The organism is Humiphilus diazotrophicus (genome assembly GCF_059726315.1).
The window spans coordinates 4,422,501-4,480,171 of record NZ_AP040870.1; the positions used below are offsets into that span (position 1 = coordinate 4,422,501).

At 52.9% G+C, this 57,671-nt stretch carries 46 protein-coding genes and 2 rRNA genes (2 of these 48 cut by a window edge); 24 read left to right on the top strand and 24 right to left on the bottom strand.

Annotated elements, in window-relative coordinates:
- From AC6I7T_RS18770 to AC6I7T_RS18780, 3 genes are all read left to right on the top strand, one after another.
- Positions 1-1,644: ribosomal RNA gene (locus AC6I7T_RS18770) — 23S ribosomal RNA — on the top strand (it extends 1,278 nt beyond the left edge of the window).
- Positions 1,645-1,827: 183 nt separating this feature from the next.
- Positions 1,828-1,944 (top strand): 5S ribosomal RNA (gene rrf / locus AC6I7T_RS18775).
- 251 nt (positions 1,945-2,195) lie between these two features.
- Positions 2,196-2,825 (top strand): hypothetical protein, encoded by a 630-nt coding sequence (locus AC6I7T_RS18780; protein ID WP_497788997.1) that lies wholly within the window; start codon positions 2,196-2,198, stop codon positions 2,823-2,825.
- A 48-nt stretch (positions 2,826-2,873) separates the two neighbouring features.
- Here the strand turns inward: AC6I7T_RS18780 and AC6I7T_RS18785 are convergent, their stop codons facing one another.
- Positions 2,874-3,356, bottom strand: coding sequence for a hypothetical protein (locus tag AC6I7T_RS18785; RefSeq protein ID WP_497788999.1), 483 nt, complete (start codon positions 3,354-3,356; stop codon positions 2,874-2,876).
- Between the two features lie 172 nt (positions 3,357-3,528).
- Between AC6I7T_RS18785 and murJ the strand changes: the two genes are divergently transcribed.
- Complete coding sequence (murJ, locus tag AC6I7T_RS18790) at positions 3,529-5,127, top strand: murein biosynthesis integral membrane protein MurJ (protein WP_497789001.1); 1,599 nt, start codon at positions 3,529-3,531, stop codon at positions 5,125-5,127.
- 14 nt (positions 5,128-5,141) lie between these two features.
- Here murJ and AC6I7T_RS18795 read toward each other — a convergent pair whose 3' ends face one another.
- The 4 genes from AC6I7T_RS18795 to AC6I7T_RS18810 all read right to left on the bottom strand — a co-directional run bounded on the left by AC6I7T_RS18795 (position 5,142) and on the right by AC6I7T_RS18810 (position 8,804).
- Positions 5,142-6,332, bottom strand: coding sequence for a glycosyltransferase (locus AC6I7T_RS18795; RefSeq protein WP_497789002.1), 1,191 nt, complete (start codon positions 6,330-6,332; stop codon positions 5,142-5,144).
- Positions 6,333-6,471: 139 nt separating this feature from the next.
- A complete protein-coding gene (locus AC6I7T_RS18800) occupies positions 6,472-7,119 on the bottom strand; it encodes a D-glycero-alpha-D-manno-heptose-1,7-bisphosphate 7-phosphatase (RefSeq protein ID WP_497789004.1) in 648 nt (215 codons plus the stop codon).
- Positions 7,101-7,727, bottom strand: a complete 627-nt coding sequence (locus tag AC6I7T_RS18805; RefSeq protein WP_497789005.1) for an SIS domain-containing protein — start codon at positions 7,725-7,727, stop codon at positions 7,101-7,103. The genes AC6I7T_RS18800 and AC6I7T_RS18805 overlap by 19 nt, the downstream gene beginning before the upstream one ends.
- 93 nt (positions 7,728-7,820) lie before the next feature.
- The gene (locus AC6I7T_RS18810; protein ID WP_497789007.1) at positions 7,821-8,804 is read right to left on the bottom strand and encodes a glycosyltransferase family 2 protein; all 984 of its coding nucleotides are present in this window, start codon (positions 8,802-8,804) and stop codon (positions 7,821-7,823) included.
- A gap of 511 nt (positions 8,805-9,315) precedes the next feature.
- Here AC6I7T_RS18810 and AC6I7T_RS18815 point away from each other — a divergent pair.
- On the top strand, positions 9,316-10,095 hold the full coding sequence (locus AC6I7T_RS18815) for a dolichyl-phosphate beta-glucosyltransferase (RefSeq protein WP_497789008.1): 780 nt from the start codon (positions 9,316-9,318) through the stop codon (positions 10,093-10,095).
- An 88-nt stretch (positions 10,096-10,183) separates the two neighbouring features.
- Here the strand turns inward: AC6I7T_RS18815 and AC6I7T_RS18820 are convergent, their stop codons facing one another.
- Together AC6I7T_RS18820 and AC6I7T_RS18825 are read right to left on the bottom strand one after the other, a co-directional pair.
- Positions 10,184-11,239, bottom strand: a complete 1,056-nt coding sequence (locus AC6I7T_RS18820; RefSeq protein ID WP_497789010.1) for a glycosyl hydrolase family 18 protein — start codon at positions 11,237-11,239, stop codon at positions 10,184-10,186.
- A gap of 56 nt (positions 11,240-11,295) precedes the next feature.
- Positions 11,296-12,939 (bottom strand): alpha-L-fucosidase, encoded by a 1,644-nt coding sequence (locus AC6I7T_RS18825; RefSeq protein WP_497789011.1) that lies wholly within the window; start codon positions 12,937-12,939, stop codon positions 11,296-11,298.
- A 469-nt stretch (positions 12,940-13,408) separates the two neighbouring features.
- On the opposite strand from AC6I7T_RS18825, the gene AC6I7T_RS18830 reads away from it, so the two are divergent.
- Positions 13,409-14,044 carry an outer membrane protein gene (locus tag AC6I7T_RS18830; RefSeq protein ID WP_497789012.1) on the top strand — a complete coding sequence of 212 codons (636 nt, stop codon included), beginning with the start codon at positions 13,409-13,411 and terminating at the stop codon, positions 14,042-14,044.
- Positions 14,045-14,148: 104 nt separating this feature from the next.
- On the opposite strand, the gene AC6I7T_RS18835 is transcribed toward AC6I7T_RS18830, so the two are convergent.
- A complete protein-coding gene (locus tag AC6I7T_RS18835) occupies positions 14,149-15,579 on the bottom strand; it encodes a glutamine synthetase family protein (RefSeq protein ID WP_497789014.1) in 1,431 nt (476 codons plus the stop codon).
- Positions 15,580-15,836: 257 nt separating this feature from the next.
- Between AC6I7T_RS18835 and AC6I7T_RS18840 the strand changes: the two genes are divergently transcribed.
- Entirely contained in the window at positions 15,837-16,997 is a 1,161-nt protein-coding gene (locus tag AC6I7T_RS18840; protein ID WP_497789015.1) for an MFS transporter, read from the top strand.
- 10 nt (positions 16,998-17,007) lie between these two features.
- Here AC6I7T_RS18840 and AC6I7T_RS18845 read toward each other — a convergent pair whose 3' ends face one another.
- From AC6I7T_RS18845 to AC6I7T_RS18870, 6 genes are all read right to left on the bottom strand, one after another.
- Positions 17,008-17,538 (bottom strand): alpha/beta hydrolase family protein, encoded by a 531-nt coding sequence (locus AC6I7T_RS18845; RefSeq protein ID WP_497789017.1) that lies wholly within the window; start codon positions 17,536-17,538, stop codon positions 17,008-17,010.
- Entirely contained in the window at positions 17,535-18,179 is a 645-nt protein-coding gene (locus AC6I7T_RS18850; protein ID WP_497789018.1) for a YkgJ family cysteine cluster protein, read from the bottom strand. The genes AC6I7T_RS18845 and AC6I7T_RS18850 overlap by 4 nt, the downstream gene beginning before the upstream one ends.
- Before the next feature lie 302 nt (positions 18,180-18,481).
- Positions 18,482-19,621: a S46 family peptidase gene (locus AC6I7T_RS18855; protein WP_497789019.1), complete on the bottom strand. Its 1,140-nt coding sequence runs from the start codon at positions 19,619-19,621 to the stop codon at positions 18,482-18,484.
- Positions 19,506-20,555, bottom strand: a complete 1,050-nt coding sequence (locus tag AC6I7T_RS18860) for a S46 family peptidase (protein WP_497789020.1) — start codon at positions 20,553-20,555, stop codon at positions 19,506-19,508. Before AC6I7T_RS18860 ends, AC6I7T_RS18855 begins: the two co-directional genes overlap by 116 nt.
- 42 nt (positions 20,556-20,597) lie before the next feature.
- On the bottom strand, positions 20,598-22,514 hold the full coding sequence (locus AC6I7T_RS18865) for a CocE/NonD family hydrolase (protein WP_497789022.1): 1,917 nt from the start codon (positions 22,512-22,514) through the stop codon (positions 20,598-20,600).
- A 234-nt stretch (positions 22,515-22,748) separates the two neighbouring features.
- Positions 22,749-23,303 carry a class I SAM-dependent methyltransferase gene (locus AC6I7T_RS18870; protein ID WP_497789023.1) on the bottom strand — a complete coding sequence of 185 codons (555 nt, stop codon included), beginning with the start codon at positions 23,301-23,303 and terminating at the stop codon, positions 22,749-22,751.
- A gap of 212 nt (positions 23,304-23,515) precedes the next feature.
- On the opposite strand from AC6I7T_RS18870, the gene AC6I7T_RS18875 reads away from it, so the two are divergent.
- Entirely contained in the window at positions 23,516-25,450 is a 1,935-nt protein-coding gene (locus AC6I7T_RS18875; RefSeq protein WP_497789024.1) for a glycoside hydrolase family 88 protein, read from the top strand.
- A gap of 162 nt (positions 25,451-25,612) precedes the next feature.
- Positions 25,613-26,083, top strand: coding sequence for a cupin domain-containing protein (locus AC6I7T_RS18880; RefSeq protein ID WP_497789026.1), 471 nt, complete (start codon positions 25,613-25,615; stop codon positions 26,081-26,083).
- Positions 26,084-26,490: 407 nt separating this feature from the next.
- Here AC6I7T_RS18880 and AC6I7T_RS18885 read toward each other — a convergent pair whose 3' ends face one another.
- Together AC6I7T_RS18885 and AC6I7T_RS18890 are read right to left on the bottom strand one after the other, a co-directional pair.
- Positions 26,491-27,822: an amidohydrolase family protein gene (locus AC6I7T_RS18885; RefSeq protein ID WP_497789028.1), complete on the bottom strand. Its 1,332-nt coding sequence runs from the start codon at positions 27,820-27,822 to the stop codon at positions 26,491-26,493.
- Positions 27,823-27,913: 91 nt separating this feature from the next.
- The gene (locus AC6I7T_RS18890) at positions 27,914-28,456 is read right to left on the bottom strand and encodes a YfiT family bacillithiol transferase (RefSeq protein ID WP_497789030.1); all 543 of its coding nucleotides are present in this window, start codon (positions 28,454-28,456) and stop codon (positions 27,914-27,916) included.
- Positions 28,457-28,853: 397 nt separating this feature from the next.
- Here AC6I7T_RS18890 and tldD point away from each other — a divergent pair, with 397 nt between their 5' ends.
- The 11 genes from tldD (at position 28,854) to rlmD (ending at position 42,796) form a co-directional block, all read left to right on the top strand.
- Positions 28,854-30,308, top strand: a complete 1,455-nt coding sequence (tldD, locus tag AC6I7T_RS18895) for a metalloprotease TldD (protein ID WP_497789032.1) — start codon at positions 28,854-28,856, stop codon at positions 30,306-30,308.
- A 36-nt stretch (positions 30,309-30,344) separates the two neighbouring features.
- The gene (locus AC6I7T_RS18900; protein ID WP_497789033.1) at positions 30,345-31,712 is read left to right on the top strand and encodes a TldD/PmbA family protein; all 1,368 of its coding nucleotides are present in this window, start codon (positions 30,345-30,347) and stop codon (positions 31,710-31,712) included.
- 10 nt (positions 31,713-31,722) lie between these two features.
- Positions 31,723-33,012: an excinuclease ABC subunit C gene (locus AC6I7T_RS18905; protein ID WP_497789035.1), complete on the top strand. Its 1,290-nt coding sequence runs from the start codon at positions 31,723-31,725 to the stop codon at positions 33,010-33,012.
- Positions 33,009-33,701 carry a ribulose-phosphate 3-epimerase gene (gene rpe, locus AC6I7T_RS18910; protein WP_497789036.1) on the top strand — a complete coding sequence of 231 codons (693 nt, stop codon included), beginning with the start codon at positions 33,009-33,011 and terminating at the stop codon, positions 33,699-33,701. Before AC6I7T_RS18905 ends, rpe begins: the two co-directional genes overlap by 4 nt.
- 84 nt (positions 33,702-33,785) lie before the next feature.
- Positions 33,786-35,336 (top strand): outer membrane protein assembly factor BamD, encoded by a 1,551-nt coding sequence (locus AC6I7T_RS18915; protein ID WP_497789037.1) that lies wholly within the window; start codon positions 33,786-33,788, stop codon positions 35,334-35,336.
- A 185-nt stretch (positions 35,337-35,521) separates the two neighbouring features.
- Positions 35,522-38,260 (top strand): valine--tRNA ligase, encoded by a 2,739-nt coding sequence (locus AC6I7T_RS18920; protein ID WP_497789038.1) that lies wholly within the window; start codon positions 35,522-35,524, stop codon positions 38,258-38,260.
- Positions 38,261-38,277: 17 nt separating this feature from the next.
- Positions 38,278-39,165, top strand: coding sequence for a carboxylating nicotinate-nucleotide diphosphorylase (gene nadC / locus AC6I7T_RS18925; RefSeq protein WP_497789039.1), 888 nt, complete (start codon positions 38,278-38,280; stop codon positions 39,163-39,165).
- 4 nt (positions 39,166-39,169) lie between these two features.
- Positions 39,170-39,973: a biotin--[acetyl-CoA-carboxylase] ligase gene (locus AC6I7T_RS18930; RefSeq protein WP_497789041.1), complete on the top strand. Its 804-nt coding sequence runs from the start codon at positions 39,170-39,172 to the stop codon at positions 39,971-39,973.
- A gap of 13 nt (positions 39,974-39,986) precedes the next feature.
- A complete protein-coding gene (locus AC6I7T_RS18935; RefSeq protein ID WP_497789042.1) occupies positions 39,987-40,802 on the top strand; it encodes a type III pantothenate kinase in 816 nt (271 codons plus the stop codon).
- A gap of 18 nt (positions 40,803-40,820) precedes the next feature.
- The gene (locus AC6I7T_RS18940) at positions 40,821-41,513 is read left to right on the top strand and encodes a hypothetical protein (protein WP_497789043.1); all 693 of its coding nucleotides are present in this window, start codon (positions 40,821-40,823) and stop codon (positions 41,511-41,513) included.
- Positions 41,510-42,796 (top strand): 23S rRNA (uracil(1939)-C(5))-methyltransferase RlmD, encoded by a 1,287-nt coding sequence (rlmD, locus tag AC6I7T_RS18945; RefSeq protein WP_497789044.1) that lies wholly within the window; start codon positions 41,510-41,512, stop codon positions 42,794-42,796. The genes AC6I7T_RS18940 and rlmD overlap by 4 nt, the downstream gene beginning before the upstream one ends.
- A 175-nt stretch (positions 42,797-42,971) precedes the next feature.
- Here the strand turns inward: rlmD and AC6I7T_RS18950 are convergent, their stop codons facing one another.
- A complete protein-coding gene (locus tag AC6I7T_RS18950) occupies positions 42,972-45,686 on the bottom strand; it encodes a polysaccharide deacetylase family protein (protein ID WP_497789046.1) in 2,715 nt (904 codons plus the stop codon).
- Positions 45,687-45,954: 268 nt separating this feature from the next.
- Here AC6I7T_RS18950 and AC6I7T_RS18955 point away from each other — a divergent pair, with 268 nt between their 5' ends.
- Positions 45,955-47,253, top strand: coding sequence for a calcium:cation antiporter family protein (locus tag AC6I7T_RS18955; RefSeq protein ID WP_497789047.1), 1,299 nt, complete (start codon positions 45,955-45,957; stop codon positions 47,251-47,253).
- Between the two features lie 53 nt (positions 47,254-47,306).
- On the opposite strand, the gene AC6I7T_RS18960 is transcribed toward AC6I7T_RS18955, so the two are convergent.
- A complete protein-coding gene (locus AC6I7T_RS18960; RefSeq protein ID WP_497789048.1) occupies positions 47,307-47,648 on the bottom strand; it encodes a hypothetical protein in 342 nt (113 codons plus the stop codon).
- A gap of 797 nt (positions 47,649-48,445) precedes the next feature.
- Between AC6I7T_RS18960 and AC6I7T_RS18965 the strand changes: the two genes are divergently transcribed.
- Together AC6I7T_RS18965 and AC6I7T_RS18970 are read left to right on the top strand one after the other, a co-directional pair.
- On the top strand, positions 48,446-51,142 hold the full coding sequence (locus AC6I7T_RS18965; RefSeq protein WP_497789049.1) for a ComEC/Rec2 family competence protein: 2,697 nt from the start codon (positions 48,446-48,448) through the stop codon (positions 51,140-51,142).
- A 331-nt stretch (positions 51,143-51,473) separates the two neighbouring features.
- On the top strand, positions 51,474-51,785 hold the full coding sequence (locus tag AC6I7T_RS18970; RefSeq protein WP_497789051.1) for a hypothetical protein: 312 nt from the start codon (positions 51,474-51,476) through the stop codon (positions 51,783-51,785).
- Positions 51,786-51,794: 9 nt separating this feature from the next.
- Here AC6I7T_RS18970 and AC6I7T_RS18975 read toward each other — a convergent pair whose 3' ends face one another.
- The 5 genes from AC6I7T_RS18975 to AC6I7T_RS18995 are packed head-to-tail and all read right to left on the bottom strand — an operon-like array spanning position 51,795 to position 56,539.
- Positions 51,795-52,562 (bottom strand): DUF3108 domain-containing protein, encoded by a 768-nt coding sequence (locus AC6I7T_RS18975; RefSeq protein WP_497789052.1) that lies wholly within the window; start codon positions 52,560-52,562, stop codon positions 51,795-51,797.
- Between the two features lie 36 nt (positions 52,563-52,598).
- The gene (locus AC6I7T_RS18980) at positions 52,599-53,174 is read right to left on the bottom strand and encodes a methyltransferase family protein (RefSeq protein WP_497789054.1); all 576 of its coding nucleotides are present in this window, start codon (positions 53,172-53,174) and stop codon (positions 52,599-52,601) included.
- Positions 53,171-54,238: a glycosyltransferase family 9 protein gene (locus AC6I7T_RS18985; RefSeq protein ID WP_497789056.1), complete on the bottom strand. Its 1,068-nt coding sequence runs from the start codon at positions 54,236-54,238 to the stop codon at positions 53,171-53,173. The genes AC6I7T_RS18980 and AC6I7T_RS18985 overlap by 4 nt, the downstream gene beginning before the upstream one ends.
- Before the next feature lie 28 nt (positions 54,239-54,266).
- Complete coding sequence (gene lpxK, locus AC6I7T_RS18990; RefSeq protein ID WP_497789057.1) at positions 54,267-55,247, bottom strand: tetraacyldisaccharide 4'-kinase; 981 nt, start codon at positions 55,245-55,247, stop codon at positions 54,267-54,269.
- On the bottom strand, positions 55,244-56,539 hold the full coding sequence (locus AC6I7T_RS18995; protein WP_497794621.1) for a 3-deoxy-D-manno-octulosonic acid transferase: 1,296 nt from the start codon (positions 56,537-56,539) through the stop codon (positions 55,244-55,246). The genes lpxK and AC6I7T_RS18995 overlap by 4 nt, the downstream gene beginning before the upstream one ends.
- A gap of 46 nt (positions 56,540-56,585) precedes the next feature.
- Here AC6I7T_RS18995 and AC6I7T_RS19000 point away from each other — a divergent pair, with 46 nt between their 5' ends.
- Positions 56,586-57,239: a hypothetical protein gene (locus AC6I7T_RS19000; RefSeq protein ID WP_497789058.1), complete on the top strand. Its 654-nt coding sequence runs from the start codon at positions 56,586-56,588 to the stop codon at positions 57,237-57,239.
- A 26-nt stretch (positions 57,240-57,265) separates the two neighbouring features.
- Here AC6I7T_RS19000 and AC6I7T_RS19005 read toward each other — a convergent pair whose 3' ends face one another.
- Positions 57,266-57,671 carry the 3' portion of a radical SAM protein gene (locus AC6I7T_RS19005; protein WP_497789060.1) on the bottom strand. It continues 275 nt past the right edge of the window, so only the last 406 of its 681 coding nucleotides appear in the window; its start codon lies beyond the right edge, outside the window; the stop codon is at positions 57,266-57,268.

Below are 57,671 nucleotides of genomic sequence, written 5' to 3' on the forward strand. Positions count from 1 at the left end.
ATCGAGAGGACTGATGGAGCGTTGCGAAGAGACCCTGCCGGCATAAGTAGCGATAACGGAGGTGAGAACCCTCCGCGCCGAAAGTCTAAGGTTTCCTGAGGAAGGTTAATCCGCTCAGGGTTAGGCGGTCCCTAAGGCGAGGCCGAAAGGCGTAGCTGATGGACATCCGGTTAATATTCCGGAGCTCCCAACTCTCGTTTGACGATGGGGAGACGCAGAAGGATAAGCATGCCGTCCTATGGCTATGGCGGTCGATGCGCGTAAGCTGGTCTATCTAGGCAAATCCGGATAGGCAACAGTGAGGCGCAAAGTAAGCCCGTATGGGTGTAAGATGCTGATTCCACGCTGCCGAGAAAATCCTCTAAGGAGAGTAGTTGGGAACCGTACCCCAAACCGACACAGGTAGACGAGGAGAATATCCAAAGGCGCTCGAGTGAAAGCTTGTTAAGGAACTCGGCAAATTGGCTCCGTAACTTCGGGAGAAGGAGCGCCCATCGCAAGGTGGGCCGCAGTGAAGCGCGTACGGCGACTGTTTAACAAAAACACAGGTCTCTGCTAAGTCGAAAACGACGTATAGGGGCTGACGCCTGCCCGGTGCCGGAAGGTTAAAAGGAGAGGTTAGCCGCAAGGCGAAGCTTTGAATTGAAGCCCCGGTGAACGGCGGCCGTAACTATAACGGTCCTAAGGTAGCGAAATTCCTTGTCGGGTAAGTTCCGACCTGCACGAATGGCGTAACGATCGTACGACTGTCTTAACGAGTTGCTCGGCGAACTTGTAGTACCGGTGAAGATGCCGGTTACCCGCAGCTAGACGGAAAGACCCCGTGCACCTTTACTACACTTTAACTATGATTTATGGCTCTTGCTGCGCAGGATAGGTGGGAGGCTTTGATTCCAGGTTCTCGGACTTGGAGGAGCCAATGGTGAGATACCACCCTGCGAGTGCTGTGACTCTAACCTACTTCCATGATCTGGAAGAGGGACATAGTTAGACGGGTAGTTTGACTGGGGCGGTCGCCTCCCAAAATGTAACGGAGGCGCGCGAAGCTACACTCAGGCTGTTTGGAAATCAGCCGTCGAGTGCAAAGGCATAAGTGTGGTTAACTGCAAGACCAACAAGTCGAGCAGATGCGAAAGCAGGCCTTAGTGATCCGGTGGTTCTGTATGGAAGGGCCATCGCTCAACGGATAAAAGGTACGCCGGGGATAACAGGCTGATCATTGCCAAGAGTTCATATCGACGCAATGGTTTGGCACCTCGATGTCGGCTCATCGCATCCTGGAGCTGTAGAAGGTTCCAAGGGTTAGGCTGTTCGCCTATTAAAGCGGTACGTGAGCTGGGTTCAGAACGTCGCGAGACAGTTCGGTCCCTATCTGCTGTGGGCGTAGGAGATTTGAGGGGGGCTGTCCTTAGTACGAGAGGACCGGGATGGACGAACCTCTTGTGTTCCAGTTGTCTTGCCAAAGGCACGGCTGGGTAGCGAAGTTCGGTTGTGATAACCGCTGAATGCATATAAGCGGGAAGCACGCCCCAAGATGAGATCTCCCTGAAGGGCCCAGAAAGACCATCTGGTTGATAGGCTGGAGGTGGAAGCGCAGTAATGCGTGTAGCTTACCAGTACTAATCGCCCGTTCGGCTTGTCCATAGAATTAACTCTCCGCAGTGCGGCAGAGCTTGATTCTCTAGAGACTTCAAGCCTCGTAGTTACAATCTATTTCGTTTCGAATAAGTTTGTTTGACGCTAGATTTGCAGCTTCTACTAGGAAAAACTACCTAGAACAGGAAGCCGGCTGCAGGAAAAACATCCTGCCAGGCGTCGACCAAGTTTGCCGGTGACCATACCGTGAGGGTCACACCCGTTCCCATCCCGAACACGGAAGTTAAGCCTCACTGGGCCGATGGTACTGCACGAGAAATTGTGTGGGAGATTAGGCAATCGCCGGCATTAATCTTAAGCAAAAGGCCAGCTCCTTTACGAGCTGGCCTTTTGCTTTGCTCCTAAACCGGTCGGCTTAGAACCGGACAGCTAAAATCCGGCCAGCTGATAAATCGGCCAACCGGTTACCGGGCTCGGTGCTCACCCTTCCTTCCTGTATAAATCTGTATTCCGTCCCACCTCAAAAACCGCAGAGTTCTTAATCTCCGAATACAGTCAGCTTACGGAACATTCCTTCCGCTGACGGCGTAAAGAGGATTATGAAAACTCTCTGCGCCGCCGCAGGTACAGTTTTACTTGTCTGCAGTCTGACCGGTTTCGCCCAGACCTCGATTGTATGCGGGCAGACTCTTGATACGCCTCTGCACTCCAGAGCTGCTTTAATAATCGATTCACGGCCAGCAGGTCTTGAGATCGTTGGCACGGACCAGGAGAAGATTCATCTCTCCTGCACTGCCGATGATTCGGTTGTAAAACAAAAGATCCACATTCAATTCGCCGGAGATGCGCATGCAGGCAAGCTAGCAATCAAGGGAGGCTCTACCAAGAATGGCAATGTTCAAGTTCGTATTGAAGTGCCAAGAAAGACGAACTTGAAGGTACAAATGTCTGCAGGCCAGGTGAAGGTAGAGGAGGTTGTGGGGGATAAAGATATCGGCCTCTACGCCGGACAAATCACGATCGACTCCACGCAAAATTGGAATTATCGAATTATCGACACTTTTGTCGATATTGGAGAGGTCAACGCTCCAGTCTACGGCGTGAGCAAGGGGGGATTCTTTCGCGGTTTTACCAAGAAAGTGAAGGATGGCGAGTATCGGCTTCGCGCACGTGTAATGACAGGTCAGATTGAACTGCTTGGTAGCAATACGCGTGCCGATGCGAAATAACAGGAACTCGGGATTCTGCAGGAGATCGGAGGTCCTAAGATCTGTTTTTTACAGCTTGTGCGGGCAATTCGGCCCAACTACAATCAGTTCCTTCTTCTGTTCCAAATCATCAAAGATTTGCCATACCACCTTGTCTCTCTCAATCGAAAGGCGTGTTTGCTTTTGAGAGAGCTCCCGTGCAAGATTCAGATCTGAACCGCCCACCTTCTCCTCTTCAGTACCTAAAGCCTCTTGCACTTTTTGCATTCTTTGCAATTGCTCCATTGCCTTCCCATCCATAGTTACAAAACAACTATTCCCCGAAGAAAAGAAGACCAGATCTTGTAAATGGTTTTTCTTACGATAGGAGAGCGCGAGTGCACGTATGGAAAAATCCCACCCACGCATAATCGCTTGTTTGTGGATGATCAAAACGTAAGAATCTTTCTCGTGTCCTATCGTCTGCTTCGCGTCTTCAGGATGGTCAACACTCTGGCCCTCAAGAGCAATGAAAGAACATAGCAGAAAGACAAAAGCTTTCAAGACAGACATTTATTCCTCTCCAAAAACATGGTTCTATCTTTCCGATACCACCGCACTTTGCATCATTACCTCGATTGGGTGAAACTAACGAAGGCAGGTCTGCCACCAAGGGTAAAACATACGCGCTGAAGAGGTAGGGAAAGCTGACAAATCACAGACTGAGGACCCGTTATAATTTTCTTTGCGCTCACGATCTTCACGCTTTAGTTCTAGTGCCTCTGCCGTTGCCGTTGCGGCAGGTATCTTGCTTAGTCGCATTGTCGGCTTGGTGCGGGAGCGGGTTTTTGCTCACTATTTCGGTAACTCCGATGCCGCCGATGCATTCAGGGCGGCAATCCGCATCCCGAATTTCCTGCAGAACCTCTTCGGTGAAGGTGTCCTCTCCGCTTCGTTCATTCCGGTCTATGCCCGGCTCAATGCCGAGGGACGGAAAGAGGAGGCCTCTGAGGTTGCCGAGGCAATCTTTGCTCTTCTCTTTCTGATCACGTCGGTATTGACCACGATTGGCATCCTTGTCACTCCGTGGCTTATCGATGCGATCGCGCCCGGCTTTCATGGCGAGAAGAGGCTTCTGACCATTCATCTTGTCCAGATCGTCTTTCCCGGAGCAGGCATACTCGTCCTTTCCGCCTGGTGCCTGGGAATCCTAAATAGTCACCGAAAATTCTTTCTGTCCTATTCGGCATCGGCACTCTGGAATCTGGCGATCATCGCTGGACTACTTTGGAAAGGAGGAATGGCTACCGAGAACCATCTCGCCGTTGTTATTTCTTTCTGTTCTGTGCTCGGAAGCGGACTAGTCTTTTTGATCCAACTGCCGACTGTTCTGCGCTATCTATGGCCACTGCGTCTTCGCCTGCCCAGCGCGGGGAACCACGTCTCCATTATTAGCAGGAATGCACTCCCGATCTTCCTTAGCCGGGGAGTCGTGCAAATCAGCGCCTACATCGATTCCTGGTTGGCGAGCTTTCTCGGCACCGGGGCTGTTTCTGCTTTAGGGTATGCGCAGACAATTTATACGCTGCCTGTCAGCCTCTTTGGCATGGCCATTTCGGCAGCAGAGCTTCCTGCGATGTCGAGCGAGCTTGGGACTGACTCCGAGATAGCGGCGGCATTGCGTCAGCGTCTGGAACGAGGACTACAGCATATTGCCTTCTTCGTAATTCCATCCGCGATGGCGTTTATTCTCTTAGGCGACGTCGTTGTATCGACAATCTACCGGACTGGGCATTTCCGTACCTCCGATGCCACTTTTGTTTGGGCTGTGCTGGCAGGGTCTGCTGTAGGATTGCTTGCTTCAACCTCCGGACGACTCTATTCCTCTGCTTTCTATGCCTTACGCAATACCCGCACGCCGCTGAAATTTGCAACACTCCGTGTGACACTTACCTTGTGCATGGGATATTTCTGCGCGCTTCCTCTGCCACGGATGCTTCATCTCGATCCCCATTGGGGCACTTCAGGTTTGACGCTTTCAGCTGGCATTGCCGGTTGGGTTGAGTTCGTCATGCTCCGCAATTCTCTGCAGAAGCGCATTGGCGCCATCCCTGGTTTCGTACAGCGGAACCTGAAGCTCTGGTTGGTAGCCGTAGTTGCAGCCTTGGCTGGATTTACGTTGAAGCGCGTATTGCCATTTCAAGCGCATCCATTCTTCACGGGAGGCTGTATTCTCGCTGTATATGGAACCATCTATCTTCTCGTGACTCAGTGGATGGGACTTGCTCCTGCAAATGTGCTGGCGCGCATTCTTCGTAGACGCGGAGAAGCAAAAGGCAAATAGCTTTTGAGGCAGTCTCAAACCCGATCAGTATCTGCGGCGATTACTTCTCTATAGATGCTTTCCAGCTTTCGGGTTTGTTGCTTCAGATCGAACTGCCTGGCGATCCAACGCTTGCCTTCTTCACTGTTGTCTTTCCATAAAAGCTCGTCCGTGAGATAGCGAAGTAAATAGTCTGCCAGGGTAGACTCATCCTTTTCCGGAGCGAGAAGACCTGTCTTCTGATGGAGTACGACCTCGGGAATACCTCCGCTGGCGAAACTCACCACCGGAGTTCCCATCGCCTGCGCTTCGCAAAAGACGATGCCGAGCCCCTCCGCATCACCATTGTCGGCTACGATACTCGGCGCACAAAATACCTCGGCGCGGGCTAATTTGCTACGAATGATGTCACTTGGTTGAGGACCAAGGAAGGTACAGGGAACATTAAAGTCCCGAGCCAGCGCCTCCAGATTCTTCTTCTCCGGTCCATCCCCAATAATGGCCAATTCCGCAGTCGGACACTTCTCTATAACTCTCCGCATTGCACGTATCAAGTACGCACAGCCCTTCTTTTCGACAAGCCGTCCGACGAACAGAATCAGACCGTTTTGGCGAACCTCCGTAGAGGGGGCGAACCCATCGAGATCGATTCCGATGTAATGAACACGCAGCTTCTCAGGAGGGAATCCTATTTCGATGGCCTTACGGCGGATGAACTCAGAAATGCAGATGAAGAGAGAGGCTCGGTCCCAAAGCTCTTTTCTACGTTGTAGAAAAATCGCTCCATCTTTCGATCTCTTATGGAACTCATCCCGCAAGGTCACGTCGTAACCATGCAAGGTGACAATCAGAGGTACGCCGAGCTTCTTGACGAGCGGCAAGGCCATTGCTCCATCCGGTGCAAAGTGTGCGTGAACGAGACTGGGATGAAGTTCCTGTGCCTTACGGGCAAATCCGGCAGCGAATCCCGTTTGCTTGTACATACCACGCTTAACTCTGGCCAGGAGCGACTGATCGTGAGTAAGTAGAAGTGGTTCTGAAGCCAATTTCAGGCTCCGAACTGTAGGTCTCAGGCCGATCAGAACAGGATGGAAATCGTGAAGGGCCTCCGTTTGAGCTTTGATGAATGTCTCGCTGAAAGACAAGATCTCGTTCCGGTAGACAAGCACCGTTCTCTTCACCAGATTCATCGCTGCTGTCACGGGCAATGGTTCCGCCGTTGTCATTCTTTTCTTTCCCTTCAATTCCGGCGGCGGAAGCATTTTAGGATTCGGTATAGACCAGGAGTCGATGCGCGCATGGCCATTCCGCAAGAAAGCAGTACCTCATTACCGTCGGCAGGTGTATGCCTATGCGAAAAATGCTCTAAACCGCGAATCCGGTTTCTTTCTCAAAAGCTTTGGAACTCAGCTCTCCGCTATTCTCCAGAATCAGGCGTACAGCATCGGGAAGATCCTTTGCTTCGAAATCTGCTTGCACCTCTTCTTCGGAGCGGGTTGCGGGATGATCTTCCTCTACTCTGATCGTTCGCACTCCTGCCGACAAGCCGCATTCAATATCGGTTTCCCGGTCTCCTACCATCCAGGAGTGTGCCAGAGAAATTCCGAACTCATCTCGGGCTTTCAATAGGAAGTACGGTGAAGGCTTTCTACAATCACAGGGGCCAGAGTATTCAGGAACAATTCCCTTGGGGTGATGAAAGCAGTAGTAGAAAGCAGAGAATTGTATCTGTGACTTTTGCAGTTCCGTGAGTAGCTTTTGATGTACTGCTTCGAGCTCGTCCAGAGAACTCTTTCCCTTTGCATAATTCGGTTGGTTAGAGATCAGAAAGAGACGAAAGCCCGCGTCCTGCAGCGATTCGAGCGCAGGTAATACGTTCGGTGCCAACTGAAAATCCTCCGGCCGCCCGGGAGACTCATACTCGCCGGTGGCCGGATTGAGGACATTTCGATTTAGGACGCCATCTCTGTCCAGGAAGACGGCGGCAGCGGAGACTACTTGGTCGATTCCCATTTCATTTCGTTCTTTTTGAGCTTGGGGTGAGAGACGACTGCATGCCAGACAACAGCCTGGAATGCTTCTGCGTGTGCGGTTACCGTGTCAGAAGCGACTGTCGGAATAATCACTACTACATCGCCAACCTGGGCGGTGTAACCGCCGTCGCGACCTACCACTCCGATAACTTTGGCCCCAACCTCTTTTGCCAGTTTTAAGCTCTGTACGATGTTTGCACTAATATTCTTCTCCAGGTTTCCACCACCGACAGAGAAGATGAAGAGCGTGTCGTCCGCGCGAAGCCGGCTACCACGCAGCCAATTTGCAAAGGAGGTATCCCAACCATCGTCGTTAACACGTGCCGTCAATTCCGAGACGTTGTCTGTCGGTGCATAGGATTCAATACCGGCAATCTTGCGGAAGTCATTAACGGCATGACCCGCATTTCCCGCGCTGCCTCCAACACCGATAACGAAGAGCCTTCCGCCCTTCTCGCGAGTTTCGATCAACAAATCGACCATCTGGTCGACCTTATGAGGATCGATTCCGGCCGCGATCTTCTGGACTTCCGAAAAATATCTCAGAGTGTATTCTGTTGCGCTCAGGGTAAATTCAACTGCGCTCAAGCTGACCTCCTGTTTGCCTTTGTGCTAAGTATTAGTTTCGATGCGGAGGATAAGACTTCAATACCTACCTAACTTATCGATCCACAGTATGAATTAAGGGTTTGCGAATTCTGTCTGGTTTCTCCCTGTGCGGGAGAACTTATGTGCCCACTTATGAAGAAAACCTGAGATTCTCTTGCGTTTCTCCTGGGGAATCAGCCAATACATAAAGAAAAGCAGGGATGAATAAAATGATGGACGCCCATGAAAGCAGTGCTCGCGAAAGAGGCGGAAATATGTGTGAAGATCTGCCTTACTTCTGGACGCTTGCGAAACGCATTCAATGGCGATGAAAAAAGAGAAGGCCTTGCCAGTCATGAGCGCGCGATTTGCCGTAGCCCATTCCAGGGAGTGTTGCCAATCTGCTGCGCGGCCAACACTTTTCCTCTGACCTCCAATTCGAAAGATAGCCAGCGGTTCGCGAATCACAACCAATCCTATGCCGGGCTGCTGTCCTGCTCGCAATAACCAATCCCAGTCCTGGTGCTTCTTGAGACCCTTGAGAAAGGGGACATCCAGGAAAAACTGGCGGGATGCAAAGAATGTAGAGGTCTGTAGAGCCGTATCGCCGAATGCTGGATTCTTTCTGCAGAAGAGGTACTCGCTTACATTTCCGTCAGGGTCGGGAAAGCGCCTCGGCCAGACGAAGTCCTCTGTAGGAGTGCGGCCAATGATGCTACTAAAAACAAGAGGATGCTGGTAAGACGAGGTTTCCCACGCCTTTTTCTGCTTCTCAATCTTGGTCGGCAACCACTCATCATCATCATCGAGGAAAGCCACCCACCGACCGCGACCTTCGCGAACTCCTGTGTTCCTGGCCTCTGAGCCTCCGACGTTCTCTTGAAGAGCAATTACTCGTAATCTTGGATCTTGTATGGAAGATAGAACAGCTTCGGTTTCCGAATCGGGTCCGTCGATGACTACCAGGACTTCGAGATTCTTATACGTCTGGGCTAGAGCACTTGCGACAGCCTTCGATACAAAGTCTGGTCGAAATCGTGTAGGGATAACTACGCTAACCAAAGAATTCGTGTCCAAAGTTGCCCCATTCGCCATAAAGGTTAAGATGCTGTTTGTGTGTTTACTATTTACTTAATACCATATATCAAAACTATCAGGGCATCGGTAAACTTTTGATGACAAATCGTTTGCTTCAAATTTTTGATGGATATTACTCCTGCGCGAAGTAATTTGAATTTACTTATTATTCAATAAAACTTCATTCGCAGTGTGTGGTTTCCCTTAAACAGGGTCAGCAAATTTCTCCGAGTCCTGCGGCACAGAGGTGGGTATTTCTATAGATGCGTGTTCTGCAAGGATTGGTGGCTCCATATACCTCAAAATTTTGAGCCATAATTCGCCGACCCTATAATGATTTGTAGACACCAAAATAGCGTTCATCTCCCCAGGGATGCAAAAGCAGACAACCCGGAAGTGCCTGGAAAGGCTATACTTGCCTTTTGCCAATGTGTGCCGTGCCAAAGCGAGGGTATCCTTATTTGGTACACGGCCTCTGGAATCAGCCCCCTAGAGGGAGATGGATGATGCCATGAGTTTGCATCCTAAATACAGCATTATTATCCCTGCCTATAACGAGTCTGCGCGGATTGGGCGGGCATTAGTGTCCGTGACTGAGTGCATTCGGAAGAAAAATTGGAATGCGGAATTGATCGTCGTGAATGACGGTTCGCGTGACGATACGGCGGAAATCATCCGAGCGTTTTCCGAAAAGGATCCACTTGTTCATCTCCTGGAGAATCCCGGCAACCGTGGCAAGGGCTTTAGCGTGAAGAACGGTATCCTCCATGCAAAAGGCGATGTCGTTATGTTTACGGATGCGGATCTTTCCTCTCCGATGGAAGAAGCGGAGCGTCTCTTTGCTGCAATTGAGGGTGGCGAAGATATTGCTATCGGATCCCGCTGGCTTGATCGTAGCCGTCAGACGATTCAGCAGCCGCTATATCGTCGCTTTTTCGGACGTTGCTTCAATGCGGTTACCCGGTTCATTGTGGGGCTTCCGTTTGCCGATACCCAGTGCGGATTCAAAGCGTTCCGCCGCTCTGCAGCACAGACAGTTTTTCAGCTGCAACGCATCGAACGTTGGGGCTTTGATCCGGAAATCCTATTTATTGCCCTAAAACGCGGTTACAAGATCAAAGAAGTTGCCGTTAGCTGGGGGCATGATGAGCGAAGCCGGATCAGTTATCTGAAGGACGGTATGCGGATGCTGGAAGATATCGTCTACATTCGCTGGAATCAGATCACGGGAGTCTATGGCAAGGATGTTGCCGAGATGCCCCGGGACGCTGTCCACAACATCTCGAAGTGAAAATTATTCGATAAGGATGATAGAGGAGGCCGTGCGAAACGGCCTCCTCTATGAGTTCTGACCGGAATCGATTCCTAAAAAGTTTTGCCTAACGATGAGAAGGCAGAACGCTCCAGATTCCCGGATCCTCGGCACCTAATACCCAAGAACAGAAGCCTTGAAGGCCGTAGTCCTGCAGGAGCTTGTAGCGATCGCCGAACGTGTGTGTATCGGTGTAGAAGATCCATTCGCGCATTTGATCCCGATAGAAATAAAACCAGGCACTGTGATCGGCTGGATCCCACTCGATCTTGCGCTGATATGTGTCGGCAAGCTGGATGGCATCTGCTCCGTCAATGTAATTGGCCGAGGGATTTTGCTTTTCAGTGCCATCTTTCTCCTTGATCGGGGCTCCCGTATACCAGTGATATCCGTAGAGAGCGATGCCCAGTGACAGCTTCTCCTTCGGTACAAAGCGGAGAGCATACTTGATGTTTTCAACCGTCCAATCCCAGCCGCCCACAGGTCCAGGAGTCGTCCAGCGAGTGTGCTGGTCATACGTCATCAGGCAAACCAGATCGACGGCTTTGCCGATGGCCTCCAAATCGTAGACGCCTCTCCAATCCTGCCATATCCATCTTGCGAAGCCTCCGGCTCCGGGATATCCGGGAGCATTTGGCACTGTGGCGATGGAAAGCTTAAGTCCTTCTTTGTGCAATGCGTCAGCCGTTTCCTTGACCAGAAATGAGAAGGCGTCGCGGTCGGTCCATGAGATGTCTTCAAAGTCGAACTGGAAGCCGGTATAGCCATTCATCTTGGCTTGTTGGATCAAAGCCTCGATCATGAAGCGATGCCGCTCCGGATGTGTGACAAAGGTGTGGAACGGTGCTTTGCCTGGAGCCGAGATGATCGGCATGATCGGTACGTGGTGTTCCTTTGCAATCTTGGTGACGAGAGGCTCCGGTGCGCCCGACACTAATCCATCTTCATCCACGCTGTACCAGCCGGGGACGAGCAGATCGATCTTGTCGGCATGAGCTTCGAAGGAGCGAATCGAACTGGGTGTGTTAATCAGGTAGAAAAGAGCTACTGGAGCGGCCTGCAATTGTGCGCTCGTGCAGAAGGCCAGTATTCCCAAGGTCATCAAACAAACAAGGCGTTTCATTGCTTTCCCTTCTGTGGTGGTGAACAGATGCTGGTGAAACCTATCTTCTGGTTGCGTTATTGAAGCTCTATCTTCCAGGCATAGGCGTATTCTTCGTTGTGAGTCGAAGGAAGCTGTAAATGTAACCCGTCCTGTTCCTGAGTCCAGTGAATGGCTTCTGTCGATCCCAGGAGTGTGATTGTCTTGATCGCAATTCCATTTGCTAGGGAGTGAATAACGACTTCCTTTGTCGAAGGCCAGTCGAACTCAATGGCGTATAACGTCCGACCTTTTGTCGTAAAGCGGAAATCTTCAGCGGTAAAAGGCTTCAGATCCGAATCGTGGAAAGCGCCTTCGACAACTTTTGTCGGACCTTCTCCAAAGCTCTTCCATGGACGTGTCCCATAGATTGCTTCGCCATTGACCTTGAGCCAGACACCCATACCCAGAAGAGTATTTTGCGCTTCTTGTGGGATTGTGCCGTCGGCACGCGGACCTATATTCAGAAGCATGTTTCCGTTTTTGCTTACGATGTCGATCAGCTGATGAATCAGAAACTTGGGTGTCTTGTAGGTGTCGTGTTCGATGTAGCCCCAGGAAGCGTTACTGATAGAGGTACATGTTTGCCAATGCTGCGGAAGGATACTCGACATCTGGCCGCGTTCGATATCGAGCGTGCCTGAATGCTCTTCGAAATCAGAGTACTTGTAATTGATAGCAGCTCCCGTACCTTTTGCAGCGCCGTAGTTGTAGTAAAAGGCTGCAAGGCGGCTGAGATGATTTCGCCATGAAGGCTGCCCAATCCACCAATCGAAATAAATCAATTCCGGTTGATAGTTTTCGACCAGTTCCGCCGTTCTGGCAAGCCAGTCATCCATGTAGGGGGTGGAGACATAGGTCCAATCTTCCAGAAGGTTCGCATCGTCTTTGGTGAGATGGGGATGACCCGGGCCATAGAAAGAAGCCAATTTCGGATCATTGACGTCGGATGGAAATTTCCTACCCTCTCCCATGAACCAGTCGTGCTCGGCGCGATGAGACGAGAGCCCAAAGTGTAGCCCTTCGGTGCGTACAGCTTTTGCCAGATCTCCGATCAGATCGCGTTTGGGGCCCATCTTTACCGCGCTCCAATCCGTCAGATTGGATTTGTACATGGTGAACCCATCGTGATGCTCTGCTACGGGAACAACGTATTTTGCTCCAGATTCCCGGAAGAGCGTTGCCCAGGCCTTCGGGTCATAGTGCTCGGCTTTGAAGAGTGGGATGAAGTCCTTGTATCCAAACTTATCGTGCGGACCGTAGGTCGCAATGTGGTGTTGATACTCCTTCGAGTCTTTCACGTACATATTCCGCGAGTACCACTCACTGCCAAAGGCCGGAACAGAGTAGAGACCCCAATGAATGAAAATGCCAAATTTTGCGTCGGTGTACCACAGCGGCTCCTGATAGTTCTTCAGTGAGCCCCAGTCCGGGCGGAATGGTCCATCGTGCGCCTGCCGGTCTACTTCGCGAAGAATCTCTTTACGCGGACCATCGTACTTCTGATTGGCCGTTATCCACAGATCGTCCATCGACTCCGCCGAGAGTGTGTCGGTAGGTGCCGTAGGAGAGGTGTTTGCGGGAGTTTGTGCCAAAGCACAGATGGGATTCATGGCAGAGAGAATTCCGGCCAGAAGGGCCGTTTGCAGGAAGGGGCACGCACTGGACTTCTTTGACTTCATTTCAATCTCCGGAGAGAAGCATCTGAAACGATCTGCTCATTTGAGTAGAGTTAAACATCGTTTTTGATCTTATAGCACTAAAATGATCAAACTGGGCGATTTTATTACGCCTATTTCGATCAGAATTGGCGCCCGGAGATCCTGGACGAAAGATTCTTCACGGATCTCCGCAACTTTAAAACAGCAGGTGAGGTTCATTCCTTGCAGGAAGTAAGAAATGGATCGTGAAAGCTAAACTGGCAATTGGGACTTTGATCCTTAAGGAGATGGCATTTCAGCGGGCAACGGGAACGTAAGCGCGCCGTTATGCGTATTGAGCTTATAGCGGGAAGTTATTTGTAACTTTAATTCATGGATATATTTTCGAAGTGAAATCATAAATTCTTGATTTCTCAACTGAGTTTATTTCCTAACCAAAACGAAAGTAGAAGTAGTATCGCTTCCGCTTATGAAGAAGGGAGATTCGGTTTTGAGGCTTAGTTTTTCTGTTCGTAATTCTTATTACCTGCTTACTCTATTGCTGCTTGCAGGAGTGGCCTGGACCAGGGCAGAAGCGCAAATGGACGTGGCTGCGAGTGTATACGGGGCATTGAATCAGAGCACAAACGGAAATACTACGAAGCAGAATCCATCGGATCAAGCTGGTGTTTTGCTGGAGATGAGATATATTTCGAACCCTCTACTGGGCTATGAACTGACATATGCCTACAACCGGGCGAACCAAACCTATCGGACTGCAAACATTTCTACTCCGGGTGGAGTAAATGCTAACAACCTCGTCCAATCTGTAAAAGCAAATGCACATCAAGTAACTGCGGACTGGGTAGTTTCGCTCAAGATGGCGAACCTTCGTCCTTTCGCCTTGGCCGGAGCCGGCTTGATGTTCTTTCATCCGGATAGCGGACAGACCGGGACTAGCGGAAATACGAAGGGCGTGCTGGTCTATGGTGCCGGGGTAGACTGGACCGTGTTGCCTCATATGGGAGCCAGATTTCAATACCGTGGAAATGTGTATAAGGCCCCTGATTTAGCAAAGGCTTTTAGCTCTACGGATCGCTTCACTCATTCTGCCGAGCCAATGATCGGAGTATTTCTTCGCTTCTAGAAACATCTAGCCTGATTCAAGCCAGAGATGTTTTAGAACCCATCTGGTTGTAAAGAAAAGCCCTGGCCTAGGCCAGGGCTTTCTCATATCCATTGGACTGAGGTTTAGAACTCGTTCCACAGGAACTGGTTGTAGACCTCGTGATGGAACTGAACTTCGGCGGCCTTCACAAAGGTGCCGAGCATGCGCGGGCAGCGATCTGCTGAGGCCTGCTTCAGTTCAGCAAAACGTTCTGCAACATCTTCGCCCAACAGCTTCTTGGTCCAAGCGGCGTTGCGGAAGTTCTCCATTGCCGTATAGATGTTGTCTGGCAGATAGCGCTCTGCTTGACGCAGGTTGCTAATCTTGGCGATTTCGCCTTCCAGACCGGTCTTGAAGACCGAGTAGAGCACCATGTACGGGTTGGCGTCAGGGCCTACCGAACGGACTTCGACGCGGGCGCTCTTCTCGTTTCCGAGAGGGATGCGAACCATGGAACCACGATCGGTGGCCGATGCCTTGATCTGGTTCGGAGCTTCGAAGTGAGGATCCAAACGGCGATAGGCATTGACGCTGGCATTCAGCATCAGGCAGATGTCGTTGCCGTGCGTGAGGATGCGATCGATAAAGCTCCAGCCGAAGCTGCTGAGCTTTTCTTCGCCCTGAGCATCCCAGAAGATGTTCTTTCCGCCCTTGCTGATGGAGACGTTGGTGTGCATGCCGCTTCCGTTGACGCCAACAACAGGCTTGGGCAGGAAGGATGCTGTCATTCCCATGCGGGTGGCGACCTGACGACAGATCAGCTTGTAGATCTGGATCTGATCAGCGGCAGCTACAGCTTCTGCATAGCTGTAATTGATCTCGAACTGAGAAGGGGCAACTTCCGGATGGTCCTTCTCGTTCTGGAAGCCCATTGCGCGCTGGATTTCGGCTGTGGTGTCGATGAAAGAGCGCAGTGCGTCTCCAGGCAGGGAGTGATAGTATCCGCCAGTATTGACGTATTCGAAACGATGGGTCTTGTAGAAGTGCTGTTCCGCATCTACGTTTGCAAAGAGGAAACCCTCGATTTCATTGGCGGCATTCAGGGTGTAGCCCTCTTTTTCAAAGAGCTGTTTCGCGTAGGTCTTCAGCAAACCGCGCAGATCGGCGGAGTAGGGTTCGCCGCCCTTGTCGATGACTTCGCCAAAAACTAAAACCTTGCCGGAACCAAACACATCGGCCGGAGCCCAGTAAAATGCGCTCCAATCGATTTTGAGACGAAGATCGCTCTCACGCTGGGCTGTAAAGCCACGAATCGAAGAGCCGTCGAAAGTAAGGTTGTCGTAGCTTTTTACGAGGAACTTTTTGTCATAGTCGAGCATGTGCAGGCGGCCTTCAAGGTCGCTGAACAAGACGGTCACGGCTTTAATCCGTTTTTCGTCGGCAAGATACTTCAATCGTGCTTCCTGAATCTTGTGGCTATCGACACGGTTGAGTCGATCAGCTTTGGCTTGAAGATTCAGTTCCTCCAACTCTTCATATGAGAGTGCAAGAAAGTTGCGAAACTCGTTCGACATGGATCTCCTTCTTCACGGTAGCGACACAGCCTACGTGGGTATCTGCCAGGCTGGCGTGCTTTCCCATCAGAGTATCGCGATAGGGCTTATAAACCTACGGAAATCTTAATGCAAATTTTGTATCTCAGGCCCCTGCACCCCAGATTGTGCAAGATTATGCAACGCTGTACCACAATGTAGACCTCGTACATTGTTCCTGTGATCCAACCAATCGGAACTGTTGTCGAAGTGTTTCTTTTCAGAGGAAAATGATGCCAATGCTCCTCGAAAGAAAAACGAATATCGTTCCTATTCTTGTGCTGTTATTTGGATTCGCGATCACGGGGATCGGCGATACGGTATTAGGTCCGCTGCTGCCTTCGCTAGCTCCGGCACTACATCTGTCGGACAACATGTCCGGCTTGCTGTTACTGGCGCTTTTCTCCAGCTCCTCCTGTGGTGCATTGCTGGCACGAGGTAGTATGAGCCGCTCTCTGGCTGCGGGATTTGCTCTCATGGCTTTGGGCGCGTGCACCCTGAGCTTTTCGGGGGCGAAGAGCATCGTCGCGTTTTGCCTGATCTACGGTCTCGGATTAGGTCTGGCAATGACGGCTACCAGTCTTTTTGTTGGTCGCAACTATGCAGAGCGCCGAGGCTTCATCCTCTCGTTGATCAACTTTCTTTGGAGCCTGGGAGCTGCGTTATCTCCGCTTCTAGTTGCTCGCCTGGTTTCCCATTACTCCTTCCGCTCCGTTTTTGGAGTAATCGCCCTTGCCTCTCTGGCCGCATGGATATTGGTGGCTGGCGCGCTTCGCGACCATGGATCCGATCCGAAGTATGTAGAGAATCCCGATGGGGGGCAGGCCAACAACAATCGTGTATGGTTCACAATCGTTTTTGCACTCATGCTTTTTCTGGAGACAGGTGTAGAGGCTACGCTCGGGGGATGGCTTTCGACCTTTGCGCGTCGTACGGTAGCTCCGGATCCGGTTCGTGCGGCGGCAGCTTCTTCCTTCTTCTGGACAGCCTTTCTTGTTGGCCGGGCCTTGAGCTCGATCATTTTGCTCCGTCTGAAAGAAGAGCGGCTGTTATGGGGTGCGGTGTTATTGAGCTTTGTGGGAGCAACCTCCCTGCTCTTCACCTACAGCATTGGTACGTTAGCAGTAACCGCTATTTTGGCGGGTCTTGGAGCTGCACCTATCTTCCCCTTGAGCATTTCTTTACTGATGGCCAATAACTTACGCTCCACCTATGTGGGCATCTCTCTCGCCATCTGTGGAACGGCAGGAGCAATCTTCCCCTGGATAACGGGTGCTGTTTCCTCGCATACCGGTTCTTTGCGTATTGCAATGGTCGTTCCGGTCCTGCTGCAGGTGGCGATGATAGCCATCCTATCGGTCACGGCATTGCGTACCCGCCGCGTTCCGGCGGGTGTATGAAACGCGGATATCAGGACTGAAGCGTCCTTAGCAGGGACTCCAGGTCTTCTCCCCTTAGAGAAGCGGCAACTAGTGTTGCTAGCCGTTGTTTATGTCGATCTGTGTCATGACTGAGCCACCTAATGTTCCAGGCTTCGGCAAACTGCGGCCATTCTGCCACCCGGCCGGCGATCACCTCATCCAGTGAGGAATAAAAGGCAATCCGATTCTCTGGCTTGCTTTGCAGTCGCACACCTTCCGCCCAGAGCGGAGAGCTGATGCAGAAGACGCGTAAATCCGGCCGGGATGTTTCTTGTAGCCGTGCGGCGATGAGACCTCCAAGGCTAACTCCGATGAGAATCGAGTTGTCCGGAATGCTCAGCTTGGCGAGTTCGTTCAGAGATTCTTCTGCGGGAACCGCCGGGTCTCCATGCGGCAGTCCTGGCCTCTCGTAGGAGGCAGACGGAAAGTGTTGACGCAGGCATTCTTCAAGTTGCAGGACACTTCCGGTTGGTCGTCCTCCACGTCCGTGAAGAAGAATGAAGTTCGGATCCGTTGTCATGAGTGGGTTTCTCCGGCTGCGGAAAGGGAAGGGAAGCAATAAGGGATGATTGTTGAACCTGACTTGCCGGTCAGTTGTTCAGCTTCAGCGATCAGAGGGTTTTCCAGTCCTTCCGGATCTACTTGCATTTCGCAGGCGGTAACTTCTTCGCTGCTTGCGCCATCGAAGCAGAGTTCGCAGATGCCCAAACCATTGTCCTGCTCGGAACGGACGGGTGGGCCAAAGATGCGGCAGGTCATGGGGCGAAACTGGTACAAATCGCAAAGACCGGTTTGCGGATCGAGTACCGGGCAGGCCGCTTCATTGGCATAGTCCTCAAAGCATTCCTGTTCCTCTTCGCTGGTTCCAAGGATGCCGGTCTCACGATCTCCAGGAAATTCACTTCCGTATTGAGACAGGAATTCAGCCGCACGTTGTTGAATCCTGGCGGCTCGTTCGGGATCTTGTTTGGACAGCTCAATCCAGCCCGTCTGGAGACGTAGAGCGTCAAGCTGATGGATGGCAAAAACGCCATGACAGCATTGTGTGCAACCGGGTTTGCACACCAGCCATGAACCGCCGCGCCTGGCCGCATCGGCCAGTGCTGCATCTTGGATCTGTACCAGGCGCTGATCGCCGGAGGGTAACTTGGGAATATGCATCTCTATCGCAGAGGATAACGCATCTGCATAGATTTATAGGATAGGACTTATCTTTTCGACCCTTGAATGCAAGGGAGAGCGGGGAAAGCCTTTATAAACTGCAGTTGGCAAAAGTGAGACGGGATCGGGAGTTCGGTGCCGGGGCTTTTCTTTTGTTTGGGGTTTCCGGGCTACTCCGGTGAAATTCTAAGGAAGGGGATAGCCACAACTTCTGACTATCCCTTTCCTCCTCAATTTCCGCATAGGTATAAACATGCCCTGCGGAAGGCTGTTACGGCATTTGCAACAGCGCTTGTAGCTCGTTATTTCCCCTGAAGCTCATCGGCAAGCTTATCTGCGCCATAGAGCTTCCGAAGCGCTTCGATCATGGCAGAGCTATGGACAGCGACGGCACGGTTCTTTTCACCTTCGTAGACAAAATCTCCTGCCAGCGATTCGATATTTCCGTCGAAGATCAAGCCTACTAACTCAGCGTTTTTGTTGATAACAGGAGATCCGGAGTTTCCTCCGATAATGTCTCCTGTGCTCACAAAGTCGTAAGAAGTAGAAAGATCGAGCTTATCCTTTCCTTCTACATAGCGCTTAGGAAGAACGAAGGGCGTTTTGTTATCGAAGCTGGCTGCTCGATCATAGAGTCCGTAGAAGGTTGTCTTGGATGGAGCAACTGTACCATTCATCGGATATCCCTTCACGCTCCCGTAAGAGAGCCGTAGAGTGAAGGTAGCGTCGGGATAGGTTGATTTCCCATAGACTAGGAATCTAGCCCGGCCCAGCTTTTCTCCTGCAGCAACTTCCACACTATTGATTTGTTCGTCGAATTCTTTGGTTAGTGAACGGACAAGCGGATCAAGCTTACGGGCCAATACCACCATTGGATCTGTCGAAGCTGCAATAGCCGCCTCTCCCCCATCGAGCAGAGTCTGACGCACCTTAGGATCGGCAAGCTTGCTGCCGTCGACTAATTGATTGGCAACAGTTTCCGGTATTGCATTTCCCAGGACAATCTTGATGAATTCGTCATTGGGACCTAACTGCTTCAGAGCTTGGGTGAGTGAGGCTGTAATCCGTGCTTTTTCGACTTCGGGGTAAATGGGAGCAGGAGAAAGAAGTCGATAACGCAAGGATTCCAATCCGGCTTGGTGGAACTGAGGCAGGCGCTCTCCATCCGGTTTTTTGATTTCCGCTGTGTACTGCACAAGTTGAAGTGCCAAGGTAGCAAGTTGCGAATCGAGACGGCGGAAGAGTTGCAGCTTGACCATCGGTCGTGCTTTCTGTTCTGCGCTGGCAATGGTATTCCATGCAGAACCGAACTCAGCCTGCCGTCGACTAATTGATTGGCAACAGTTTCCGGAAATCGTCCTCTTCGGATTGTTTCTTAGCGATGATCTGTTTATCTTGGAGGGCTTCGTAGCGCCCGCGATAGGCCTTTTGGCCGTTTTCAAGACTGAAGATCATCGACGCAACTTGCCGTGCCTGCTCCGGGCCTTTGGCGGCATACTGCTTCAGCGCAGCAATCCTGCTCTGATACAAGTTTAGGATCAGTGGTTCACTAACATCTCTCTCTGTAGTTAATTGCGCCATCGTGTCTTGGCGTGAAGTTGCACCCGGATGTCCGGAGATGAAGATCAGTTCGCCATCGGCTGCGCCGTTTGTGCTCCACTTGAGATAGTTGCTGGTATTTAGAGGCTTTCCATTTTCGTATACCCGGAAGATGGCCATATCCAGGTCATACCGCGGAAAGGTGAAGTTATCAGGATCACCGCCAAAGAAGGCGATCTGTTGCTCGGGTGCGAAGACAATACGCACGTCCGTGTACTTCTTATAACGATATAGCCAATATTCGCCACCTTGATAGAGAGAGACGACATCGGAGCGAAGCTTGGTCTTCTCAGTACTTTCTTTCTCTAGTGCTGCAATAGCAGCTTGCCGAGCCTGTAAAGCTTTTCCCTGATCCTTAATATCTTTGACTGCTGCTTGGATCTTGTCTGTGACGTTCTCCATCGAGACCAGGATGTTTACTTCCAGATCGGGTGTCTTAATCTCCTGTTCCGGAGTCGCAGCGTAAAAGCCATCGTGAATATAGTCATGTTCCGGAGTGGAGTTCTTTTGCAGTTGTCCACGAGCCACATGGTGATTGGTGAGCAGGAGTCCATTCGGGCTCACAAACGATCCTGAGCCGCCATCATTTAGGCGAACACTGGAGAGACGGACATGATCCAGCCACTCCTGTGTGGGCTGAAATCCATAATGACCTTGTAACTGCTTGATGGGAGGATTATCGAAGGTCCACATCCCTTCTTCGGCAGATAAAGACAAGGCAGCGATAGAAAAGATCGCTGCCGGAAAAAGAGTGCATATAAGTTGTTTACGAAACACAGGAATTCCTTCTTCGTTTCCACCGCACTTTGGTCAGTGGGTTTATTGCTGCGGTAATACCAGGACTTCTATACCTGAAGCTGCATTGCGATTACGAAAGACCTGTTCGGTGGCCTTCTTGAAGTCCTCCGGACGGGCATGGGGAATATCGATAAAAGTTTGCGGGTTTCTATCTGTTAGAGGAAACCAGGAACTTTGGATTTGAACCATGATGCGATGTCCACGGCGGAAGGTATGAAAGAGATCGGGCATGGTGAAGTCGATCTCTGTCATTTTTCCTGAGACCAGAGGCTCCGGCTTTTCCCAACTATTGCGGAATTTTGCACGCATGGGTTCTCCGCGCAAAAGCTGTTGATATCCACCCATGTGGAGGGGTGGCGCATCGACTACCCGCTTCCCCGCATGTTCCTCTTCAGGATCGGGATAGTTCTCCGGGTAAACGTCAATGAGTTTCACAACAAAGTCGGAATCTGTACCCGAAGAAGATACCTTTAGCCTTGGCGAAATAGGGCCGGCAATCGTGACGTCTTCCTGTAGTGGATCGGTCTGGTAAACCAGAACATCGGGTCGCCGGGAGGCGAAGCGCTGGTCATCGACCATGTAACGTTGTGGAACTGTATCGGTTGTGTAGTCGACAAAGGGGACGGGATGTGCCGGATCGCTTACGTATTCATCCATGCCTTCGGCTTCTGCCGGTTTTTCGAAGGAGAGCTTTCCTCCCTGTTGCAAGTAGAGCGTTTTTGCCTGTACTTGCTTTGGCGGCCAAGCGCTAAATGTCCGCCAGACATTTGTGCCTGTTTCGAAGACATATGCTTCCGGTAGCTCGGAACCTTTCCCTCTCAGGTAGTACTCGAAGAAGGGAAATTGGATCTTGGTCCGGAAAAACTCACCTGTCTTGCTGTCGAAGGTGACATCTCCCAGATGACTTCCTTCGCCCCGGGCCCAGCCTCCATGCACCCAGGGGCCAAGAACGATGGCATTAGGTGTCCCAGGATTTGCCTTTTCGATGGCGTTATAGGTACGGACCGGGCCGGAGAGATCCTCCGCGTCAAACCATCCGCCTACCGTCATGACCGCGCACTTAATGTTCTTCATGTGACGAGATAGATCTCTCGACTGCCAGTACGAGTCATAGGTGGTGTGGCCTAGTTGGTCATCCCACAACCAATGTGGTCCTTTTATGTACTTAGTCAGATTTCCAGTAGGACCAGCCTGGAGGAAGAACTTGTATCCGTCCGGTGTGCCCATATCGAAGGGAAGGGAATGCTTCGGTTCGGAAGGTTCGATAAAGGGTTTGAACTCAGTATAGAAATCGAAATTCGCCGCCAGCATGAAGGCTCCGCCATGATAGCTGTCATCTCCCAGAAAGAGGTCTGTCATGGGAGCTTGTGGCGAAGCGGCCTTGATGGCCGGGTGCGAGTCGATGATGCTGGCCGAAGTATAGAAGCCAGGATAGGAGATTCCCCAGATTCCAACCTTGCCGTTGTTATTGGAAACGTGCTTCAGAAGAAACTCAATCGTGTCGTAGGTATCGGAGCTGTCGTCCACATCCTTGGGGCTCTTTTTCTCATCGATATGGGGACGCATTTCAACAAACTGACCCTCTGACATGTAGCGCCCGCGCACATCCTGATAGACGAAGATATAGCCGGCTTTCTCGAATTCCTCGGAGGGACCGAGGTGTTTCTTGTACTGATCTTCCCCATACGGTGACACGCTGTAGGGGGTGCGATCCATCATGATAGGCCAAGCCTGCGACGAGTCCTTCGGTACATATACGGAGGTGAACAGCTTGGCGCCATCCCGCATAGGAATGCGGTACTCGTATTTCGTGTAATGAGAGCGGACATAGTCTTCACTGGGCTGAGCCTTCTCTTGCGCGCAGGAAGGAGGTGCGGTCTGGCTCAAGCCCAGCAATACGAGGGAGCAAAGGGAATAGAGGAAACCTCTAGATTTCATGCTTCTCCTTAAATGGGTATTCCCCGGCTGTCCCTGCGAGGAACTGCATACGTGCCCTTCTCTCGCGATTACAGTGGGAAGGTTGTGTACGAGTACAGCCGTGGCATGCCCTCTATGCTACGGCTGTACTCTGTTGCCGTGAAATGTGGCCCTTCTTTGAAGGGATGGCCACACCATACCGGTTCTTGGTCTACATCGAAACCTGAAATACTCGGGCTGCGGGAGACATTGCCTTCATCTTTTCAAGCGTGCTGCATGACTCTTTCGGATAACGGGAATGCCTTCGACTGTGAGTCCGGCGGATTTTGCGGCAGCCAGCTCTTCTGCAAATTTCTCGTCCTTGACGTGTCCTGCCGGTTCGACCAGTAGTAGTTGTCCTCCAGGCTTGAGCACCGCGGCCACTTCACGAAAGAACGTTTCAGCCGATGGCATCTCATGGACCATTGCAAATGCCAGGACAAAGTCGACAGCATTTGTGAGGTCGTTCAACATCATCGAATTCTCTTGCGCAAGCCGTATATCGAGACGTTCCAGCAATCCGGCTTTAGCTGCACGCCGTTTGAGTGCAGTCAGCATCTTCGGCTGGATATCGACGGCGACGACCCGTCCGGTCTGTCCCGCCATCCGAGCCAGCGCGAGCGTAAAGAAACCCATTCCGGGGCCGGGTTCGAGAACAGTCATGCCTTCCCTTAGATAGGGTTTCAATAGTTCTTCAGGGTCCAGTTCCCAACGTCGCAATGGACTGAGCAGGAAATAACCGAGCCACCAGGGGCAAACACGACAAGACATCCAGCCGTTCTCCTTCGCTATCTCTCCGCCAGAGTCCCGGGACGTAAAACCAGACAGCTCATGAAAGTAGCGGAGGAAGTGTTGTTTCATACTACGCCACGCACCATAATGCGGTGCAGATTTTCCCTTTGTGGAGTTGAACGTGTAGCATGACGCATCGTCGCGTTTTTGGGCCGCTTTATTTCTCATACAATACGCGTGGAGTCTGCAGAATGAGACGTTGGCATATTCTTTTTTTGATTGCTTTGGCTGTATCCGGTTCGCTTTCCCTTTTAGCGCAAACCCCTCCTTATACGCAGAAAATGGCTGACAGTGTCCTGCGTCGTTGGTCCGATGGCCAGTGGGTTGAGCCAGGACAGACACAGAAATGGAACTATGAAGAGGGTGTGCTCCTACAGGGAATTACGGATATCTGGTATTCGACGGCCGATGGTAAGTACTTCAGCTATATCCAGCGGTCGCTTGATAAGTATGTTCAGCCGGACGGCTCTATCTCGACCTATTCGGAACCAGACTATAGCTTGGATCTCATTCCGATGGGGCGCCAGCTTCTCTTGCTGAATGGTGTAACCGGGAATGCGAAGTACTATAAGGCTGCAACCCTCCTCTGGCAGCAGCTGCACAGTCAGCCCCGGACTCCTTCCGGCGGATTTTGGCACAAGAAACGGTATCCGCAACAGATGTGGCTGGATGGTCTATACATGGCAGAGCCCTTCTACGCGGAATATGCCCTTACCTTCCATCATCCTGAGGCCTTCGACGATATTGTTCATCAGTTCACGTTGATCGAGGAGCATACGCGTGACCCCAAGACCGGTTTGCTGTATCACGCTTGGGACGAAGCGAAGGCTCAGCAGTGGATCGATCCACAGACTGGCCACTCCAAGCATTTTTGGGCGCGGGCAGATGGCTGGTATGCCATGGCCATTGTCGACACTCTGGACTATTTACCGGAGGATCATCCGGGACGGGCAAAGATGATTGCCATTCTGAACCGTCTGGCAACGGCTCTTGTTCAGGTGCAAGATCCGAAAACCGGCTTGTGGTATCAGGTAATGGATAAGCCTCAAGAGAAGGGGAATTACCTGGAGTCTTCGGCTTCCTGCATGTTTGTCTATGCTCTGCAGAAAGGTGTCCGTAAAGGATATCTGCCTGCCACCTTTAGCGATGCGGCCAGGAAGGGATACAACGGAATTCTGCAGCGCTTTATCCAGACCGATGCAGACGGACGGTTGACTTTGACGGGAACGGTACGCTCTGCAGGACTGGGCGGCACTCCATACCGTGATGGCAGCTATCAGTACTACATCTCCGAGCCGATTGTATCCAATGATCCCAAGGGGATTGGACCATTCCTGATGGCTGCCGACGAGATGGAGAAGGCTCCGACAGCTGCTCTCGGCAAGGGAACTACTGTCCTGCTCGATGCCTGGTTCAACAGCCAAAAGCATCCCGATCCTACAGGGCAGGATGTGTTGTTTCACTATAAGTGGACGGATTTGGCAAATAGCGGTTTCTCCTTCTGGGGAAAGACCTTTGAAAGCTATGGTGCCAAGATAGCCACGCTGGCTGAGGCTCCTCGGCTAAGTAATTTGAAACAGGCTCAGGTCTATATCATCGTTTCCCCGGATATCCCGGTGAAGAATCCTCATCCGAACTACATGGCGACTGAGGATGTGAAGGCGGTTGCGGAGTGGGTCCGTAATGGTGGCGTCTTGGTGATGATGGAGAACGATGTAACGAACTCAGAGTTTGAGCATTTCAATAAACTCTCGGAAACCTTCGGTATCCATTTCAACCCTGTGCTGCGAAATCAGGTAGAAGGACATAAGTACGAGATGGGGCGTGTACCCGTCGCTCCGGGAAATCCCATTTTCCCGGGACAGCATAACTTCTACATGAAGGAGATCAGCACTATTACTCCTTCTGGTTCCGCAAAGCCGGTCATTGCAGATAAAGATGTGCTGGTAGCTGTTGCGAAATATGGCAAGGGAACTGTCTTCGCAGTTGTCGATCCCTGGATATACAACGAATATGTCGATGGCCGTAAGTTGCCGATGGAGTACGACAACTATGCGGGCGCAAAAGAATTAGCAGAATGGCTGCTGAAACAGGTTCCTGCCGGCAGCACTTCTGGAAAGAGATAGGCGCTTCAGTCTTGAGGGAATATGGTGCGATATTTCTGCCCTTTGCGAAAAGACACCATCCCTCAAAGACTAAAGCTGCAAGGTTTCTGTTTGGGGTGTCACGGCTAACGCCGTGCTCTTCCCTAGGTTTTCACTAATCGTGATTTTCTAAAGGAGAACTTAATGAAGTCAGTTCTAGTTCTTGCCTTCTCGCTTGTATCCTGCGGGTTCGTTGTGGCCCAAACCTCGACATCTGCGGATGTAGTGCCGGGAGAAGAGGTCTCCAAGCAGCTTTCCGCAGCCTCGGAAAAAGCTGCAAAGACCGGTAGCGGTGGTGGCACACTGGGTAGCTATGGTAGCCATAACATCCAGCTTTCCGTTCGTACTAAAAGTGGCGGTGCTGAAATTCATAAGCACTACACCGACATCTTTCATGTCGTTTCCGGTACGGCAACGCTGATTACTGGCGGCGACGTCGTTAATTCGAAGGAAACTTCCGAAGGCGAAATCAAGGGAACAGAGATCAAGAACGGCAAGAGTCAGACGTTGACTCCGGGAACCGTTGTGAATATTCCTGCGGGGACTCCGCATCAGCTGATCATTCCCGAAGGCACGACTTATCAGTGTCTGGTGGTAAAGGTTAAGGAATCGTAGTAACTGTCCGTATCAGTAAACAGAAGAAGGAATAGGCCCAAAGGGCCGGTACTAAATGTCAGCCCAGTCCGGTAGGACTGGGGCGGCAGACGACAACATATCCGAGCGCCAGCGGCGCGATACCTGATCTCGAATTTGTCGAGATCAATTGCAGACTGTAGGTTCCACCTGATTTGTGAGTGTCGCGCTTCCAGCGCTCGGGAATCGTTTCGTATCTCCTCCCCAGTCCTGACAGACTGGGCTAATGTTTAGCCATCGGCCCTCCAGGCCGACTAAACTACTTTGCTCTGCTACAGGTTTGTCCCAGTTACATCACAGAATCGCGAATATTCAAGCTTCCCTCGAGCCTGTGCTTATTTCCCCTTCTTGATCCTTTTCACAAACTCACAGTTGAAGCTTAATGTTCCTCAAGCCTGAACGGGTTGAATCTTCTCCCCGTGGTGATATACAGCAGCAAGTCTCCGGGTATTGCGGATGTCATCTACCGGACTTGCATCCAGCACAAGGAAATCCGCTAGCTTCCCCGGAGCGATCACTCCATCGTCTTTGGAGATACCTAACAATTCCGCATTCACTTCTGTAGCGCTGTGGATCGCCTCCAAAGGTGTGAGCCCTGCTGCAACCATCAACTCCAGTTCACGGTGTTCCGCATATCCGGGAATACGAGTAGGCATGGCGCCGGAGTCTGTGCCGAAGCCGATTTTGACTCCTCCTTTGGCAAGTAAGCGAAGGTTTTGTTGAGCAGTGGCAAAGTCCCGCCGGTGTTGGACCGTAAGCGGATCTGCAGCTACTTTCTTCTGATAGGCATCGCTTGAAAGCATATCGATGACGCTGGAAGAAGTGGCCTGCTGCAAAAAGCGGTCGTGCAAGTACTCCGGATGATCGGCAAAGACAAAAAACGATTCGTCTACCGTGAAGGTGGGCAGGTAATAGACACCTTTTCTCTTCATCTCCTGGATCAACTCAGGATCAACCGTCGTATCTCGAATGCTGTGAGCAAGAACATCGACCCCAGCCTGAACTAGAAACTTAGCGTCCGCAAGGGCATAGACATGTGCTGCTACGGGAATATGGTGCAGATGCGCCTCATCGATGATTGCGCGGATTACCTCAGGCTTCATCTTGGGATGGGTTCCGTAGAGGCTATCTACCCAGATCTTCAGGAAGTCGGGATGACGGCCTGCTGCTTCGCGCACATCGGCGCGGGCTTCTTCCTGAGTAGCTGGCTGATAGAGCTGATCCGACTCGTGCGGAAGAGGCGGTGCTCCATCGGGAACGCCAATTCCCCGGTCTGCTGTAAAGACCGAAGCCCCCTCAATCTTTCCGGCGCGCTGCTCTGTGCGAAGGGGGTAGAGCAGGTCGCGATTGAGGCCCAGCGAAAGCATCGTCGTAACCCCATAGCGCTCATATTGGCGCAGCTCGGTCAGAACATTTTCCCTGGTATAGGTATCCGCCGAATTCTTTGTTCCAGCAACCAGAGCTAAATGGCCGTGAGCATTGATCAGTCCGGGGATCACAGTTTTCCCTGTCATATCGACGATGTGAGCATTCTGGGCTACATGTGTCGGGCTTCCGGTTTGGATGGCCGTGACGCGGTCGCCCTGTAGAACGAGAGCGATGTCCTTACGTACCGGCGCACCGGTGCCGTCGATAAGCGAAAGATGCGTTAGAACAGTGGTCTGCGCACCGGAGGCGACGGCGGCGAGTAGGAACGAAAGAAGCGCAAGTATGCGAAGCATAGGGGGCGGAGGCAGTCCTCCCCCTCTTGGATGTTCTTTGTTCTCTTCGAGCTTCAGGCGGCTTTTGCCGTCCGGTTGGCAGGTATGTTGCTTACCAGCCCATGCGCTCGCGAAGGCAAGTAATATGGGCGGTGTGATGGCGGGAATGCCACGCGTAAAGAGATACAACCTGCTCAAGAGTTTGGCGGCCCAGGGCCGGGTGATTGTAGCCTCTTTCCCACTCGGCATCGGTAAGAGACTCGAGCAAGGTCACCCAGCGGGTATGTAATGCATCGAGCAGACCCAGTGAGACATCTACGGGAAGAGTGTGGGCATCGGGAAGCTTTGCCCAGAGATCTTCGGCATAGGGCTTAATGGTGGGCCAGTCTTCCGTTAGTGCCAGACGAACGCGGACATAGGCATTCATATGGCTATCGGCCACGTGATGCACCACTTGGCGCAGCGTCCATCCTCCATCCCGATAAGGCATTTCAAGCTGTTTTTGGGAGAGGCCGGAGGTGGCTTCCATCAAGGCAGAGGGCAATTGACGAATTACTTCGATTGCAGCGCGGCGGGTCTCGGGCGAGAAGCTAGCGGGCGGTTGGAATTCACCCACCGGGTAGCGCAAGGAATCGGCTAGGTTGGCGGTCGTCATGCTGCAACGGTAGCATGACGGTCTAGATATTGAGGAGTGGTTCTTCCCTGAAGCTTGTAAGGACGCAGTGAGGGGGCGGCCCCGCAAGGCAATAGCGATGCCGCCGCCTGGAAACTACCGGGAACTACTGAGTCGGACCTTGTGCTGCAACAGGATGAGCATGGCGGTGATGATGGTGACGATGGTGATGCTTGGCCGCAAAGGCTGAGCTAGCACACATCAAGATAACGGCAAGCGCGATGTACTTCTTCATGACTCGGATAGTAGCGTGGAAATCACCACTACCGTCCTGTGGATTTTCCCCGCTCAGGTAAGACCGTATCCGAACTGCAAATAGGGCAGTGAGTGGATACCGGCAGACACCAAAATCAGGAAACACCGTAGTATGGAGGTAGCGATGAGCAACCAAGAGACAAACCAGACAATCAGCCACAAGCGGTTCTTCTTTGAGAAGTTTGGGATTACTGAAAGGCTTCTGGAACGCTGCCTCGGTGAGGCGCTTTCTGCCGGTGGCGACTATGCCGATCTGTATTTTGAATCAGTTGCAGCTACGTCGATTGGCCTCGACGAGCAATTGGTCAAATCTGCAAGCCAGGGGATCAGCTCCGGTTGCGGTATTCGCGTGGTCAGTGGGGAACGTACCGGGTATGCCTACACCGACAACTTGGCGGCTGAGCGGCTGCTCCATGCAGCTCGGACTGCGGCCCTGATTGCCAGCGGCCCTGCCAAGCAGCCGATTGCTGGATTCACAGAAACCAAAACCGCCGATCTCTACCCCATTCCTGCCGCTGAAATGGATCTGGATCTTGCCAAGCGTCTGGAACTGGTGCAGAGGGCAGACCGTGCGGCCCGCTCCTTCGATAATCGGATTGTTCAGGTCCGAGCCGGAATTAGCGAGGAACTGAAGCGGATTCTGGTCGTTGCCAGCGACGGCAGTATTGCAAGCGACACACAGCCGCTTTCTCGCCTGAATGTCTTTGTCATTGCAAAAGACGAAGATAAGAGCTCTCGCGGTTCTTCTGGAGGCGGTGGACGCTTCGGTATCGAGATGTTCGACGGTGAGAAGAGCCCGGAACGTTTTGCCACCGAAGCAGCACGGCAGGCCATCTTGCAGTTGAGCGCAATTGCGGCCCCAGCAGGAGAGATGCAGGTTGTTCTCGGGCCAGGCTGGCCAGGAGTTCTGCTGCATGAAGCCGTCGGTCATGGGCTGGAAGCGGATTTTAACCGCAAGAAGACCTCGGCCTTTGCCGGTCTGATCGGTCAGCAGGTTGCGAGCAGCAAAGTAACGGTCGTGGACAATGGGACTCTTCGCCAACGCCGTGGCTCTTTGAATGTCGATGACGAAGGTTCTGCTACCCAGGAAACCGTGCTAATCGAGAACGGCATCCTGAAAGGCTATTTGACGGACAAGTTAAGCGCCCGCTTGATGGGGACGGCCAGCACCGGCAGCGGTCGCCGCGAAAGTTATCAGCATATTCCCATGCCGCGTATGACGAATACCTACATGCTTTCGGGCGAAGATGCTCCTGAGGACATTATTCGTAGCGTAAAGCGTGGTCTCTACGCGGTGAACTTTGGCGGTGGGCAGGTGGATATCACCAATGGCAAGTTCGTGTTTTCCGCGTCGGAGGCTTATCTGATCGAGGATGGAAAAGTAACGGCTCCGGTGCGTGATGCCACTCTGATCGGCAGTGGTCCTGAAGCTTTGAAGTATGTCTCGATGGTTGGAAACGATCTGGCCCTCGACGAAGGGATCGGGACCTGCGGCAAAGATGGACAGAGTGTTCCTGTCGGCGTTGGGATGCCAACCATCAAGCTTGATCGGATGACAGTCGGCGGTACCGGAAATTAGCTGTCTTTGGACTGAAAGAGAGTGAGGAGTTCGGAAATGCAAGCGACAGAGACAGCAACGGATCTGAAACAATTAGCGGCCGACGTTGTAGCTCGGGCTATGCGTGCCGGAGCAACGGATGCCGAGGTTGTGATCCGTGAGGGAGACGAATTCTCAACACAGGTTCGCCTGGGCGAGGTTGAGACCTTAAAGGAATCCGGTTCAAGGGGGATTGGGCTTCGCGTTTTTGCCGGACAGCGGGCTGCTTCGACTAGCTCCAGCGACTTAACTCCGGAAGCGATTGACCGCCTGGTTAACGGCGCCCTTGCTCTGGCACGGGTGACTTCGGAAGATCCTTTTGCAGGACTGCCGGAGAACTCGGCCTTCGGTTCTCTGGATGGCGATCTCAAGCTCTACCACGAAGATGTCTATTCCCTTCCAACGGAAGAGCGTATCGATTATGCGCGGCGCTGTGAAAAGGCCGCCATGGATGTCGATAGCCGAATCCGTAACAGTGATGGAGGCAGCTTCGATGCTGCTACCGGATACAAGGTTCTGGCTAACTCTCGTGGTTTTGTTGGGGAGTACCGTACTTCCTACTGTGGGATCTCGGCTGCGCCCATTGCGGAATCCGAGAATGGCGAGATGCAGCGCGATTATTGGTATTCCAGCGCTCGTACCATGAGCAAGCTGGAATCGCCCGAGGATATTGGCAGGGAAGCAGCCCGCCGGACTCTGCGGCGTCTGAATGCGCGCCGGGTTTCAACGCAGAAGGTTCCCGTGGTCTTTTCTCCTGAGATGGCCAGAGGCCTGATTGGCAATATCTTCGAAGCCGCTAACGGAGATGCCATCTATCGAGGGGCTTCGTTCTTCGCCGGATTGTTGGGTGAAGACGTGGCAAACTCTGCCGTTACTGTTGTCGATGACAGCACGATAGTAGGTGGATTTGGGACATCTCCCTTCGATGGCGAGGGCTTGTCTTCTCGCAGAACCGTGGTCTTGGAAAAAGGAGTATTGCGCAATTATCTGCTCAATACCTATACCGCCCGTAAGCTGGGGATGCAGTCGACAGGGAATGCTTCCCGTGGTTTGGCAGGAAATCCCGGTATTGGAGCGGGAAACCTGTATCTCGAACCCGGAACTTTGACTCCTGAAGCGATTCTGAAAGATATCAAGAGCGGCCTCTATGTCACGGAATTGATGGGCTTCGGCGTCAATATGGTGACCGGTGACTATTCGCGTGGAGCCTCCGGACTCTGGATCGAAAATGGCGAATTAGCCTATCCGGTTCAGGAGATTACGATTGCCGGGAATTTGAAGGAGATGTTCCGGAATATTTCTGCAATTGGAAATGATCTGGTATTTCGGAGTTCCATTGCTTCTCCGACCTTGCGCATTGACGGAATGACGATAGCAGGCGAGTAAACCGTACAGCATGCTTCTGGCAGAGTCGATTCCATTCTCTATTGAAGAGCGGCTGGCAGCCCTGGCTGCTCTTCCGGAAAAGGCAGCTGTATTTGCCCTCTTTGGCTCCGATCCAAAGGCTCAGCCGTATCTGGGAAAAACTCCCAACCTGAGGAGAAGGCTTGCACGCTTTCTTTCGGTCAAGCCCGGGCATTCGCGCCGGTTGGAGCTTGCTTCCCGAATTGCACGTATCGAATGGTCGGTGACCGGTTCGGAGTTCGAATCGCAGCTGAAGCTGTACCAGGTGGAGCGGAGCGTTTTCGGCGAGCTGGCAAACGAGCGAATGCATCTCCGTGCACCGGCCTTTCTGCGATTCACTGCGAAAAATCCCTTTCCCCGCATCGCAATTACGACCAATATCACCAAAGGTGCATCGGCCTGGTTATATGGTCCATTTCCGTCGCGTGCGGCGGCTGAGCGGTACTCCGAGGAGATGTTGAATCTCTTCTTGCTGCGGCGTTGCGTTGAGGATCTGGAGCCTAGTCCGAGCCATCCCGGATGCCCCTATGGTGAGATGAAGCGCTGTCTGGAACCCTGCAAAATGAGCTGCAGCAATGAGCGTTATGCAGAGGAAGCGATAGCCGTTCGAGACTTCCTTGCCAGCCGAGGGGAAAGTCTGACAGCAAAACTTTCAGCTGAAAGAGATGCCGCTTCAGCGGCACTGGAGTTTGAAGAAGCTGCAGCCATCCATTCCCGAATCAAAAAAGTGGAGGCAGTTCGAGGGCAGGCGAGCGAGATCGTGCGGGCTCTGAACCAACTGAAAGTTTTGATTCTTCAACCTGCTGCGGAGGCAGATTCCGTTGCCCTGTTCCTGGTGGATCAAGGGCTCCTGTATGGGCCGGTTTTGTTCCCGACCCAGGGAATGAGACATGCCAATGAATTATCTGGTTCTTCATCGCTCTTTGCGCAACCTGTTTCCCTAGAACCGATTCCATTGATTGAGGAATCAGAAAAGGGAACAAAGCCTGTGCTGGTTTCCAAAGATGCCTTGAACGAGAGGCTATCGGAGGCTTTACAGGCCCTGGAAGCTCAGCGTCGGCAGCGGGCTGGGGCTGAGGAATTGGCTGCGGAGCTATGTTTGCTCTCAAGGTGGTACTACCGTCCTGAGAAGAAGCGGGTCGGGGAGCTGTTTTTTTACGATCAGGAGTCCGGATGGCCTCGAAAGGCGATTCTGCGGGGAGTCTCACGAGTATTCCTGGCAGGAGCTAAGGGGCTGAGTCTACAAACTGTTACACTGAACCCTCAAGGGGACGCTCAATGATTGAGTTGGCGCCGTCCATTCTGTCGGCTGATTTTGCTCATTTGGCAGAGGAAGTTGCCGCTGCGGAACGCGGCGGTGGAACTGTAATCCATGTAGACGTGATGGATGGGCATTTCGTGCCCAATATTACGTTGGGGCCACCGGTAGTGAAGTCGCTACGGAAGGTCACCCGTTTACCGCTGGATTGTCACCTGATGATTGAAAATCCGGACGAATACATCCCATCTTTTGCGGATGCCGGGGCAAATTGGGTTAGCGTTCACTACGAAGCTTGCCGTCACTTGCATCGGACTCTGGATTTAATCGCAGAGCACGGAATGCGCCCGGCGGTGGTCTTGAACCCCGCTACCCGGGTTGATCTCCTCCTAGATATACTTCCGATGGTGCACCATGTCCTGATCATGAGTGTGAATCCGGGCTTCGGTGGGCAAAAATTCATACCTTTTTCTCTGGATAAGATTCGCCGTTTAAAGCAACTTCGCCAGGAAATGGGATTGGGATTTAGGATTGAAGTTGACGGCGGGGTGGCTCACGATACCGTGGCTCAGGTCGTCGAAGCAGGTGCGGACCTTTTAGTTGCCGGAAATGCTGTATTCGGAAACGGCAAGGCAGAGGAGAACGCACGGATTTTGCTGAATTTGGCCCGGTCGGCTGCGGCGGAAGATCTTCGTCCAGCGAAGGTGTCCTGACAACAGGTTTTGAAGGAAAATATGGAGTTGTGGCAGACAGCTCTGTATTTTTGCTGTACGGTCTGTCCACGAGTTGAGGTGTAAATGAATCGCTTCCTGAACCAACTGCTGGTAGCCGGAATGGTGGTGGCAATGCTCACCCCGTCGGCGGTCGCGAAGGAAAAACATAAGAAGAACCGGGATCTGAGCTCAAATCCTCTGGCCGATGTCGCTTCCAAGCAGCCGGATAAGGATCTATACGACAAGGCCATGAAGGCCTTGAAGAAGGGCAAGTTCGATGTGGCTCGTCTTGAGCTGCAGACGTTGCTAAACACCTATCCGGATTCCGAATACCAGATGCGTGCCAAGCTTTCAATGGGCGACACCTGGTTCAAAGAAGGTGGAACAGCGGCCTTGACTCAGGCGGAAGCCGAGTACAAGGACTTCATTACCTTCTTCCCGACGGCTCCCGAGGCCGCCGAGGCGAAGATGAAGGTGGCTGACATCTACTACATGCAGATGGAAAAGCCCGACCGCGACTACACCAATGCCGTCCATGCCGAGCAGGAATACCGGGAAATGGTTCAGATGTTTCCTGAATCGACCTTGGTTCCAAGGGCGAAGCAAAAACTTCGCGAAGTGCAGGAAGTCATGGCCGAGCGGGAATTCCAGATCGGCGCTTTCTACGCGACCCATGAAAACTGGGACGCCAGTATTGCCCGCCTCCAGACCGTGGAGGACAGCTACCCTCTTTTCAGCCACAGCGATCAAGTTCTGTTGACCTTAGGCGATGCGTACGAAGCAACTGCCCGCCAGATGCAGGCATTGAATATCTCTCCTGCGGCAAAAAAGGAGCTGATTTCCACCTATACCGATCGTGCTGCAGCTGCTTATACCAAGGTGATCACCCGCTATCCGATGGCTCCACATGTGGAAGAAGCGAGAGATCGTCTGGTAGCTCTCAATCGGCCGATTCCCGAGCCCTCTCAAGAGGCGGTTGCTGCGAACGATGCCGAAGAACGTAGCCGTGTCGGTGTCCGTCTGACGGATCGTGTTTTGGGATTAGTCAAGCATGGTCCTTCGACTATCGAAGCCGCGCGTGTGGGCGATCCCTCGTTGAGCAATGCAAAGCGGACGCTGGCTCCTCAGATTACGCAGGAGAAGATTTCTCTCTTCACGCAGGCTGTTTCAGGCAAGCCTCTAACCGGGAAACCGGACGAGGCCACTGCAGCGAACAGCAACGGAAGCGTTCCTCCTCGTACCGAGAGTCCGGCAACGCCTAATTCCATGGCTCCCGGCGAGAGCGGCATTACAGCCACCATCATCAAGGCTCCCACTTCTGCGGAAGAGGGCAACGCCGGTGAAGCCCCGGCTGCAGGTACGGAAGGTGCTCCCAGCAATGCTGCACCGGCCAAGGCGGACGATTTCGGTCTCAAGCCTGCTGCTCCGGCTAACGCGGCTCTGCCGCCGGTCGAAAAGCCTGCTGAAGCTCCTGCTCAGGTCAATGACATCAAGAATCCACCGCCTCCGGCCCAGGTCAATACAGGTGCTACAGCCGGAAAGAAAAAGACCAAGAAGCCTGCCTACGATTCCAGTTCGGAGTCTTCCAGCAAGCATAAGAAAAAGAAGGGCCTTGATAAGCTCAACCCCTTCTAGGCGGAAGATTCATCCTTACAGAAAAGGGCTGTCCGGTATCGGACGGCCCTTTTCTATCTCCCCTCAAGCGCGAATAAGCCCTTTGCTTGCCAACTCACGGTACGCCATAAGCAGAATGAGCGGTTTTGCTGTGCTATCGTGAAGAGTGGCCGCAGTAAAAGTGGCTGCCAGAGTGCCAATCCGAAATGTCTCACGATCTTCCGAAAGCTTACGATCCCACTAAAATTGAAGACCGCTGGGCCAGCTATTGGGTCCAGGAGCGGTTGTTTGACGTGCCGTCGGCGAAGCCGGCCCCCGGCCAAAACATCTTTACCATCCTTCTGCCGCCGCCGAACGTTACCGGGCGCCTCCACATGGGGCACATGCTTAACCAGACGGAGATGGATATCCTGACCCGCTGGCACCGCATGACCGGCGATATGTCTCTATGGCTGCCCGGCACAGACCACGCCGGAATCGCCACCCAGATGATGGTGGAGCGCCAGCTTACCTCCGAAGGTAAGAGCCGCCAGGAATTAGGGCGCGAGGCCTTCATTGACCGCGTCTGGGAGTGGAAGCAGCTTTACGGGAACGCGATTCTCGACCAGATGAAGCGGTTGGGAGCCAGTGTCGACTGGTCCCGTGAATACTTCACCATGGACGAGAACCTGACGGTAGCGGTGAAGGAAGCCTTCGTCCGCCTGTACGAGCAGGGACTCATCTATCGCGGTGCGTATATCGTCAACTGGTGCCCACGCTGCCAGACAGCTATTTCCGACCTGGAAGTGGTTCACGAGGAGCAACAGGGCAAGCTTTGGGAGATTCGTTATCCCGTGATCGGCCTTCCCGGAGAATACCTGACCATTGCTACAACGCGTCCGGAGACCATGCTGGGCGACGTTGCCGTGGCTGTACATCCGGAAGACGAGCGCTATAAGCACCTGCATGGGAAGAAGCTGAAGCTGCCTCTCGTCGGACGAGAGATTCCCGTGATCACGGATGAGTGGGTAAGCCGCGATTTCGGTACCGGTGCCGTAAAGGTAACCCCGGCTCACGATCCCAACGACTTTGCTTTGGGAAAACGCCATGGACTGCCCTCCATCGACGTGATGGATTTCGCGGCACACATGTCCGCTGCTGCCGGAAAATTCGCAGGGCTCGACCGTTACGTGGCTCGCAAGAAGATTGTCGAGGAACTGGAGACCCTGGGGCTGCTGGTTGGCGTCAAGGATCACGTCAATGCGATCGGTAAGTGTGACCGTTGCAAGACGGTAGTGGAGCCTCGTCTCTCAACCCAGTGGTTTATCAAGATTCAGCCTCTGGCCGAAAAGGCAATTGAAGCAGTCGAGAAGGGCTATATCCGCTTCACGCCAGCTCAATACGCAAAAACCTACTTCGAGTGGATGCGCAACATCCATGACTGGTGTATCTCACGCCAGCTGTGGTGGGGACATCGTATTCCCGCTTGGCATTGTTCCAAGTGCCATGAGATTACGGTGGCTCGCGAGACTCCGGATAAGTGTGCTCACTGCGGCAGTGCTCGCATCGAGCAGGAAACAGATGTGCTGGACACCTGGTTCAGCTCCGGGCTGCTGCCTTGTTCTGTCTTCGGCTGGCCAAAACATGCTTCGGATCTGGATATCTTCTATCCGACGCAGCTGCTGGTGACGGGCTTCGACATCCTCTTTTTCTGGGTCGCCCGCATGATCATGCTTGGCTGCCACTTCATGCTGGATGTTCCCATGGCTGACGGCAGTCAGAGATCTCTGGAAGATGCGGTGCCCTTCCGCGAAGTCTATATTCACGCTCTGGTGCGTGATGCCGACCGTCAGAAGATGTCCAAGACCAAAGGCAACGTGATCGATCCGATTGAGATCGTAAGCCGCTTTGGAACGGATGCCGTACGCTTTACGCTTGCGGCTATGGCTTCTCCCGGTACCGATATCGCCTTCAATGAAGCGCGTACCGAAGGCTATCGCGCTTTTGCGAACAAGATCTGGAATGCAGCTCGCTTCTTATTCCTCCAGGTGGATCGTGCCAAGGAAGTGGGGATTACGATTGATCCCTTCCAACTGCCTGCTGAACCGACTATAGCCTCTACCGATCCGATTGAGGCTCGCTGGATCGTCTCGCGTCTGAACCAGACGGCGGGAGAGGTGAATCAGGCCTTGGCGGAATATCGCTTCCACGAGGCAGCGAATCTTGTCTATCAGTTCTTCTGGGGTGAGGTTTGCGACTGGTATCTGGAGATCGTAAAGCTTCGTCTGGACTTCAACGAAGGTGCCGATAAGGCTGGGACCACTGCTGCCTTGAAGACGCTCCTGGGTGTCTTTGAGTCGGCCCTGCGCCTGCTGTCTCCTTTCATGCCTTTCCTGACAGAGGAGTTATGGCATGCGTTCTACGACGGCAAACCGAAGGAAAAATCCATCGCGTTCACCCGCTATCCGCAACGGGCTGCAGCTGCCGTAGACGAACTTGCCGAGCGCGAAATGGCAGTTTTGCAGGATCTGATTGTCCAGACCCGTGCGACCCGCAAGGAGATCGGTGTCGAGGAGAAGGCGCAAACGCCGATCCATCTGCATATGAGCTCCGAATTGGGTGCGAGCGTAAAGGCCAATGTTGCTATCGTTCAGAAACTGGCAAAGGTAAGTGAAATTTCTTTTGTTGACGCTATTCCTGATGGGGGCAACAAGCGCACCAGCCTCAACTTCGAGTTGGAGGTTGTGTACGAAAAGAAGATCGATGTTGCCGCCGAACGCGAACGGTTGAGCAAAGACCTGGCGCGCTTCGAAAAAGAATTAGCCAATGCTCAGCGCCAGTTGGGGAACGAAGGTTTCCTGGCCAAAGCTCCTGCACATGTGGTGGAAGGCCTTCGTAAGCGTGAAGGCGAGCTTCGCTTGCTGCTGGAGAAGACTCGTGGAGGGTTGGAGTCCCTCGGCGCCTAAAGCGAAAAGGATTTGGAATGGATTGGAAGAGCCGTAAAGTTGAAGCGGTGTTGGAGCAGGCCCTCATTGAGGACAAAGCAACTCACGATGCGACAACAGAGCTGACAATTGATCCGCACCTGCGTGCTGCGGCAACAGTAATAGCCAAGCAGGATTGTGTTGTTGCAGGACTGGGCGCCATTCCCCGGTTCCTCGATATCTTTGCGCGGCTGGATAAAAAGCTCGCTACGCGTTTCGAGGTTGTAAGCCACCCGGAGATCTTCGATGGTGTTCGCGTCAAGAAAGGACAGTCACTGGCTGTCGTTCGGCACAATGCTCGCGTATTGCTTGCCTGCGAGCGTGTGATTCTGAATCTGCTGCAACATCTGAGCGGCATTGCTACGGCTACCCGGCAGTATGTCGATGCTGTAGCCGGAACCAAGGCCAAGGTCCTGGATACCCGAAAGACTGTTCCCGGCTTGCGAATGCTGGAGAAGTATGCAGTTCTCTGCGGCGGCGGTACCAATCACCGGCTGGATTTGTCCGATGGCGTTCTGATCAAGAACAACCATATTTCTCTTGGCGGTGGTTTTGAAACTGTGGTTCGCTGTGCATTAGAGAAGCGCAAAGCCGGGCAGCGGGTTATCGAGGTTGAAGTGCGCAGTTTTGAAGAGCTGGATAAGGCTCTCGAACTGGGCGTGGGAGCCTTGTTGCTGGATAACATGACCCCAGTCGAGGTGAAGCAGGCCGTCGAAAAGATTCGTGCTACTGGGCGTGATATCTATGTCGAAGCTTCGGGCGGCATTGTGCTTGCCAATATCCGGGATTACGCTTTAGCCGGTGTCGACTTCATCTCGGTTGGCGCATTGACCCATTCAGCTCCGGCAGTCGACCTCAGTATGAGAATCGCTGCTGAAGTGAACTGAAGGCATGACAGATTCCTTTGATCTTGCTTCTTTAGATCACGCGCTAGCTGCAACTCCGTTCGCAGGCAAGCTGCACCACTTTTCTTCTATCGGTTCGACAAATACTTATGCCATGCAAAAGGCACAGGAGGGCGCCGATGGAGATTCGGTCTATTTTGCAGATGAACAGACAGCCGGGAAAGGCCGCGGCGGGCATACCTGGCATTCTGCTCCCGGCTCCGGTTTGTATGTAAGCATTCTGTTGCGCCCGAAGATAGCGCCTGCAGATGTATTGTGGCTATCGCTTATCGCCGGACTCGCTGTCCACCAGGCGGTGAAGCAGGTTACAGGGCTTGAGGCGGATCTTCGTTGGCCAAACGATCTGCTGCTAAATGGAAAGAAGTTTTGTGGGATCTTGATCGAGATGCAGGCCGAGGCAACTCGGGTACGACATGCTGTGATGGGAATCGGCATCAATGTCCATCACGATTGGTTTCCCCCGGAGTTGGAACCGATTGCAACTTCTCTGCGAGTTGAAAGCGGCAAAGAATGGGCTCGTCAGGATCTGTTAGTAGCGTTGCTACATTCGCTCCATCGAGAGATTATGCGGCTGACCTCGGCAGAGACAGCTGGCCAATCGGCCCCGGAAATACTGTCGAGAGTAGAAAGCATCTCTTCCTGGGTCCGGAATAAGCGGGTTGTAGTTGGAGATCCGGAAGAGTTTCGCGGCATGACAGCCGGTTTGGATGCGAGAGGATTCCTTCAAGTGCGCACGTCCGACGGTATGCGAACGGTACTGACCGGCGGAGTGCGTGAGCTTAAAGACTAGAGGCGAGGACACGATGTTATTGACCCTGGACGTAGGAAATACGAATACGGTGCTCGGCCTCTATCAATTGGAGGCTACCCCGGCTAAGTTAGTTGCGCACTGGCGCGTTACTACGCATAAGACACAGACAGCCGATGAATACGGAGTTCTCTTTGTCAATCTCTTCAGCATGCAACAGCTGTCAGTGGACTCTGTTACCCACATCATCATTTCGAGCGTGGTTCCTCCGGTAGAGACCACTTTGCGGCGTGTCTGTGAGCGCTATTTCAATATCAAGCCTCTCTTTGTAGAGCCTGGGATCAAGACCGGCATGCCGATCATTGTCGATAACCCTGCCGAGCTTGGTGCAGACCGCCTGGTAAATGGGATCGCAGCATACGAGCGTTTTGGCGGGCCTTGTATCGTAGTGGACTTTGGGACGGCTACGACCTTCGACGTAATCTCGGCAAAGGGCGAGTACTGTGGCGGAGTGATTGCTCCTGGGCTGGGAATCTCTGCCGATGCCTTGTTCTCACGTGCGGCGCGGTTGGCACGTGTCGACATCAAGAAACCGATCAAGGTGATTGGCACAAATACCAGTGCTCATTTGCAGAGTGGGCTCTACTACGGTTACATCGGATTGGTCGACGGCATCCTTGAACGCATGATCGCGGAACTGGGCACGAAGCCCAAGATTGTTGGTACCGGGGGATTGGCAAAGCTCGTTGTCGGTGAATCCAAGTACATCTCCGAGATGGATGACATGCTGACGCTTGAAGGCTTGCGAATCGTATTTGAGCGCAATCGCACAGCACGGACACGAGCACATGCCCGGCCGGTGGAAGAGTAAGAGGGCATTTCCTAAGCAGTGAAGAACTATTTCAATTATTTCACCGAGATTGAAGCACGTTTCCAGCAGAGGCGGGGATCGCTGTTACTTCTTTCAACGCTGGATTGGGCTTTGATCGAAACCTGGCGCGAAGCCGGAATACCTCTGGAAGCAGTATTGCGCGGGATCGATGTTGCTTTCGATAAGTACGAAGCACGCAAGAGCCGTGGGAATGTGCGGCGGGTAAATGGGTTGGCCTATTGCTCGCAAGCCGTGATGGAAGCAGCCGAAGAGATGAAAGAGGCTGCCATCGGCGCAAATTCGACAAAGGAGACAGCTTCCAGCGGCTTTGAACAAGAGCGGGTTGCCGCGTATCTCGAAAGTTGTTCCAAAGCGCTTGATGACTCGCAGCTACAGCATCCGCTACTGAAGGAGCTTGCCCAACGGTTAACAGCTCTTGCTGCAGAAGTAAGAAAATGCGAGCCGAAGCTGGAAGATCTGGAACGCAACCTTACCGTGCTTGAAGAGAAGCTTTTTGCCGCGCTGATTACCGCTGCACCTGAGGCCGATATGATCGTGATGCGCGAAAGCGCGGCTCGTGAATTGTCACAATATCGCAGCCGCATGCAGACCGCTCAGATTCGCCAAGTAGAACAGCAATTTCTTCACAAGCGGCTTCTGGAACGGTATAAGCTTCCTCGACTCAGTCTGTTTTATATGAGCATGGCATGAAGCTTTCTATTGAAAAGGCTGTCTATGGAGGCCTTGGCCTTACTCGCGTAGAGGGCAAAACCTTCTTTGTGCCTTTGGCTTTGCCCGGCGAAGAGGTTGAGGCTCATATTGTCGAAGAGAAGCGCAGCTTCGCCAACGCGGAACTCGATGCTGTGCTTACTGCATCGCCTCTTCGTATCGAGCCGCCCTGCTCCTATTTTGCTCGTTGTGGCGGTTGCCATTATCAGCATGCCGATTATGCAGGGCAACTAAAGATCAAGCAGTCTGTTCTGGAAGAGACCCTTTCTCGTGCAGGTATTCGAGAGTTTCCGCCGATAGAAGTGGTTTCCGCCGAGCCGTGGAATTATCGCAATCGCATTCGTCTCCTGGTAAAACCTGCCAGTCCGTTGCCCTTTGCCTACCGTGGCTGGAAATCGCACGAGACGATTGCCGTAGACCGTTGCCCCATAGCCGCTCCGCTGCTTGAGCGCGCCATCCGTGTTCTTACAGAGACGGCACAAAAAAATGGCTTGTCCGATTGGGCCAGAGAAATTGAGTTCTTTTGTAACGGAGACGAGAGCTCTCTTTTGCTATCTGTAACAGCAAAGAGCAACATTAATCCGGGAAAATTTCAGGACGCTTGGGAAGTCTTTCATACCAGACTTCCGGAGCTATGCAGCATGGCCATTTTCTCGAAGGCTGAGGACAAAGAAGAAGAACTGCGTGGTCCGCTTCTAAAGCAATTCGGAGCGTCCTTCCTGGAATACCGTGTAGGGGAGCACTCTTACCGGGTAAGTGCAGGATCGTTCTTTCAGGTGAACCGTTTTCTCGTCGAGCGTTTGGTTGAACTGGTCACCGAAGGAAGAAGTGGCCGACTGGCGTGGGATTTATACGCTGGTGTAGGACTCTTTGCTCGGGCGCTTGCCGACCGCTTTGCTCGCGTCGTAGCTGTCGAAGCAGCACCCTCCTCCAGTGCGGACTTAGGTTATAACCTCTCTTCGCCGCATCAACGCGTGCGAATGGGAACTCTCGAATTTTTGCGCCGCAACCAGAAAACAGATCAGAAACCGGAGCTGATTGTTGTCGATCCTCCACGCGCGGGTTTAGGAAAAGAAGTAACGGGATTATTGCGACAGGTCGGCAGCAAGCAGATTGTTTATGTCTCTTGCGATCCTTCTACTTTAGGTCGGGATTTGAATGCTTTGACCGCGTCCGGATACCGTTTGCGAAAGATAAGTATGGTCGATCTCTTTCCTCAAACCTTTCATATGGAATCCGTTGCTGAACTGGAGCTAGAGTCATAAGCAGGCGCCGAAAGTAGTTGGAAGGATACAGCTTTGGCCCGGACAAGACATCGTGGAAGGTAAGTGGATATTGTAGTCTCGGTAGCCGGAAGAATTGACCCTGCAAATGGTGTGTGTCCCATCTCACGAGCAAAGCGAGTTAAGAGGGGACACACGAGATTGCTTATACTACTTCTCAATTCAAGGTCTTTATCTTCTCCCGAATATCTGCGGCACTCTTCGAATTTGGAGACAAGGCCAGGAACTTTTCATAAGCATCTTTAGCTTCGGCCTTCTTCTGTAAAGCAAGGTAAGCATCTGCGAGATTCAGATAGGCGACAGCCCGCTTGGAGTCCAGGGTTATAGCTTGCTGAAACCACTTCACTGCTGCGTCGTACTGTGCCAGCCGGAAGTAAGCAAATCCAACATTGTTGGCGTACAGAGCACGGGCAGGTTGCAGCTTCGTTGCCTCTGTAAATTTTGCTGCCGCATCTGCATAGCGCTTTTCCTTATACAAACGCATACCCTCATCATTTGCCGCTGCGGCGGTGTCCTGACGCGGAATTGGAGAGATGTTTGGCGTTATGGAAGAAGGCGCTGAGTTGCTTTTGGTTAACGGTGCAGGCGTGGAGCTGGGACGAATGTTTTGCTTCAACTTAGCCTGGGCTGTCTCCAGTTGTTTGCGAAGCTCCTCGTTTTGCGCACGAAGCTTTTCGAGTTCACTGTTCAGCTTGATTGCATCGTCGCCAAGCTGCGCTGAATCTTCACTGAGAAATTCAGTCTCGTGCTTGAGGTCGAAGATGAAGTCTCCTCCCTCTGTGCCGGGCAGATTGCCAAAGGCGGGTGTCTGCCGGGACAGAGCGGAAACAGCGGGGGCAACATAGGCGGCAAGCTCAGTTGCGGTAATGACTCCATCCCCATTCAAATCGGCACGGCCATCGAGTCCCTGCAACAATGTCCAGGTAAAGACGGAGTGACCATTGGGTCCATTGTCGGCTACTTGCTGGTCGGCACCACCGGCGGTAAACATCTGACGGGCTTCGCGACGAGAGATTTCAGTGAGATAGTTCAGCGAAGACAGAACGTTGCCACCACGTGTCAAAGCCAGTCCGCTGTAGCACGAGTCCATGATGAAGAGCAGATGCTTCGCGGGAATGGCTTCGGAGATGTCCTGAAAGTTCGTCATGGAGATGGCGCTACCTTCGTAATTGGTAAGGTCAGCGTCAACCGGGATGATATAGCCGAGCTCACGTCCTGAAGCGAGCTTGCGTGTTGCTCCATGCCCTGCATAAAAGACGAGAACACGATCGTCTTTCTGAACTAAATTAGGGTCACCAAGTTTGTCGCCAAGAAGAGACAGAATATTCTGCCTCGTGGCCTGTCCGTTCAGAAGGGTGAAAATGTGGTCCGGCTTAAAGTTGTATTTCTGGATGAGGAGGTCTTTTACGCCCTGCGCATCGTGCGAGGCATAACTCAGCTTCTGCCAGTTTGCATAATCGTCGATACCGATAACAGCCGCCCAGCTATCGTGATAGGGCTGTACGACAGGTTGTGCAGGTGCGGCAGCAGTCTGTTCTCCACGAGTGTCGGAGGGGGCAAAAGCCGTTCCATTCCAGGAAACGAACTTATATCCATCGGCCTGTAGCGTCTCGATAACTGTAGGAAGAGCTTCGATGCCGACCTTATGAATATCGTGAAAGAGAATGATGCCGCGATGCTGTTTCTCAACTGCGTTGAGCACTCTCTGCGCAACGGAGTTCGGCACGGGATCGGCCCAGTCTTCGGAATCGATATTCCAGATGACCGTCTTCATGTTGTCCGCTTGAATCTTGTCCAGGATCGTTGTGTTGGTAGCCCCATAGGGCGGACGGAAGAGAACGGGCGGAACCTTCAGAATGTAGGTCAAAAGAGTATTGGTGGAATTGATCTCTTTGGAGAGAGAGGCCTGATCCAGCTTCGGAAGAACGGGATGGCTGTAGCTGTGATTCCCAATGACTGAGCCCGACTCCAGAACCCTGTAACTCGCCTTGGAGGCAGCACCGAGGGCAACTTCGTTCTTCTCGTTAGTCGTTCCCAGATTCTTGCCTACTTCGAAGAAGACCGCGTGGATACCGTACTTTTTCAGAATGGCCAGCACCTGATCGGTATAGCGCGGATGGGGGCCATCGTCGAAGGTCAGGGCAATTGTCTTCTGAGGTAATTCCGTTCCGGAAATTTCGAGTTTGCTCTTTGCCGATGCGCCGCCGCGCGATTCTGCTGGAGGAAGCTGCGAGGCGATTTCTTGAAGAATCTGTTCGCGGGTGTACTTCGTTTTCAGGAATGCGACGTAATGATCCCATGCCTCGCGATGGATAGTCATTCCCCGGGTCTGAATGCCGGAGAAGATCTGGGAGCTTTCCTTCTGGTAGAGAATGTGAATTTGTTCTACCGCAGCCACATCGTCAGCAATTCGCTTGCGTAGCGGAGCGCCCAGGCTAGCTTGAGGAGACAGGGATGCCAGACCGTCGAGCAAATCCCGAAAGGCCAGTTTGTCAGCATCGCGCAGGTCCTGACCACTTTCGAGATGGGACAGAAAGACTTCGACTGGCCGGAAGTCGTTTTTTGCCGTGCTTACGCGAAAAGCTTCTTCCATGCCTTCGAGATCCTCTCGATTCTTCTCCGAGAGAATCCATGCTGCCGTGCGGACACGCTCCCGGTTGCCTTCATCGAGAGCGTTGGCCCCATCCATGAGCACAATAATCTTGCGATAGTTTGCCACCGTGTTGTCCATCGAGGACGTTATCGCGGTGTCAGCCTCAACCGCGTTGTTTGTGGGCTGTTGGGCTAGCACAAGACGAGTGGGAGAAGAGAAGCTAAGGGCCAGCAGGATTACGGCCCAGCTATTGGCAATTCGAACGAAATATTGGCGCATTCACGTACCGGTCGCGAAAAACTTCACTACGAGAGTATCGCAAAAGGCAACCAGACCCTATGAAAAAGACTGGTGAAAACAGGATCAAGGCAAAAGAAGAAATTCTGCCTCATGGTTTGATCCGGGCTATCAGGTTGAACCTGAGTTTATTTCCCATTATGGGGTTTTCGAAATAGGCGTTGGGTTCGAGATAATGGTAAGTTGCCGGGATTGGAATACACTTCGAACAATGCCGCGATTCACTAGATCTTAATTAGGCAAGAACTTGATGTTTATTACTTTTGCATTATTTTTCTTATCAGCTGCGCTGATTTATGGGGCCTGCGAATACTTCGTTAATGGAATCGAGTGGTGCGGCAAGCATCTGAAGCTGGGAGCGATGGCGATTGGCGCTGTTCTGGCTGCCTTTGGAACCGCTCTTCCTGAAAGCAGTGTCACCTTCATTGCTGTCGTATTTGGCCATAACTCGGTACAAAAGGATCTAGGCGTTGGTGCTGCGCTCGGTGGCCCGTTGGTCTTATCGACCCTGGCTTATGCTGTCGTGGGATGCTCTCTTCTTCTGAATTGGAAAGGACTGGATCGTAAGAGCTGCACCATTCAGGTTGATCATCGCAGCATCAGCCGCGATCAGGGCCTTTTTATGCTGATCTTCGCCTTCAAGGTCTTCCTCGGGGTGGTGGCTTTTCCTTTCAAACATCTCTTCGGCCTCTTCTTTGTCGCTGCATATGCTACCTATGCCTACAAAATGATGGGAGATCGCAGTTCCGCTGTCGAAGAAAGCGAAATCGAGCCATTGAGAATCAGCCGTGACACCCCATCTTTGGGCTGGGCGGCTATACAGACAGTTCTCGCATTGGCTGTCATTGGATTTGCCTCCCATCTTTTCGTGGTGCAACTCGGTTCGATTGCGACGGCTCTCCACTGGCCCTCTCAGATGGCTGCATTGCTGCTTAGTCCCATTGCTACCGAGCTTCCAGAGACGATGAATGCGTTGATCTGGGTGCGACAGGGAAAGGAGCGTCTGGCGCTGGCCAATATCTCCGGGGCCATGATGATTCAGGCAACGATTCCCAGCGCGCTAGGGCTCTTCTTTACCTCCTGGCGTTTTGATCGTTCCTTGCTAATCGCCAGCTTCATCACGATGGCTGCAATTGCTTTCCTGTGGCTGATCTTCCGGCGTGGTGCTGTGAAAGCATGGTCGATGGTGCCGGTCTGTGCCTTATACGGTCTTTTTGCTGTAATGATTACCTCCTATTTCGTCCATCGTTGGGAGCATATCCCGGAAGTCGATCATCGGCGTATCAACCCCATGGCAGGCCGGTTACAAGCAGTTAACGCTGGTGCTGCGGCATATCACGAGCATTGCGAGGGCTGCCATCGCGCAAACGCGAGCGGTGACGGAGCCAAGTATCCATCGTTGCGAAATGCCCGGTTGCTGAACGCGACGGACGGCGACATCGAATGGTTCCTTCGTCAGGGAGAGATGGGCAAGGGAATGCCTTCCTGGTCTTCTCTCCCAGAGTCCGAGCGCTGGGAAATTGTCAGCTACCTAAAGTCGATTCAGTGAAGCATTTTATTCTGTTCTTTTCTCAGTCTGGATTGTGTTCGTTCTATCTGTGGTTACTGTTGATTGCTTTCAGGGTGGAAAGGTGTAGCATCTCCAGCGGACTTCTTAATTCCTTCCCGGGCCGACGGGGTATTGCTTCTTGCTAGCATTGTTCCTAAGCAAGTTACCTTTCTGGCGGCGAACTCCGGGTGGCAGCTGTGCAGATGGACTACAGCATCGAATAAGCTTTCGGCTGCTACGTGAATAGTCCATGATTTTCCTCGTTTTGCGATTTTCACTACCTGTCCTGCGTCGTCTGCTGCTTCGGCCTGGACGGAACGGCGTCCTCGAAATTCATAAATCCGGACGGGGCGCCCCTCCGGTGGGACTAGTTTGTAAGCCTCAAGAATCTCCATCTTTCCTCCATCTCTGCGCACAGGGGGCTGTGTCGTCGCAATATGAATGAGAAATTCGGGCCGTCTGCGCTGGCTCGTCGAGAAGACACACCTCTCCCGCAAAGCTCAAGAACAGAGCGACCCGGATTTTGAGCATTTCCCGAAAAGATGTAGACCGAAGCAATAGAAGTTGGCGCGGCTTTCCGCCAAAGAAAGCCGCTCTCCCCCTTACTTGGAAAGTTCACAGTATTTCGGGAAATGCTTTTGAGCACACGAATCCCGTAGCACCAATACCTCTGGTTCCGGCGTCATCCCTCAAAGGAATTTCGCAGGACTATTCCTGTCGGAAATGGCCGTGCTTTGTCACTCTGACGGAACCGTACCGAAACCGAAGTTGCTCCAGGATGCTAGAAATCGGGAAAATACTCAGGTTCTCGGGGAAAAACGACCTTGAGCGTGAGTCATCGAGAGGGAGAAAAAAGGGGGTGAAAAGAGCTGAAATGACCGCCCGGCTTGTGTCGGGGGAATAGAGAATTTAAAGTGACAAGTAACCATTAGTGGGCCCTCCAGTGGGCTTGTTAGTGGCTAGGGTCGCGTATGGTGCTCTAACACCTGCGCGTCCCGCCTGAATTGAATTTGCGTGATAGCCGGATTCCGTTCCTTGCGTAGAGCCCGGCTTCACGAATGCGCCTATCATAACATCCTGAGCACCTTCGATGAGTAAGTTTCTTATAAATCAGTGGTCAGAAGCTGGTGGAATAGATGCTATTACTGCACTGATTTAGTGTGAGAATCAATGTAGAGAGGGAAGAGCCTGAATGGTTGCTGCAAACGGGAAAGAAGAGTTGCAGACATCACTATCGGACTACGCCCTTAGTCTTACGCGGGTTCCTCTCTTTCATTCGGCGTGGCTCTTCGCCTTAGGAATCTTTCTTCAGTCTGTTACCTATCTACCTCTTGGAAATTCCCTCGCAATTCTGCTTCTGGCTTTCTTTGTAACCGCCCTTTCCGCGTTCTTGGATCTCCGCTGGAGAGTTATTTCTACCGTGCTTCTTTGGCTGAGCTTGGGGTATTTCTGCGCAGCGGTCGAACCTTCGCCCATGCCCCATCGTCAGATGCTCAACTCGGCAGATGGTTTGATTCATACCGTCGAAGGCGATGTTATTCGGATTAGTAATCCTCGTACAGATGGGCCGAATCTTGCAGAGCAAGGAACGAAGCAGGAGCAAAGGCTTGCCATCGATCTTAAGGTTCGGCAGGTAGAAAAAGTCTCCGAAGAAATCGATGAAATGCAGCCCGTGGAAGGTGGTCTGCGACTTACGCTTTACACCAAAGCCGGAGAATCCTTACCTCAGGTGCAATGTGGAGATCGTGTACGCGTGGATGTACGCATGGAACCTCCTCAGCATTATGCCAGCCCGGGAGTTTGGGATAGAGGAGCCTATCTTCGGGAACAGGGAATCGATCTGTTAGGAGCCGCCAGGATCTCACGGTTTGCCATTGCTCAGAGATCTATCACTCCTACTCTTGCCTGTCGCATTCAGCAGTGGCAGCACATAGCTAGCGCGAGATTAATGAGTCTTGAAGGTGTTGCATTTCCTCATCTCCCGACATGGATGCGCTTTCAACACTCCGATGGTGCGATGCTTTCGGCGATGGTGGCCGGTGATCGCAGCTTCCTGACGAGAGAGTTACGTGCGGGCTTCGAGAGGACCGGTTCTTTCCATCTCCTGGTGGTATCGGGGCTTCATTTGGCCATTGTTGCGGGGATGGTCTTTGGGCTGGCGCGCTGGATGCGCTTAGGGGATCTATGGGCCTCGCTGGCGACAATCTTTGTGTCTTCCTGCTATGCCGTGCTTACCGGCTTAGGGCAGCCGGTTCTGCGTTCGCTGCTGATGGTGTCTGTTTATCTCTTCTCTCGGCTGATCTTTCGTGAGAAAAATCCACTCAATGCGATTGGCTTCGCTGCAATCTGCTTGTTTGTAATTCAACCCCGCGCCGCTCTGGAAGCAGGGTTACAGATGACACTGCTAAGCGTAATAACAATCGCCGGCATTGCTGCTCCTCTGATTGAATCCTGGATCACTCCTTGGATGCGAGGAACGAGAATGCTTCGGGAGGTGGAACTCGATCCTCACTTGTCGCCGCGAGTAGCGCAATTCCGCGTGGTCCTGCGTATGTATGCTGCGCGGCTGCGCTATATCGGCGGTGATTGGCTGGCATGGAAAGGTATGCCCGCTTTTCTGCGATTGATCTTTCGCATTGCAGAATTGTTCCTTGTCTCCGCAGTTATGGAATTGGCCATGACGTTACCGATGGCTGTGTATTTCCATCGTGTGACAATCGCTGCGTTGCCAGTCAACATTCTGCTGGTTCCCTTCGTCAGCTTCCTGCTGCCCTTGGCTCTGCTTACCTTTGCTGTTGCATTTCTCTGGCCTGGTGCCGTTGCATTGCCTGCGACCGTAACTGCGACAATCTTGCATGCAGCCAGCGGCATGGTGCACTGGATGGGGAGTTCCACTGCAACGGATTTCCGCCTTGCTGAACCGTCAGGGATGATTCTCCTTGCATCGATTCTTGCCTTTGCCCTGGCCATATTTTTCATGAGGTTTTCCTGGTGGGGGAAATGGTTAGGGCTGGCTGCAATGGTTATCGCTGCAGGCGTTGTTATTTTGCCTCGACCTTTGCAGCATCGGACTTCTGCGCTTGAAGTCGAGGCAATTGACGTTGGCCAGGGCGATGCTCTTTTACTCATTACCCCAGATGGTAAGACAATGCTGATCGATGCAGGCGGGACCTTCAGGCCGGAGGGGAATTCCGGAGAGGAGAATTCTTCAAGTAACTTCGATATTGGGGAAGATGTAGTTTCTCCGGTGCTCTGGTCACGGGGCATCCGCCGCCTGGATGTTGCTGTATTGAGTCATGCTCATAGCGATCACATGGGCGGGCTCTACGCTATATTGCGTAACTTCCGTCCGCGAGAGCTTTGGGTTGGTAAGAATCCCGATATTCCTGGCTATAGGGCTCTTCTGGCGGAGGCTGCTCAACTTGGAATTGCTGTAAAGCCGCATGTGGTGGGAGAAAGGCTTCGCTTCGGAGCGACGGATATTTCGGTGCTTGCCCCAGCTACCTTCTATGTTCCTGGAGATAAGGCAAGTAACAACGATTCGTTAGTTCTTCAGGCCCGCTATCGCGGTACGGCGGTATTGCTCGAAGGAGATGCGGAGAGTCCGGTGGAGGATTTCATGGTGCACAATGGCGGGCTCAAGAGCATACTGCTCAAGGTGGGACATCATGGGAGTGTTTCTTCAACGACTCCGGCATTTCTTTCCGCTGTTGCTCCCACTGTCGGGGTGATTTCCGTGGGCGCCAGGAATCGTTACGACCATCCCAGAATGGAGACTCTGGAAGAGTTGCAACAGGCTCACGTTCAGCTTTATCGGACGGATATGCACGGTACCTCCTGCTTCTTTCTGGATGGAAGCACGGTGAACTCCCGCCCGATGTGTCGCTAGAGCGGAATCAGTGTAGATGTATCCGCAAGCCACAGAGGATTGCGCAGCTTTTCCGCCAAGAAAAGCTGCACTTACCCCTTGCCGGATCGGACACGGTAACCCTGATTCCGCTCTAGAGAAATGCCTTGCGGGGAGGTTCACTCGATTCCCATCTTCGAACCCTGTCGCATCTTTTTCTGGTTGGGGAGCATCCTTCCCGTTGTACGATTCGCTGTAGATTCCGCTCGTCACTAAGAAAAATAGCAAGTTGCAGCTTCTTGGAGGGTTGAGCACCCGCTACAACCGATTCAAGAATGCTCCAGTAGCTTAAGAACCGGAGGACGAACCTTCGATGGGGTCATACGAAACGGAAGACAACCGGCTTCATCCCCAGATGCCGGGCGATAACGCTGAGCAGCTAAAGCAAACCCCGGAAGAGATCAAGGAAGAGCAGCGCAAGATCCGGCGGTTACAGTTGATGATCAACATGGTGATGCAAGTGATCGGACAGGACATGACTCTGACGGTCGACGAGGCCTCTGCCATGGTAGCCGACACGCGTCGTGCTGCTCTGGCTATGTTTCCAGACAAGGAACTGGCTTACAACCTGATCTACAAACCCCGTCTCCAGCGGCTCATGCGCGAGAGATATCGAATCCAGTAGACGAATAACTTACTTTTGTTCCACAGAAGTAAGTTTGAAGGTAATGGTTCCCCAGAAGAGGCGTGCGCGCATCTGCACGGGGATGTGTCGCTCGTCGTCCGTGTACCAGATCCAGATGTTTCCTCTGTTCTTAACGACACCGGCGTCAGCCGTAGGTTGTACGCGCAAGGTCTGGTAAGTACCCGAAGGAGTTTTGACCTCTTCCCGGTTTTCAACCTTCATGGTGACGGGAATGGTGCGCATCGCGTCGGCTAGAGGAAATTGAAAGTTAGAGCCCACTTCCAGGTGTTGCGAACCCACGTAGAAAATCGCGGAGAGAAGGTCGGTTACGCAAGACGGAATCTTTGCCTCATTGTGCTTGACCGAACGTGTGATCAGGTTCTTTTCATCCAGGGTTGATTTTCCCTGGGGGTAGACCATGCGCAGGTCGGTATTGACCTGGCGGCGGCCTTCTACTGTCTGTTTACTGAACTGGTAGGAGCAGCCTGACTTACGATCGAAGACCGATTGAAACTTGTCGGCTACGCGATAGAGCAGATTGATGGCTCCGAGGGAATCGGCCGTGGCTGAGATGTGTTCGTTTTCTCCCTCTGCGTCCAGGTGCAGCACAGCGGTTCCTGCCGTGAAGACACGCCAGTCCACGCTATATGTCAGCGTCTGGTGCGCAGGGAAGGTATAGCCAGGGCGAGGCGGTGCAAGCGCTGGCACCTGTTGTGCTCCTAGCGAATAGGCGGCGGAGAGAAAGAACAGCACATAGGCAAGAAAACGAATTTTCAAAGTCAAATTCTTGGGCTCGCTCAGAGATCTGGAAATCTACATCTTTAGCCAACCGGTGCAATATATCAGGATCAGAGCAGCATAAATAACGGTTGCGCCTATAACCGCATTGTACTCGCGGTGCTTACGATAGAGGGCGAAGGAAAAGCGTCCTCCCTCCGAACTTAGCCGGGCCGGGCTGAGACGCGGAAACAGCCTGGGAACCTGCTGGCAATAGGCGTCAAAACCGGCGAAGGTAGCACGAAGGAATTTCTCTTCGGAATAGATCACCGGCACATAGATAATCGCGAAAAACAACGCCAGAGCCAGGGTTACGTAGACACTGCGCGAGGCCAGCGCAAATCCGAAGGCGATCAGAATAGAGCCCACATAAAGTGGATTTCGAGTGTGTGCGTAGGGACCGGTTACGGTGAGTTCGGCATTCTTCTTCACATACCCGGCGGCGTAACCGCGCAACCATACTCCGGGAATTACCAAAGCCAGGCTCAGTGCCAAGGTATGCGGAGTCGGGCGGGCTAGTACCAGGTACAAGGCAGCAAAGAGAAAACCCATCGGTACACGGATGCGCCGGGCGATACTCTGCCAACGCTCCATAAAAGTTCCTGTCGTCATGATGTAGATACTCCGGCAAGAAGCTCTTGGGCGGCTGCCAGTACAGCTTCCGGCGTAATGGTAAGTAGTCCGGCTTCAGGCTCGGAATAGCGCGTATGGTCGCGGCGGCTATCCGGATGACGTAGAACCCGGAAATTGCAGCCGAAGGGGCCGTTGCGCGCCGGATCGGTAGGTCCGTAGATGCCCACAACCGGTTTACCCAAAGCGCAGGCCAAATGCAACGGACCTGTGTCTCCGGCGATCATGAGCGAGATGCGGCGGGTAAGAGCAATAAGACGTCCGACCGTGGCTTCGATTGTGATTGCCGCTCCTCCGCTCGTTGTTTCGACGGTCGCAGCGAGGTCGGCCTCTCCTGGTCCCACATTCAGAAAGATCGTGCATCCGGCATCGGCGAGCTTGCGGGCCACGATTCCATAGCGTTCGGCAGGCCATCGTTTTGCTCCCCAACCGGCTCCGGCATTGAGGAGTACGATCGGCCCAGTTGTAGAAGCTGTGGCCTCTTCTGCCCAGCGTTCAGCCTCTTCATCGAGCGGAAGACATGGCGAAACCGGTGCAAGCCGGTCAGAGGCAATGGCCGAGGCGATTTCAACATCCTGCTCGATTACATGGCTTCCTGTGGTGGCGACGTGCTGATGGAAGAGCCATTTTGCAGCAAACTCGCGAGGAGCCTTTTCTCCGATCAGTCGGGCTCCGGACCATCGGCCGAAGAGAGCCGAACGGACCGCTCCCTGAAGATCGACGGCGACGTCATATTGAAAACTGCGAAGTTCCTGCTTGAGTGCCCGAATCTGCTGCAGCGTTGACCAGCGAAACGGTTTGCGCCCCCACTGTTTTGCTGGAACGCGGTGTACCTGATCGATCAGGGGCATTGCCGCATCGCGGCCACTATCTTTCACTTTCGAATCCGCTGCGACCAAAGGACGCCAATGCGGTTCAATGGCCCAGCCTAAAAACCAATCGGGGTGCGCGCGGCGAAGAGCCGTCACAGCGGGCAGTGCGTGCAGAATGTCTCCCATGGCACCCAGGCGCACTATCAATAGACGTAGATTGGATTTAGTGGACAACAAAGGCATTTTCTCATAGGGAATTGACTCAAATTCCGAGACGGGAGAGTAGGTTGCGGAGGAAAGTTTTTTCTTCCAGGATTCGGACCTTGAGGTCCACTGTGTAAACCGGAGCAGCTTTTTCCAGTGTCTCCAGGAATGCCTGATCGAGCTTGATGTGATCCTTTGCTGTAGTGAGAAAGGCCGCCGCTTTATGCCGTAAGGCCATGTCCGCCAGGCTGTTCGCCTCTTCCTGCCCATAGCCGTGATGGTCGGGGAAGGCAACCTGGGCTGCGAGTTCCAAGCCGTTCTGCCGGAGTCCCGCGAAGAAGTCCTCCGGACGGGCAATTCCGCAAAATGCGAGAGCAGGACCTTCGAGAGTAGGGATAGTCAACGTCCGCTGGACAAGGACTAGCGGCTGTTCGAAGCCTCGTCTGCGGAGGTCGGGGATAATCTCCTCTTCCTCCTTGCGCACGACCAGAATATCGGCGCGTTTCAGTGCCGAAAGCGGTTCGCGCAGATTTCCAGCAGGCAGCAGGGAGTCTTCTAGATCGCTCCTGTTTACCAGAACGATATCGATGGCTCGCCAGAGTTGCCGGTGTTGAAAGCCATCGTCGAGCAGGTGAATAGAAGGTTTGCCGGAATTGGACGAACTCTTTTCCGCCAGAGTTCCTGCTTCAAAGCGTTTGCTGCCCACGTAGACCGGGACCGAGGCTGTTCGAGCAATCAACAGCGGTTCATCCCCGTAGTCGGCTACTGCGCCATTAGTGGCGACCTGCGTCGTTGTCTTGCTTTCCCGGCGATATCCGCGGGAGAGCACATCGACGGCGATCCCTTCGGCCTTCAGCAGCTCTGCCAGAGCGATGACAAAGGGAGTCTTTCCTGCACCTCCAGCAGAGATGTTGCCGACGCTGATAACGGGGTACTGTAGCTTTCCAGCGGCGAGTAGTTTGCGGTCGTAGCCAATTCCCCGCAGCCAGACAGCAGCGGCATATAGGGGCACTAGCGGCGCAAGCAGGGGGCGTTTCATGAGTGGGAGGCTTCTCCCAAAAGCTCCTGAATGGAAGAGATGGTGCGTCCTGTAGCTCCTGCCTGGCGTTCGAAGACTTCTCGCGCCCGAGTCCCAATGGCCTGCGCTTTTTCCGGATGGCCCAGCAGATCCAGGAATGTTGAGAGCAAATCCTTTGTCTCGGTAATGCAAATGGCGTCGTGTTTCCGGAGTTCTTCAACGATTGCCCGGAAGTTGGTGTAGTCCGTTCCGTTGATTACGGGAACTCCGAACTGGGCTGGTTCCAGAGGATTATGCCCTCCCGAGGGAACCAGGCTGCCGCCGACGAAAGCCACGGTGGCCAAGGAGTAGACCGAAGCAAGTTCCCCGATCGAGTCCAGCAGCAGAATGCCGCCCGCCGGAATCAGGTCTGGAGAATTCATCCACCGGGAACGCTTGGTCCATGAGAGCCCGCTCTCGATTAACAGTTTTTCCACAGCAGGAAAACGCTCCGGATGGCGTGGTGCAAGGATGAGGAAAAGCTGTGGATTTTTAGCAAGCAGTTGAGGCCAAACCTTTAATAACGCTGCTTCTTCCCCTTCCAGCGTACTTCCCGCCACAATGAAGTGGATGCCGGTAGGCGTATGGGCCTGAATGGCTACCGTTACTGCCGCTGGAGCCGTGGAGCGAACATCGAATTTCAGATTTCCGCCAAAACGGACACCGTCTGCGGGTACCCCGATGGCCTTCAGCCGGTTCGCATCTTCCTCACTTTGAGCCAGCACTAGCTTCAGGTTGCGGAGAAACGGCTGCCACAAGGATTTGAGTCGCCGATACCGGGGAAAAGAACGGTCGGAGATGCGGGCGTTGGTCACCACGACCGGGATTTTTCGCTTCCCGCAGACCGAAAGCATATTCGGCCAGAATTCCGTTTCAACCAGAATCAGCATCCTGGGCCGCAGTGCCTCCATGTAGCTCCTGATGGCGAATCCCAGGTCCAGAGGGAAGTAGAAGACATTCTCTTCCCCGAAACGGGCACGAGCGAGAGTCTGGCCTGTAAAGGTCGTGGTGGAGACTAGAATTCTATAGTTCGGCAGGGCTGCTTTGAGTTCATTGATCAGGCGCCCAGCCGAAAGTACTTCGCCTACTGAAACTGCGTGTAGCCAGATGACAGGACGGGCGTCTTTTGCGTCCAACAGGCGGAGAGGTACGTGGCCCAACCGCTCTTTGAGTCCATGGCGGTATTTCTGCGTGGTGAGAATACGGAGAAGCCAATACGGTGACCCGAGCAGGAGTACAAGTGCCAGGGCCATGTTGTAGAAAAAGAGAGTCATGTTAACCAAGAAGGAGTTTGCTGCTGGAATGATAATCTCGACGACGATGAAACGACTCCTTCTTTGCCTGACCGCTGCAATTTCCTTCAGTGCGAGTTCGCTCCTTGCGGTGGATCGCACCCCGCCACCTGCTACTCCGGCAACTTCGTTTCCTGCCGTCGATGTTCATGCCGATGAGCAAGTAGCCATAGCCGCCGAGCCTTATGAGACGGGAGAAAAGCAGTCTCTCTTCAGGTTCAATTATCTGAAAGTGGGCTTTCTTCCTATTCGCTTAATTGTTACCAATAACAGCGATAAGCCGATCTCCCTGAAGGATGCACGTATTCACTTCATTACCTCCACAGGAGAGAAGATTCCCGCCGCTGAGCCGGACGACGTCGAGCGCCGGACCACGCATGTAGCGGGAACCGGGGACCGCATTCCTACCGGTACTCCGATTCCTCTCCATCGCAAGCCGAAGTCGAAGATCAAGGAAATCGAAGCCGATTTTTCGAATTTCGAATATCAGGCCATAGTGGTGGAACCGCATATGACTCGGGCAGGCTTCCTGTTCTATGACATTGATGGGCTTTCAAATCCGCTGGTCGGAGCCAAGCTTTATTTGCGGATGTTGCGGGCCGAAGATGGGCATGAGCTTTTCTACTTTGAAGTCCCGTTCGACAAGTATTTGGCAGCAAAGAAGGCATCCCCTAGCTTTTAAAGCTGTGCTTTTGCTGCCAATAGCCGTTACACGCCCTTTTTCTGCGGCTCCCAGATGAACTTGTGAATCTGCAGGTTCAGGCGTGCGTCCAGCTTGTCGGCCAACATCCATTCCACCAGCTCACGAGGGTCAAGCGTACAGTTTGCCGTCGTGCGCTCTGGCGTTGGTGTCTTGGAGAATGCGGGAGAGAGCAGCACTTCTCCTGCGACAGTCGACAGCTTGTGCTCACGGATGAAGTCTCGCGCATATTCGTAATCGATGCGGTTGCTGATTACAAACTTAACTTCGTCATCCTTCGTCAGCGCCGCCAGATTCGGCATATGGAATTTGGCCGACTCTCCGGAGCCAGGGCACTTTACATCGACAATCTTGTGGATGGCCTTGGGCACATCGGACAGCGGGCGTTCTCCGCTGGTTTCCATCAGCAGGGTA

Bases quoted from the DNA above. Each gene is read 5' to 3' on its own strand.
- AC6I7T_RS18950 (WP_497789046.1), bottom strand. From the start codon at position 45,686: ATGCGCCAATATTTCGTTCGAATTGCCAATAGCTGGGCCGTAATCCTG.
- AC6I7T_RS18880 (WP_497789026.1), top strand. From the start codon at position 25,613: ATGAAGTCAGTTCTAGTTCTTGCCTTCTCGCTTGTATCCTGCGGGTTC.
- AC6I7T_RS18955 (WP_497789047.1), top strand. From the start codon at position 45,955: ATGTTTATTACTTTTGCATTATTTTTCTTATCAGCTGCGCTGATTTAT.
- AC6I7T_RS18960 (WP_497789048.1), bottom strand. From the start codon at position 47,648: ATGGAGATTCTTGAGGCTTACAAACTAGTCCCACCGGAGGGGCGCCCC.
- AC6I7T_RS18870 (WP_497789023.1), bottom strand. From the start codon at position 23,303: ATGTCTTGTCGTGTTTGCCCCTGGTGGCTCGGTTATTTCCTGCTCAGT.
- AC6I7T_RS18885 (WP_497789028.1), bottom strand. From the start codon at position 27,822: ATGCTTCGCATACTTGCGCTTCTTTCGTTCCTACTCGCCGCCGTCGCC.
- AC6I7T_RS18905 (WP_497789035.1), top strand. From the start codon at position 31,723: ATGCTTCTGGCAGAGTCGATTCCATTCTCTATTGAAGAGCGGCTGGCA.
- AC6I7T_RS18995 (WP_497794621.1), bottom strand. From the start codon at position 56,539: ATGACTCTCTTTTTCTACAACATGGCCCTGGCACTTGTACTCCTGCTC.
- AC6I7T_RS18835 (WP_497789014.1), bottom strand. From the start codon at position 15,579: ATGTCGAACGAGTTTCGCAACTTTCTTGCACTCTCATATGAAGAGTTG.
- AC6I7T_RS19000 (WP_497789058.1), top strand. From the start codon at position 56,586: ATGAAACGACTCCTTCTTTGCCTGACCGCTGCAATTTCCTTCAGTGCG.
- AC6I7T_RS18785 (WP_497788999.1), bottom strand. From the start codon at position 3,356: ATGTCTGTCTTGAAAGCTTTTGTCTTTCTGCTATGTTCTTTCATTGCT.
- tldD (WP_497789032.1), top strand. From the start codon at position 28,854: ATGAGCAACCAAGAGACAAACCAGACAATCAGCCACAAGCGGTTCTTC.
- AC6I7T_RS18820 (WP_497789010.1), bottom strand. From the start codon at position 11,239: ATGAAACGCCTTGTTTGTTTGATGACCTTGGGAATACTGGCCTTCTGC.
- AC6I7T_RS18980 (WP_497789054.1), bottom strand. From the start codon at position 53,174: ATGACGACAGGAACTTTTATGGAGCGTTGGCAGAGTATCGCCCGGCGC.
- lpxK (WP_497789057.1), bottom strand. From the start codon at position 55,247: ATGAAACGCCCCCTGCTTGCGCCGCTAGTGCCCCTATATGCCGCTGCT.
- AC6I7T_RS18900 (WP_497789033.1), top strand. From the start codon at position 30,345: ATGCAAGCGACAGAGACAGCAACGGATCTGAAACAATTAGCGGCCGAC.
- AC6I7T_RS18795 (WP_497789002.1), bottom strand. From the start codon at position 6,332: ATGACAACGGCGGAACCATTGCCCGTGACAGCAGCGATGAATCTGGTG.
- AC6I7T_RS18970 (WP_497789051.1), top strand. From the start codon at position 51,474: ATGGGGTCATACGAAACGGAAGACAACCGGCTTCATCCCCAGATGCCG.
- nadC (WP_497789039.1), top strand. From the start codon at position 38,278: ATGGATTGGAAGAGCCGTAAAGTTGAAGCGGTGTTGGAGCAGGCCCTC.
- AC6I7T_RS18915 (WP_497789037.1), top strand. From the start codon at position 33,786: ATGAATCGCTTCCTGAACCAACTGCTGGTAGCCGGAATGGTGGTGGCA.
- AC6I7T_RS18865 (WP_497789022.1), bottom strand. From the start codon at position 22,514: ATGAAATCTAGAGGTTTCCTCTATTCCCTTTGCTCCCTCGTATTGCTG.
- AC6I7T_RS18780 (WP_497788997.1), top strand. From the start codon at position 2,196: ATGAAAACTCTCTGCGCCGCCGCAGGTACAGTTTTACTTGTCTGCAGT.
- AC6I7T_RS18800 (WP_497789004.1), bottom strand. From the start codon at position 7,119: ATGGGAATCGACCAAGTAGTCTCCGCTGCCGCCGTCTTCCTGGACAGA.
- AC6I7T_RS18845 (WP_497789017.1), bottom strand. From the start codon at position 17,538: ATGACAACGGATCCGAACTTCATTCTTCTTCACGGACGTGGAGGACGA.
- AC6I7T_RS18965 (WP_497789049.1), top strand. From the start codon at position 48,446: ATGGTTGCTGCAAACGGGAAAGAAGAGTTGCAGACATCACTATCGGAC.
- AC6I7T_RS18840 (WP_497789015.1), top strand. From the start codon at position 15,837: ATGCTCCTCGAAAGAAAAACGAATATCGTTCCTATTCTTGTGCTGTTA.
- AC6I7T_RS18920 (WP_497789038.1), top strand. From the start codon at position 35,522: ATGTCTCACGATCTTCCGAAAGCTTACGATCCCACTAAAATTGAAGAC.
- AC6I7T_RS18815 (WP_497789008.1), top strand. From the start codon at position 9,316: ATGAGTTTGCATCCTAAATACAGCATTATTATCCCTGCCTATAACGAG.
- AC6I7T_RS18825 (WP_497789011.1), bottom strand. From the start codon at position 12,939: ATGAAGTCAAAGAAGTCCAGTGCGTGCCCCTTCCTGCAAACGGCCCTT.
- AC6I7T_RS18850 (WP_497789018.1), bottom strand. From the start codon at position 18,179: ATGCATATTCCCAAGTTACCCTCCGGCGATCAGCGCCTGGTACAGATC.
- AC6I7T_RS18890 (WP_497789030.1), bottom strand. From the start codon at position 28,456: ATGACGACCGCCAACCTAGCCGATTCCTTGCGCTACCCGGTGGGTGAA.
- rpe (WP_497789036.1), top strand. From the start codon at position 33,009: ATGATTGAGTTGGCGCCGTCCATTCTGTCGGCTGATTTTGCTCATTTG.
- rlmD (WP_497789044.1), top strand. From the start codon at position 41,510: ATGAAGCTTTCTATTGAAAAGGCTGTCTATGGAGGCCTTGGCCTTACT.
- AC6I7T_RS18875 (WP_497789024.1), top strand. From the start codon at position 23,516: ATGAGACGTTGGCATATTCTTTTTTTGATTGCTTTGGCTGTATCCGGT.
- AC6I7T_RS18935 (WP_497789042.1), top strand. From the start codon at position 39,987: ATGTTATTGACCCTGGACGTAGGAAATACGAATACGGTGCTCGGCCTC.
- AC6I7T_RS18930 (WP_497789041.1), top strand. From the start codon at position 39,170: ATGACAGATTCCTTTGATCTTGCTTCTTTAGATCACGCGCTAGCTGCA.